Below are 57,671 nucleotides of genomic sequence, written 5' to 3' on the forward strand. Positions count from 1 at the left end.
CGACGCCGTTCAGCCCTGGCGAGTCTCGGGCGGACGAGGATCGGGATTGTCGAGCACGGTCTGGGTCTGCTCGGCGCGGAAGGCCTCGACGGCCTCGCGAACCTGGCTGTCCCCGAGACCCACGATCTGGGCTGCCAGGAGGCCAGCATTGGTAGCACCAGCCTTGCCGATGGCCAGGGTGCCGACGGCGACGCCGCCCGGCATCTGGGCGATCGACAGCAGTGAATCCAGTCCCTTGAGCGCCTTGGACTCCACCGGCACGCCGAGCACCGGCAGCGCGGTCTGGGAGGCGACCATGCCGGGCAGGTGCGCTGCACCGCCGGCCCCGGCGATGATCACCTGAATACCACGCTCGGCGGCGCCCTTGGCGTAGTCGAACAGCAGATCCGGGGTGCGGTGGGCGGAGACCACCTGGGTCTCGTAGCTCACGCCGAGGCGCTCGAGCATGGTCACGGCGTGTTCCATGACCGGCCAGTCGGACTTGGAACCCATGATCACGCCGACCCGGGGCGCTGGGGAAGTGGATGACATCGGCAACTCCTCGAAGAAACGACGGCGCCGCGGCAAAGAAATCGCCACGACAAGGGAACAATCGGGAAGCGGCATAGTCTAGCAGAGCCGGGGGAGCAGTACCTCTCCCTATGCGGAGACGTCGCCAGCCAGCGACAGCGCCTTTCACCCTGACTGCGCATTGGCCTGCTAGGGTAACGCTGCTGTCGCGGCCATCGCCGACACTCCACGCCGCCTGACAGGACGACCCGCTCACCCAAGGAGAGAGCCATGAAACCGACCCTGCTGCTTATTGCCGCCCTGACCTCCGGCCTGGCGCTGGCCGGTTGCGATGAGGGACAGAGCACCGCCAGCACCGCGCAGGAGGGCTCGAACGCCAGCCAGCAGAGCACCACCGAACAGGCGCAGAAAATGACGCTTGACGGTACCCTGAGCTTCGCCGAGGCCGGCCAGAGCCTGCCCGACAATGCCGAGGTCACGGTGTTGCTCAACGACGTTGCCCTCGCCGACGCCCCGGCCAGGACCATCGCCGAAACCACGGTGACCATCGAGCGCCAGGCACCGACCGACTTCTCGCTGAGCTACGCAAGCGACGCGGTGAACCCGCGCCACACCCACAGCCTGCGTGGCGAGATCCGCAACGACGAAGGTCAGTTGGTGTGGACCAGTACCGAAGCCACTCCGGTGGAAGTCGGTGCCGACGCCGACCAGCCGCCGGTGTCGGTGGTGCTGCGCCCGGTGGGTGCCGACGGCAATGCCCAGAGCGACAGCATGCAGAAGGCCCAGGAGGCGCTGCTGTCCAGCGGTGATGAACCCACCGCCGCCGAGAAGCAGGCCGTGGAAGAGGCCGACGCCGTGGCCGAACAGGCCGCCGGCATGCAGGAGCCCAGCCAGGGCGCCGCCGCGGCGAGCGGCGAAAATGCCGACACCGGTGCCAATACCGAGACGTCGTCCAGCCAGCCGCAGTAAGCGAGCGCCCTCGACGGACCGGCTCCTCCCGATACGACAACGCCGTGCCCAAGGGCACGGCGTTGTCGCTGTTGGCGGCTGCCCTGGCGCCGCTACGCTGTTGCCGGCGAGCGGCGGGCCTGCCAGAAGTTGAGGCTGATGATCGCCAGCATGACGGCGGCACCGGCGACGTCGAACACCAGCGACGACAGGAACACCCCGACGATCGCCGGCAGCAGCAGCACGCGCTGCCAGATCGCCATGCGGGTGAACAGATAGCCTTCCAGGGTGGCGGCGAAGGCGCCCAGCGCCAGAAGCCCGGTGAAGCCCTTCCAGATCAGCAGCCAGACCGGCCCGCCGACGATGATCTCGGGGTTGTAGACCATGAACAGCGGCACCAGGTAGAGGCCCTTGGCAAACTTCCACGACTGGAAGCTGGTCTCCATGGGCTTGGCCCCGGCGATGGCGGCCCCGGCGAAGCCGGCCAGCGCGATCGGCGGCGTCACGTTGGAGTCCTGGGAATACCAGAACACCACCAGGTGGGCGATCAGCAACGGCACCCCGAACTCATTGGCCAGCGCCGGTCCCACCAGCACGATCAGCACGATATAGCTGGCCGTCACCGGCAGCCCCATGCCCAGCACGAGACTCGCCAGCAGCACCATGATCAGCGCCAGCAGCAGGTTACCGCCCGAGAAAGCCAGCATCATGGCCGAGAACTTGAGGCCGAGACCGGTCAGCCCCACTACCCCGACGATGATCCCTGCCACCGCACAGGCCATGGTCACCGCCACGGCGTTGCGCGCACCGAGTTCGAGGCCTTCAAGCAACTTGAGCAGACCGTTGCGACAGGCCAGCCCCAGACGCTCGGCGGTCACCGGCTGCCCCTCGCCTGGCGCCACGAACAAGAACCACACCGCGAAACGCAGCACCGCCACCAGCAGCATGCAGACGATGGCGTAGTAGCCCACTCGCATCGGCGACATGTTCATCATCAACAGCCACACCAGCACCGCCAGCGGCAGCAGGAAGTGCCAACCGTGCTTGAGCACGTCGCTCATCTGCGGCAGCTCGTCCTTGGCCATGCCCTGCATACCCTCCTTGAGGGCGATGATATGCACGAACAGATAGACGGTGGCGAAGTACATGAAGGCCGGCAGGATGCTGACCTTGACCACCTCGAGATACGGCAGCCGGGTGTACTCGGCGATCAGGAAGGCACCGGCCCCCATCAGCGGAGGCATGATCTGGCCACCGGTAGACGCCGCCGCCTCGATGCCACCGGCCTGGTGGGGCTTGTAGCCCAGGCGCTTCATCAGCGGGATGGTAAAGGCGCCGGTGGTGACCACGTTGGCGATGGCACTGCCGGAGATCGAGCCCATGCCGGCAGAAGCGATGACCGCGGCCTTGGCGGGACCGCCACGCTGGCGTCCGGTGGCGGCGTAGGCCAGATCGATAAAGAACTTGCCCGCCCCGGTGATCTCGAGAAAGGCACCGAACAACACAAAGATGAAGATATAGGTCGCGGCCACCCCCATGGGCAGGCCGAAGATGCCTTCCTGCCCCAGGTAAAGCTGGCCCACCAGGCGATCGAGATTGTAGCCGCGATGCTCGAGGATGCCGGGCAGGAACTGGCCGAGCCAGGGTAACTCGCCACGGGGCCCGGCAAAGGCGTAGAGGATGGCGATCAGGCCGATGATGGTCATGCCCAGACCCACCGCGCGACGGCTGGCCTCCAGCACCGTGATGGTAGCGATGATGCCGACGGTGATGTCGGTCTGGCTCCAGAAACCGGCGCGATTGATGATCTCGTCCAGGAACAGCGCCATGTAGCCGCCGGTGATCATCGCCCCGATGAAGAACACAAGGTCGATCGCCCCACCCAGTACGCCCCTGTCACGCTTGGGACCGAACACCGGAAACATCAGGAACGCCAGCATCATCACCAGCGCGAGGTGGATGCTGCGCTGATAGAACAGCCCCAGCGGCTGAATCCCCGCCGAGTAGAGCTGGAACAGCGACAGGCCGACCGCCACCAGGGTGATCAGCCATAGGATGGTCTTGGGGTGGTTGGCCTGGCTGCCAGGCACCACCGGTGAAGCTGCCGTTTCGCTCATTGTCGTGATTCTCGTCAGGCCTTGCCGGCGCTTGGCCGGTCGGCATAATTCGGAATGCTGTCGCAGGTCGCCGGCCCCTCAAGGGGCCGAAGTGCCCACGCGGTTGGTGGCATCATTCGATAGCCTGGGCCAACGACAGGCTAGTCGCGCCGCTCGAGTCCAACGCTGACCAAACGCCCCGCCGCCAGATCGCTCAGGCTAATGGGCTTGGAGGCCGCCGGCACGGCCAGGGAGTCCCCGTCCGGACAGTCGGCCCGAGCCTTGATCAACGTCTCCAGGGTCGGCTCACCACGGCTGACCAGGCGATGATCGACGCGCTTGGCGCCGACCCTAAGCCGATAGCGATTGCCGGGGACGGGCTCGTCGATGTCCTCGATCCAGTAGCCGCCCTGACCGTCGCTGACCTGGCGTCCGCGCCCGGGCACGTGGTCGAGGCCCGCGGCAAAGTCCGGCAGGTGGCTACGTTCAAGCACCATGGCACCGCCGAGGTTGCGATAGCAGTCGAGCACCTCGAAGCCTTCTACCGAGTGGTTCCAGGCCAGGCACCAGCCGGCGCCATCGGGCATCGGCAGTTCCACCAGCGCGGCGCCCTCGGCGTCGCGCACGCTCAAGGTGAAAAGAGCATCGCAGTCGGCATCACTTGCCTGGCCAGCGCCCGCCACGGTCATCAGCGTGACCAGCCCAAGCGCAGGCAGGGCGAGCCCGGAGGCCCGCCCTGCCATGAATCGACGCCCCGCCATCAGGGACGCTGCTTGTCCTGCACCTCGGCACCGACTTCCTCGTAGTAGCGCAGTGCGCCCGGGTGGAAGGCGATGGGTGTGGAGTTCACCGAGAACTCGACGGTGGTGTCATTGGCCGCCGGATGGATGGCGATCAACTCGTCGGTCTGCTCGAACAGGGTCTTGGTGATCTGGTAGGCCAGTTCCTCGTCCATCTCGCTGCTGGCGATCAGCACGTTGGGTACGCCAAGGGTCTGCACCGCTTCTTCCATGCCTTCGTAGAGACCGGCCTTGAGCTCATAGAGTGCAAACACCGGTTCGTCCTCGCGCGCCTTGGCGACTTCCTCGTCGCTGAGGCCGATCAGCCGAACATCGCTGGTGGTGGCCAGGTTCAGAATCGAGCTGGTGGGCGGCCCCACGCTCCAGAAACCGGCATCGATATCGCCATCACGCAGGGCGTCGGCGGTCTCGTTGAAGTTCAAGCGGCGCGGGTCGAAGTCGTCGTAGCTGATGCCGTTGGCTTCGAGGATGGCGCGGGCGTTGAGCTCGGTGCCGCTGCCCGGCGCACCCACGGACACGACCTTGCCTTCCAGGTCATCCAGCGAGTCGATGTCGGAGTCGGCCATGGTCACGATCTGCACCGCATTGGGATAGATGGAGGCGATGGCACGAATGTTCTCGAGCTTGCGCCCCTCGAAGTCACCGGTACCGGTAGCGCCCTGGTGGACGGTGTCGGCCAGCGCCAGCGCCAGATCGGAGTCACCACGCCAGACCAGTCCCATGTTCTCCACCGAGGCGCCGGTCACTTCGGCCACGGCGTCGTAGCCGTCGACGTGCTTCTTGATCAGCTCGGCCAGGCCTCCACCGTAGGGGTAGTAGGTGCCGCCGGTTCCACCGGTGGCGATCGACAGCTGGCTCTGGGCCACGGCGCTGTGGCTGGCAACCAGCAGGGATGCCGTCAGGGCAAGGGTCAGTGCTCGCATGGTCTTCCTCCGTTCCTCGTGGGAACCGCTTAGAATTTATTGTGCGGAATTGAAGTGTCGATACAGCAATCGCCTAGGCAAGCTAGCAAGAGCCGGCCTCGCTTGCCACTGCAGACATTTCGACGTTTTTTATCTTTGTCTGCAATTCTCACAAGGTCTTAGAGACACTGGCCCGCCATCCTGCCCGTCGAACCCCCGAAGGGCGCGCTTCTCAGGGAGCTGGCGTCGCGCCGGCTTTTCACGCCTCAGCGTTGACTGTCGACCTGCTCGCGTACCTTGGCGACGATATGGGCACCGATCGGCAACGCCGAGGTCGCCGCCGGCGATGGCGCATTGCCTACGTTGATGGTGCGCGGCGTGTTGACGAACAGGAAGTCGTCAACCAGCTTGCCGTCTCGTGTCACCGCCTGGGCACGCACCCCGGCCGGGTAGGGCTTCAGGTCATCGAGGGTGAGACTCGGGCAGTACTTGCGCACCTCTTCCAGATAGCCACGCCGTGACAGCGAGTTCTTCATCTCGCGCATGCCAGGGCCCAGATGACGCCACAGCACCTTGAGAATACCCGGATGGCTGACCATGCCGACCAGATCCGCTGCCGAGACATCCCGCTTGCGATAGCCCTCGCGGGCCAGTGCCAGCACGGCGTTGGGCCCCACCGTCACGCTGCCATCGATCATGCGGGTAAGGTGGACGCCGAGAAACGGCATGCTGGGGTCCGGAATCGGGTAGATCAGATGATTGACGATGGCGTTGCGGTGCTCGGGCAACTGAAAGTACTCCCCGCGGAAGGGACAGATGGTGAAGCTCGGGGTCTGCCCCAGCATGCGCACCACCCGGTCGGCCATCAGCCCCGAACAACTTACCAGGTAGCGACTGCAGAAGGTCTCGGTGGTGGTGGTCACCACCACTTCCTGGCGACGTTCGTCGAGCCCGGTGACCTCACGGGAATAGCGGATCTCGCCACCGCGTCGCTCGAACTCGGCGGCCATGGCGCGAGTGACCTCGGCATAGTCGACAATACCGCTGGACGGCACGAAGATGCCGCCGACGCCGGTGATGTTGGGCTCACGCTCTGCAAGGGCACCGGCGTCGAGCCATTCACGCTCGAGCCCATTGGCTTCGGTGCGTTCCCACAGGGCCTTCATCCGCCCCAACTCCACCTCGTTGGTGGCGACCAGCAGCTTGCCGCAGCTGTCGTAGGCGATGTCGTGGGTCTCGCAGAACGCCTTGGTGGCACGGTTGCCTTCCAGACAGAAGCGCGCCTTGAGGCTGCCCGGTGTGTAGTAGACCCCGGCGTGTATCACGCCACTGTTGTGACCGGTCTGATGGCGAGCCGGACCGTCCTCCTTTTCCAGCAACAGCATGCGCTTTTCAGGATAGGCGTCCTTAAGCTGCATGGCGGTGGACATGCCCAGAATGCCACCGCCGATGATGATGAAGTCGTACATGGGGGTCTCGTAGTCCTTGGTCTTGCCCCGCCGCCGGGACGGGGCCGGATATATCCTGGGCGACCGGGTATCGCGGGGCCCATCACCCTAGAGTACCGCGTCGGGCCGTGCCCCGCTTCCCCCCTCTTCCCCGGAGGACACCTCAGCCCTGGCGCGCTCGCAGGGTGCTGCCACAGGTGAAGACACCGCGCTGGCGCATCAGCTCGCGTCTGAGCTGCGGGTGAGCCTTGAACTTGTCGCGACCGTGCAGCCAGAAGTGGTTGTTGATCAGCAGGAAGCTGCCGACCGGGTTGGGCAGGGAGATGACGCCGTCGCTCGACTCCAGCGAGTCGGACAGCTCGCAGAGCCAGTTGCCCTCCTCCAGATCACGTGGCTGGACGAACTGATCGATGTAGGCCATCACTGGGCGGCCATCACGGTCGACGTCGAATACCGGGTGAAAGACGTCGCGCACCACATTCTTGCTGGGCGGAGCCGACCAGCGCATCTCACTGAACGCCAGCGGGTGACGGCAGAACCGCTCCAGCTCGTGCCAGTCGTCCAGATGCAGCAGCCGCGAGTTGCCGCCTTCCATGTGCTGCTCGTCGATCTTCATCATCAGCACGTAGTCGGTGACCTGCTCGACGAAGGTGCCGTCGTTGTGAAGCTCCATCACCCGATGCGGCGCCCGCAGATAGCTGTCGGAGGTGTCGACATTCTCGACCACGAAGCGGGCATAGTACTGACCACTCATGGCATCGAAGTTGGATCGTCCGATCAGGTGGGCAACGGCGGTGGCAAACTTGACCATGTCCTCGGCCTGCTCGACCCGGTCCAGCCCTTCCGGCACGACCTGCAGCGCTCCCTGGCGACGGTCCAGCAGGATATTCGCCAGCCGCGGCCTGAGCGTTCCCTCGCACAGCTCATCGAGTATCCCCGCGACACGAAAACGCAGCATCGACTTGTACTCCAGCGCCTGAATCGGCCATTCGGCACAGGCGTCGAGGAAGGCAGCGACGACCGACCGCTCGACACGCAGCTCCTGCAGACGCTCGGAAGAGGTCGACGGGACCAGGGTGAACCCGCGCGGATCGCGTGCGCCAGGGGCGGTGGTCTGATCATCACGATCCTGAAGTTGGGCAGAGGCAAGGATGGACATGGCAGGGCTCCGTATTTGTTTTGACGTTTTGCCAAAATATCTACATTTTTATTTTTGGTCAACAAAAACCCGGCTGCCGCCGGGTTCTGACATTCTCGACAAGGTCCAGAGTTCTAAAAGCGTCCGCCGGGCGGCAAGATGCCGACCGGCGTTGCGGTCAAGGCGTCAGGTGCCTTCCAGCTCACGACGCATCTGTCGCTGGCTGTAGGCCGTGCCATAGCGGCGGCGGGACCACAGGTACAGGCAAAGCCCGGCGCCCATCCAGCCGGCGAACAGTCCCCACTCGATGGGTGACAGCGCCGAGGGGCTGCCGGGCAGGTAGAGCCCGATCAGTCCCAGCGACAGCACCACCGCCAGCCAGCCGACCAGGCGAGGATGGCTGACCTTGAACGGTCTTTCGAGTTCCGGCTCCTTGCGCCGAAGCACCAGAAACGAAATGGATACGAACAGGTAGGCGATGACGATGCCGAGACCACCGGCCACCACCAGCCACACCATGGCCTGGCGTCCCAGCAGAGGTGCCAGGCTCGACAAGGCTCCCATCAACAGGATGGCGTTGACCGGCGTCCTGTGACGAGGATGCAGCTTGGTCAGAAAGGCCGGCAGCATACCGCAGTGGGCCAGTGCATAGATGGCGCGCGAGCCACCGACGTAGAAGGCGTTCCAGCTGGTCAGGATGCCGGCGATACCCGCCAGCACCATCAGGTTGGCCGCCCAGGGGGTGTTGAACACCGCCCCCATGGCGTCAGGTACCGCCAGGGAGCTGTTCTCGAGCTCCGCCTTGGGCAGCATCAATGCCGTTCCCAGCACGATGAAGGCGTACCAGAACACCGCCAGGACCACCGACAGCATCAAAACCCGACCGATCTCGCGAAACGGCAGGTCGATCTCTTCCGCCGCCTGCGGGATGACGTCGAAGCCGACAAACAGGAAAGGAACCATGATCAGCACCATGGTAATCCCGCCCAGCACACCCTCTTCGGTGTTGAACAACGGCGTCAGCGAAGCGCTGCTACCCTCGAACAGGGCGCCGGTGATGAACATCACACCGACGGCCAGAATCAGCAGCGTCACCACCTTCTGCACCAGCGCCGCGGTGCGCACGCCAACATAGTTGATGGCCATCATGACCACCGAGCCGGCCACACCGACGGCAACCCAGGTGGCCTTGACGTCCCAGCCCGCCAGGGTCCACAGGTGACCGACGGCGTAGCCGGGGAACAGATGCTCGACCACGGTGGGCAGCGCTACCGCCTCGAAGGCCACCACGCTGAGATAACCCAGCACGATCGCCCAGGTACACAGAAAGGAGGCAAAATGGCCCAGGGCACGGTAGCTGTAGACGTGCTCACCACCGACCTGGGGCATCGCCGAAGCGAGCTCAGAGTAGGTCAGCCCCACCAGCACGATCACCATGCCGCCCAGCACGAATGCCAGTATGGCGCCAAGGCTTCCTGCCGAGGTGATGAAGCCACCCGTCAATACGATCCAGCCCCAGCCGACCATGGCACCGAAGGCCAGCGCCAGGACGTCCTTGCGGGCCAGCACTCGGCTCAGCTGGGCTCCGCCATTGCTGTTATTGTCCATGAGATAAACCTCTCGCCGCAGTGGTGCGTTCCCGCAGAACAGTGATTGTTGACCGGGGACAGGACGCACCGTTGAATTTATCAATCGCGCGTGCAACTTATCATGAGGATGTTTGCCGTCCGCAGCCTTCGTTTATACCTCTTTGGTCTAAGTTTGTAGGGCCTGCAGATGGCGCCATCGCCGTCAGCAGCAGTCTCCCGCGGCGTCTGCGGAATGAGGAGTTTTCGTCGCTGCGCCACGCCCAGAACGGACACCAAATTGGACTGGCAAGAGGGCAAAAAAGGTTGCATGCTGTAGGGGTCGAAAACGCCCATTGGAGTACCATGAGCACCGCAGATTCCTTGTCTCGAGCAGACGCTTCCGAACCGCCTCCTCGACGATGCCCTGACCTCGATGTCAGGGACCTGGAACAGCGCACACGACTGATGCGCATTGTTACGCGGCTTATCGCCGTATCTGATCTCGGAAGCCGCGAGATCGCACGCCGCGCGGGTCTCCCCATGCAGAAGATCAGTGATCTGCTGTCGGGACGACTGGAACACTTCACCTGCGACGAGCTGCAGGCCATTCGCCGCATCATCGACGATGGCCATCTGTCACTCTCCTGAATGGCCCGTGCTGGACGGCGCCCCGGAAGGCAATTCTGCCAGGGCGCCGCGTCTTGTTGGCGCGAGCCATTGCCCCACCTTTCCCCTTGATCTTCATGCCATGAGGAATCATCGATGCGCCGTCTGCTAGCGGCTTGTCTGCTATGTGTGTCTGCAAGCGCCCTGGCCGATGGCCAGGCCACCCTGGTCGATGGCAGTGGCGACCCCGAGAGCGCCGTCACCGCACGCTGGATCGGTGATCAACTGCGCCTGGACTTTCCCCGCCACGCGGCCAAGGGCTATCTGCTGTTGAGAGACGGCAAGGGCCACGTGGTCACCAACTTCGGTGGTCAGACGGTGGTGCTGGGCATCCGCGATGTTCAATCCATCGCCGGGCAACTCGGTGGCCAGGACCTGTCCGATCTCGGCAGTTACCAGGCCCAGCAGGTGCTGTCGCTGGAGCCTGTCGGCACGCGGGAAAGCGTCGCCGGCATCGAGGGCGAGGTCTATCGTCTTGACTGGATTACCCAGGAGGGCGATCGCCGAGAGGATGAACTGGTACTCAGCCAGCGACCGGAGGTCATCGAGCTTTTACGGGTCGTCGACCGCTATCAGAGCATTCTGTCGGGGCAACCGGACCCGGTGGCGGCAAGGCTCGAGCAACAGGGGCTCGGACTTCTGCGTTTTGGCGACAAGTTCCAGGTGGCCAGCCTGACGGCGACGTCGCCCGACCCTGCCCTGCTGGCATTGCCATCCCAGAGTGGCAACGTTGGTGAGCTGTTGCGTTCGGTCATTCAATAGACTTAGGCCCAGGCGCCAACTTTCCCCCTCTCCAGCACTAGATCCACAGCATACCTAGGATGGTGTACTTGATCGCGCACCGCGTGGAATAGGCGTGTGTCAATTGCGTGTAAAACCGCGAAAATGCGATGCACAAGTATCCAATCCACGATATATCTTGAAGGTAGCCTTCAAGACATGGTGTGGCCCCACGGCTCGATGTCGTTCCGTGGCGCGTCACACCCATCCAGTGAGAGTTGCCATGAGGCCAATCGACAAGTCCCTGCTGGAACAGATGCACATCAGCGAGGTCGAGATCCAGCGTCGCAAGGAATTCCTGAACCTCGACGAAGCCGATCTGGCGGATCTGGCAGCGCTCAAGCCCATCATCAACGAGCATATCGAGATCATCGTCGAAGAGTTCTACGAGCGGCAGACCGAGATCGACGAGATCAGCCTGCTGATCGGCGACTCCGAGACCCTGCAGCGACTGCGCTCGGCCCAGCGCCAGTACGTCCTCGACATCTTCACCGGCTACTACGACGCGGAATACGTCAACAGTCGGCTGCGCATCGGTCTGGTGCACAAGCGTATCGGCGTCGAGCCCAAGCTTTTTCTGGCCGCCATGCGCACGCTCAAGGAAATCCTGTTTCGCGTCATCGACGAGAACCTCGAGGACGATCAGGCGACCAAGTCGGCGAAGAATAACCTCGACAAGCTGATGTACTTCGATATCACCCTGGTCTTCGATACCTATATCGATACCCTGCTCAACGAGGTCCACAGCGCCAAGCGCCGGATGGAGCTCTACGCCCGCAACCTGGAGGAGAAAACCAAGGAGCTGGCCACCTACGCAGAAAAGGACGCCCTTACCGGGCTGTTCAACAAGCGAGGCATGAGCGAGGCCCTGAACAGAGAGATCCGCATGGCCGAGCGACGTCACTCGCTGGTCAGCCTGATCTACTGCGATATCGATGACTTCAAGCAGATCAACGATACCCACGGCCACCACAAGGGTGATGAAATCCTCGTCACCTTCGGCCAGATCATGCGTGAAACGGTCCGCAGCAGCGACATCTGCTGCCGCCTCGGAGGCGATGAATTCTGCTGCATCCTGCCAGACTGTGACGCCAAGAGCGCCAAGACCATCGGCAGCAAGATTGAACTGGGCTTCCAGAGCAAGTACCCGAATTTCTCGATCAGCCTGGGCGTCGCCGAGACCGGGGATCGAGACTACCTGCGCGAGGAAGAACTGCTGCGCGCCGCCGACGCCATGATGTATCGCAACAAGGAAGCCAGAAAGCGTAGTGCCGCAGAGGCCGCCTCGAAGACCTCAGCCAGGACGTTGCCAGCCCCCGCCCAGGCAGCAGAAAAGACAACCAGCTCAACGGCCGCCCAGAGTGACGATCACTGACTTCCACTCGCCTGGCTCAGCATTGTCTCGATAAAAATTTAAATTTCTGCTAATAAAGTTGGATCTAAAATAAAAAGCCTCGATCAGGGCATGCGGGAAGCTCGGCAGACGCCCCTGCTTCAACCAGGTCCTGATGGTGGCATGTGCTGGTTGTCGTACGGTCTCGAGGAAAATGCCCCATGTCCTACCATGAAGCCAAGGAACACGCGCCCGGTCGCCTGCATCGGCTATTCAGTTCGCCCTATACCGCCTTCGACAACCAGACCAGCGAGCGACGCCTGCATCTGCTGCTGGCCCTCAATCTGCTGGTCTTCGCGCCGATGCGCCAGGGCCGACTGACGTTACGACTCCTCGATGGCTGGGAAAACGGCGACTGCGAACAGCACACCCTGAACTTCCGGGACGCCGACATCCACCGCCCCCAGGACCTCATCAACGCCGCACCACACACCCAGTCACGCCCACTGCTCGCCCCGGCCCTGGAAGAGGCGTTGTCCAGCGCCGAGGCCAATGCCATGGGGCTGGATAGCGATATTCGCCTTCACCCGGCGAAGTGGCCGGCCTTCCCCGGCGGACTCTCGCTCTACACACGCTACAAGGTCTGCCATCGCCTCATCTATGGCGAAGACGACAGCTACCGCTCGATTCGCTGCGAGACCCCGGTAGGCCTGCGCGAGATTCACGAGTTCCACCTCGAAGAAGGCGACTTCGCCGTCAGCCTGCCCCACGATGACTCCCCCGCCGACAGCGATGACACCGTGGGCCTGGTCCTTCATGCGGCCCAGCGCTCCGCCCTCACCCACTGGCTTGCCGATCTGGCAGAGCAACCACTGTCGAAGCTGATGGGCTGAGTTCAGGCGTCTCTGGGCACCCTGCCCATCAAGTAGAATTCCGGGTTGGGTGGCGTCCCGGTCAAGGTCACCAGGCGGTTGGACAGCCCAAAGAAGGCGCAGATCGCACCGATATCCCAGATATCGTCGCGGCTGAACCCGACCGCCTGCAGACGTTGCTCCCACTCATCGGTCAGCTCGCCCAGATCGATTGCGCAGTGCAGCGCGAAGTCCAGCATGACGCGATGTCGCTCGCTCAAGCCTGCACTGCGATGGTTGACCGCCACCTGATCGGCGAGCAGAGGATCCTTGCTGTAGATCCTGACCAGCGCACCATGGGCCACCACGCAGTAGAGGCAGTGGTTGCGGGCGCTGGTGGCGACCACGATCATCTCCTTCTCGGCCTTGGTCAGGCTATCGGACTCACGCTCCATCAGCGCATCATGATAGGCGAAGAAGGCGCGAAACTCCGCCGGTCGGTGGGCCAGCATCAAGAAGACATTCGGCACGAATCCCGCCTTCTCCTGAACCGCCAGGATGCTGTCACGGATATCATCGGGCAGATCGTTCAGTGATTCGGGGACGGGAAAGCGGCTGAGTGATGGACTGATTGAAGGGCTCATGGGGGCTCCGGGCTGACGCGGACATGGAAGAAGGGGCAGGCAACTCATTGACGTTAACGTAAAGGTCAATATTGCGCTCTGGTACTTTGATCGAATGCCGGGTCGCCGCTGCCGAAAACGACGATGCCCCCTTGATGGGGGCATCGCAGCCTGCAGCCGGGTCAGGCCCGAGAACTCCAGGCAGACAGGACGTTGCGCCCCGCTGCCACTTTTGCTCAGCCCTGGATCAGCTCAGCGAAATCGTGCTGTTGATGCCGCTCGAGACGTTTTCCGGCTCGAACCAACGCGCGGTCACCGTCTTGGTCTGGGTCCAGAAGCTGATGGCCTGCTTGCCATTGGGGCCAAGGTCGCCCAGCTTGGAGGCGCGCGAGCCGGTAAAGCTGAAGTAGGCCACCGGCACCGGGATCGGCACATTGATGCCCACCTGACCGACATCGATATCGCTCTCGAAGCGACGCGCCACCCAGCCAGAATTGGTGAAGATGGAAGTACCATTGCCGTTGGGGTTGGCGTTGACGAAGGCAATGGCCTCGTCCAGCGTGTCCACCTCGACCACGCACAGCACCGGACCAAACACCTCTTCACGATAGATGCTCATGTCCGCCGTCACACCGGCGAACAGGGTCGGGCCGACGAAGTTGCCGTCGGGGTAGCCCTCGACCTGGCAGCCACGTCCGTCGACCAGCAGCCGGGCGCCTTCCTGTTCGCCCTTGGCGATCAAGCCTTCGACACGATCCTTGGCCGCCGGTGACACCAGAGGCCCGAGATCCGCCTCGCGGTCGGTGCCAGGCCCCACCTTCATGTTGCGAGCCCCCTCGACGATATCATCGAGCCACTCCCGGGCCTGGCCGACCAGCACCACCACCGAGTTGGCCATGCAGCGCTGGCCGGCGGCACCGAAGGCCGACCCCAGCAGGTTGTTGATGGCCTGAGAGCGGTTGGCGTCAGGCATCACGACACAGTGGTTCTTGGCGCCCATCATGGCTTGAGCGCGCTTGCCGGACTCGCTGGCACGGCGATAAAGCTGGGTGCCGACATGGGTGGACCCGATAAACGACATGGCCTTGATATCCGGGTGCTCGCACAGGTGATTGGCGACATCAGGGCCGCCATGCACCACGTTGAGCACACCGGCGGGGACACCGGCCTCGAGCGCCAGTTCCACCAGGCGCAGGGTGGAGCTCGGGTCCTGTTCGGAGGGCTTCAGCACGAAGGTGTTGCCGGTGGCAATGGCCAGCGGGAACATGAAGCAGGGCAACATGATGGGGAAGTTGAAGGCGGTGATGCCGGCACCTACCCCCAGCGGCTGGTTGAGGGTGTAGACGTCCACCTCGTTGGCGGCGTTCTCGGCAAGCTCCCCCAGTTGCAGCGAGGTGATCGAGCAGGCGTGTTCGACCACCTCGAGACCACGACCGACTTCACCTTCGGCGTCGGGCAGGGTCTTGCCGTGCTCTTCGGTGATCAGGGCGGCAAGCTCCGGGGTATGCTCGCGAATCAGCGCCTGCAGCTTGAGCATGATGCGCATGCGCTTGGCCAGCGGCACCTTGCGCCAGGTGGCAAAGGCCTGATGGGCGCTGGCAACGGCCCGGTCGACCTCCTCCAGGGTACAGAACGGCACCCGCGCGACCACTTGCTGGGTCGCCGGATTGATCACATCGCGCCATTCGCTGGACTGCGAGAGGACGGCCTGGCCATCGATGATCATGGGAATTTCGCGGACTGACATGGGCGTGCTCCGGCTGTTGTCGTTGTGCATGAGCGTGGCGTCGTATGAGATGGACTGGGCGTACTGCCATGCCTGCAGCCGCCTTGATCGCTGTGGCGGTGTGCACCACGGCACGGCTATCCATGCTGACCAGTCTAGACACAGGTAGGATGGCCAAACAACGGCCAGCCAGGCACATTGCTTGTGCACTGACGCACAACCACAAACACATCGAAGTCCACGACGTCGTCGCTCAGCGGAGGTGATATTTGCTTGACTGGCAGGACCTGCAGGTCTTTCTCGAGGTGGCCAGGCATGCCCGCCTGTCCGACGCCGCCCGACGGCTGGGCGTTGACCACTCGACCCTGTCGCGGCGAACCCGCCGCTTCGAACAGCGACTCAACACCCAGTTGTTCGAACGCAGCACCCATGGCTACCGCCTGACTCCCGCCGGCGAACGTCTGAAGAGCCACGCGGAACAGATGGCCCGACACGCCGACGAGGCCGCCGACAGTCTGACCGATCAGAACCTGCGTCTGGAGGGCCAGATCCGACTTGGCGTGACCGAAGGCTTCGGGACCTGGGTGGTGGCCCCGCTGCTCAGCGCCTTCTGCCGGCGTCATCCCGGCCTCACCCTGGACCTGCTGGCGCTGCCTCGCGTGGTCAATCTCAGCCGCCATGAGGCAGACCTGGCGATCACCATCGAACGACCGGGCAACCCCGGCCTGGTCACCTCGCGACTGTGCGACTACCGGCTCAAGCTCTACGCGGCGAGGCACTACGTCGAGCGCCACGGGGCGCCGCCGCAGCTTGCCCAGCTGGGCACACATCCGCTGATCGGCTACGTGGACGACCTGTTGTTCAGCGAGCAGCTCAACTACCTGGATCCGTTACTGTCGCCGCAGGTGCAACAGGCGCAGCAGACCCACTTTGCGCTTCGCAGCACCAGCGTGACGACCCAGATGATGGCCACCGAGAGCGGCGCAGGCCTGGGCATTCTGCCGTGCTTCATGACGGCGGGACGAGAAGGGCTGATGCCGCTGCTGGAGGACGAAGTATCGGTGGTGCGTCAGTTCTGGATCACCGCCCGGCAGGAGCAGCGCCAGCTTGCCCGGGTGCGTCTGCTGTGGGACTTCCTGCGCGAGGCGCTGGCAATGAACCAGGATTTTTTGATGGGACGCCATGACCGGCTGGTGCTGCCGGACGACGTCGAATGAACACCGGCTGGCTGCCACCAGGGCCGGCGCCAGCATAGGACTGGGCCCCCGCTGGCGCGGTGGTGTCGCAAGCCCCAGAACCACGACACCCCGCCTGGGCGGGGTGTCGTCGATGCGCAAGCAACCGCGTCAGGATTCGACCTTGGGTGGCTCGACCTCGAGCTTCTGGGCAGCGATCACCGCCTGGGTGCGCGAGTGCACGCCCAGCTTTCTGAGGATGGCGGTCACGTGGGCCTTGATGGTGGCCTCGGAGACGTTCAGCTCGTAGGCGATCTGCTTGTTGAGCAGGCCTTCGGTCAACATGTTGAGTACGCGGAACTGCTGAGGCGTCAGCGAGGCGATGGCCTCGGCAAAGCGCGCCTCTTCCTCGTTGGCCTCACCCAGGGCGTCGGCCATCTCTTCCGGCAGCCACACTTCGCCGTCGAGGATCTCGCCCACCGCCTCGGCGATCAACGCCAGCGACGAGGACTTGGGAATGAACCCCGAGGCACCGTAGTCGATGGCGCGGCGCACGACGTGCACTTCATCGCTGCCGGATACCACCGCCACCGGCACATCCGGGGTCTGACCACGCAGCTGGATCAGCCCGGAGAAGCCGTGGGCTCCAGGCATGTGCAGATCGAGCAGGATCAGGTCCGCGTCGGGGTGGCGAATGACCACGTCCGAGGTGGCCTCCATGGTGTCGGCCTCGATGATTTCGGCCTGGGGCGCGAGCTGGCGAAGCGCCTGCGTCAGGGCGGCACGGAACAGCGGATGATCATCGGCTACGATGAATTTCTGGGCAAAGGCCATGGACTCTCCTCCGGATTCCGATGCAGCGTGTCAGGCCTGGACGCCGCAACGCAAGACGCTTGTTTGCACAGCATGTTACCCCATGGTTGCCGGCTTTCCCAAGCGCCCTGACGCAAGCATCCTCAACGGCTACCCGTGGTGCCGACTCTGCGGCCTCCATCACTATGCAAAAACGGGCCGGCGCCGGAAGTTTCCGGCAGCCGGCCCGCAGGACCTGCTGTTACGCCATGAGCCTTACTTGGCGGCGCGGTGCTCGATCAGATCCTCGACCACCGAGGGATCGGCCAGGGTACTGGTGTCACCGAGGCCATCGCACTCATTGGCGGCAATCTTGCGCAGAATCCGGCGCATGATCTTGCCCGAGCGGGTCTTGGGCAGTCCCGGTGCCCACTGGATATGATCCGGCGAGGCGATCGGGCCGATGTCCTTGCGCACCCACTGGGTCAGTTCCTTCTTGAGCTCGTCGGTGGGTTCGGCCTCGTCGTTGAGGGTCACGTAGATATAGATACCCTGCCCCTTGATGTCATGGGGGAAGCCCACCACGGCGGCCTCGGCCACCGCTGAGTGTGCCACCAGCGAGGACTCGATCTCGGCGGTGCCCATGCGGTGACCGGACACGTTGAGGACGTCGTCCACCCGGCCGGTGATCCAGTAGTAGCCGTCCTCGTCACGGCGACAGCCGTCACCGGTGAAGTAAGTCCCCTCGTAGGTGGAGAAGTAGGTCTGGATGAAGCGCTCGTGATTGTTCCAGATGGAGCGCGCCTGTCCCGGCCAGGAATCGAGGATGACCAGGTTGCCGTCGGTGGCGCCCTCGAGGCGCTTGCCTTCGTTGTCCACCAGCGCCGGCTGCACACCGAAGAACGGCAGGGTCGCGGAGCCCGGCTTCTGGTCGATGGCACCGGGCAACGGGGTGATCATGATGCCGCCGGTCTCGGTCTGCCACCAGGTATCGACGATCGGGCATTTGCTGTTGCCGATCACCCGGTAGAACCACTCCCAGGCCTCGGGGTTGATCGGCTCGCCCACCGAGCCAAGCAGGCGCAGGCTATCCCGAGAGCTGGAGTCCATCACCTTGTCGCCGTGGGCCATCAGGGCGCGCACTGCGGTGGGGGCGGTGTAGAGGATACTGACCTTGTGCTTGTCGACGATCTCACCCATCCGCCCGTGGGTCGGATAGCTCGGCACCCCCTCGAACATCAGGGTCACCGCACCGTTGGCCAGGGGCCCATAGACGATGTAGCTGTGGCCGGTGACCCAGCCCACGTCCGCGGTGCACCAGTAGACCTCGTCCTCGTGATAGTCGAACACGTACTGGTGGGTGAGGCTGGCGTAGGTCAGGTAGCCACCGGTGGTGTGCTTGAGCCCCTTGGGGGTGCCGGTGGAGCCGGAGGTATACAGGATGAACAGCGGATCCTCGGCGCCCATCTCTTCGGCGGGGCAGTCGGTGTCCTGGTCGGCCACTGCGTCGTGGTACCAGACGTCACGTCCCTCGTGCCATTCGATGTCACCGCCGGTACGCTTGACCACCAGCACCTTCTCGGCCACGTCGGTGCCATCACGGGTCAGGGCGGCGTCGACGTTGTCCTTCAGCGGTACCTGCTTGCCACCGCGTACGGACTGGTCGGCGGTGATGATGACCCGTGAGGCAGCGTCCTTGACCCGCTGTGCCAGGGCGTCGGGAGAAAAGCCGCCGAACACCACCGAGTGCACCGCACCGATACGGGCGCAGGCCAGCATGGCCATGGCGGCTTCCGGGATCATCGGCATGTACAGGGTCACGGTGTCACCCTTACCGATCCCCATGGACTTCAGGGCGTTGGCCAGCTGGCAGGTACGCTCGTACAGCTCGCGGTAGGTGATCACCGAAGATTCGTTCGGATCGTCCCCTTCCCAGATGATCGCCGGCTTGTCGCCACGCTTGTCGAGGTGTCGATCCAGGCAGTTGGCCGCCACGTTGAGGGTGCCATCCTCGAACCAGCGGATATCGACATTGTCGCTGGCGAAGGATACCGACTTGATGGTCTGCGGCGGCTTGATCCAGTCAAGGCGTGCGGCCTGCTCCTTCCAGAAGCCCTCGGGATCTTCCACCGACTGCCGGTAGAGCTTGTCGTAGGTGGCCTTGTCGGCCCAGGCGGTCTTGGCAAACGCATCGGAAACCGGATAGACGTGCTGATGATCGCTCATGGTGCTCTGTCCTTGGATACCCATCGAAGTGAAGAGCCAGCCGCCTGAATAAGAGAGACCGACCGGCGCGAATAACCTGACAGCCAGCATAACGTCGCCAGGCCAGGGTTTCCCCTTAGACATTGGTATGACTATTTTTTTATTTTATAACAAGAGGTTAAGCGCAAATTTCAGCACTTCTTCCCAACCAGGCACAGTCGGCCGCGACAGTGCCGGCAGCGATACTCCTGACCGGCCTGGGCGTTGGCGTGACGCCGTGCCGAGAATCCGTGCTCGCGACAGGCGCAGCGATAGCGATACGGGACAGGGCTCGAGCGGGCGGTATCGAAGCGATGGGTGACCCGGGGGGCCAAGCCGAACAGCCTGAGCATGACGGTCTGCCACTCCCTGCCATGGGGGCGAAAGGTAGGCCCATCTTCCAGGTGCCAGACCAGCCAGTGGGCCACCTCGTGGGGCACCACCTCGGTGAAGAAGGCGTGGCGGTTCTCTTCCAGCAGCTGGCCATTGAAGCGCAGTCCGCCGCGACCGAAGTGGGCCTGCCCTGCGCCCTTGCCGCGCAGATCGCACCACACCTTCGGCTCCGGCAGCCCAGGATGATAGTCACGACACAGCGCCACCGCCTCCACGACTCTTGCCATCAGCGCCTGGCGCAGGGCGGCGACGTCGAGTGACTGAAGCCAGGCGTCGTCGACGTCGGGCAACACCGGGGTGGGAGAGTCACCGCGAGCGCGCGGGCGAATTGATGGCCGGGTCGAGGTCATGACGCAGTCAGAGTAGGTAAAGGAGTGCTAGAATGCCGCCTCGAACGGGGACGGTAAAGACCACCGTCCAGTCATCCCCTCGCCAAGTGAGCGCCCCATGTCCGACGCCGAAACGCCGCTCCCCCTCCCCTTGCTCGAAGACGACGCTCTGGACCTGCTCGATGACTTTCTCGAGGAGCGCGCCGGTCCCGATGCGCTGGACCTGATCGGCGCCCACGGCTTCCTGGTCGCGCTGGCGGTGGCGCCACGGGATGTCGAGGCTGCCGCCTGGGTCGCGGAGCTGTTCCACGGCACCCCCGAGTTCGAAAGCGACCAGGAAAGGGAGATCATCCTGGGCCTGCTCGAGCAGCTCAGGACCAACGCTATCGGCGTGCTGGAAGGCGGCGGTCTTCCCGAGCTGCCCTTCGAGCTGACGCTGGACGGCATGGCGGCGGAAGAGACGCCCATCGGCGACTGGTGTGCCGGCTTCATGGAAGGCGTCTTCCTCGACGAGGCCGCCTGGTTCGAGGGCGATGAAGAAACCGTGGCCACACTGCTGTTGCCCTTCATGGCGCTGTCGGGACTGTTCGCCGACGAGCCCGACATGGCCGATCTGGCCGGGGAAGGCGAGCGACTCGAGCGCCTGGTCGGTCAATTGCCGGAACTGGTGCTGGATCTCTACCTGCACTTCCGGGTACCGCCGGACACCCCCAAGCCCAAACCCCGTGGCAAGGCGCCAGCCGGCGGCAGGGGTGGCAAGGCAGGCCACAAGGGCCCTGGCAACAAGAGCCAAGACAACAAGAGCAAGGGCGGCCAGGGCAGACCCCAGGCCAAAGGCCCCAAAGGCAAGCGATAGCGAATAACAGGGCAAGCGCTAGCGAATAACAGGCCAAGCGATAGCGCGTCACAGGCCAGGCGCTGGCCAGCACCGGAGCAAGCGATAGCCGGCGCCTCAGCGCAAGCGGGTCAGCCAACCATCAAGGGTGCCGTACAGCCAGGTCCTGATCCTGGCCCACCAGGAGCGGCGCGCCCAGCTTTCCCGGGTGATCTCCCGACTCGCCGCGAAATTGCGCTCGAACAGCGCCGCGACCTCGTCGGCCAGGACGGCGTCCTCGACCTCCTGATTGGCCTCGAGGTTCCACTGCAGGCTCCAGTGGTCGAAATTGCAGGATCCCAGGCTGACCCAGTCATCGGCGACCACGAACTTGGCGTGGATGAAGCTTGGCTGGAACTCGTAGATGCGCACCCCTGCCCGCAGCAACCGAGAGTAGAAGCGCTGCCCGGCGTAGCGGATACCGGGATGGTCGTGGTCCCGTCCTGGCAGCAGCAGGCGCACGTCACGGCCCTTGCGCGCCGCGCGCTGCAGCCTGAGCCTCAGCCCCAGGGTGGGCACAAAGTAGGGCGTACACAGCCACAGGCGCCGTTCGGCGCGGGCGATTCGCTCCTGCAGTGAGTGGCGAATGGCCTGAAAGCGGTAACCCCGCCCCCAGATCACCCGTGCCCTGACTCCAGGGTCATGGCGCCTCTCGCCACTCGACGAAGGCAGCGCCGGCGCCTGCGGGGCGCCTCTGGTCAACGGCGAGTTCCACACCTGGGCAAACAGCGCCACCCAGTCGTCCACCACCGGGCCCTCGACACGCACGGCCACCTCGAACCAGGCCGCCAGGAACTCATCGACGGCGCCAAAGCCCCCGGTAAAGGCCAGGCGCTGGTCCACCACCACCAGCTTGCGATGATCACGACTGACGTTGCGTCCCAGCGAGTGCCAGCCCAGCGGGTTGAAGTCCCGCAACCACACGCCGGATGCGACCAGGCGTTCTCTATCCTGGCCTGAAAGCCCCATGGCGCCGAAACCGTCCAACAGTAGATAGACGGCGACGCCGCGCTGCGATGCGGCCACCAGCGCCTCGATGACGCGGTCGGCCAGTTCGCCGGACTCCATCAGGTAAAGTTCGATCAGTACGCTTTGACGGGCCTCGGCCACCGCCTCGAACAGCGCCGGCAGGAAGCGATCGGCCTCCGGCAATAGATCGACGCGATTATGCTGTCGCCACGCGGTGGTCATGCTGCACGTCTCCCTGGCGGTGTCATATCAACCGGATATCAAGCAGATCATGGCGCCACCCTACCCGATCGTTATACTGACGGCACGACATGGATGGCCCGCAGACGGTCCTCGCCTACTGCCCCGAACAACGGAATTGCTATGCCTGGCATGCTTCGCGCACCGCTGCGCCGACTCATCGAACTGTGGACCGAGGTTCGGCTGGCGGAACCGACGCCGGATAAACTGGCACTGGATCCGCAGCTGCCGACGCTCTATGTGCTACCGCGCCCCTCGCTGAGCGACGCCCTGCTGCTGGACAGCTACTGCCAACGTCATGGCCTGCCCCCGGCGCGTGGCCGGTTGGCGCTGCCCGACAGCAACCTGCCGCGCTGCGTGGCGCTGCCGGCACGCCGGTTTCGGCTGTGGCCGGGCCAAGCCACCGGTGTCGCGCCCTTCACCGAGGTGATCACCAGCGACACCCGGATACAGCTGGTGCCCGTCAGTGTGTTCTGGGGGCGAGCCCCGGGCAAGGACTTCGGTCTCTGGCATCTGCTGGCGGCGGACAGCTGGCGCCTGACCGGACGACTGCGGAGAGCGCTGTCGGTGCTGGTCAACGGCCGCGACGTGGAGATCCAGTTCGGCGCCCCGCTGCACCTCGAAGAACTGCATGACGGTGACGCCCCACGCACCAACCGCAAGGCGGCAAGGCTGTTGCGGGTACACTTTCGCCGGGTGCGTACGCGGGTGCTGGGGCCGGACCTGTCGCACCGCAGCACGATGATCCAGGGAGTGGTGGCAAGCGACGAGGTGCGTCGGGAGATCGACCAACTGGCAGAGAAGGCCAGCTCACGCAAACGACTCAAGCGACGCGCCAGACGCTATGGCCACGAGATCGCGGCCAACATGACCTATCCGGTGCTGCGCTTTCTGGCCGGCGCCTTGAAGCGCCTGTGGAACCGGCTCTACGACGGCGTCGACGTCAATGGTCTGGACGAGGTCAAGGCCCTGGCCGAGGACCACACCCTGATCTACGTGCCCTGCCACCGCAGCCATATCGACTACCTGCTGCTGTCCTACGTGCTCTACCGCGAAGGCTTGATGCCACCCCACATCGCCGCAGGACGCAACCTTGACATGCCGTTGATCGGCCCTTTGCTGAGACGTGGTGGCGCCTTCTTCCTGCGACGCAGCTTTCGCGACAACCGCCTCTACGGCGCGGTGTTCAACGAATATCTGCACCGCCTGCTGGCCCGGGGCTATCCGATGGAGTACTTCATCGAAGGCGGTCGTTCCCGCAGCGGTCGCATGCTCACGCCTCGTCCCGGCATGCTGGCGATGACACTAAGGTCCTTCCTGCGCTGCCAGCGGGTCGACGAGCGGCCGATGGTCTTTGTCCCGGTCTATATCGGCTACGAGCGCATTCTCGAGAACTCCAGCTACCAGCGCGAACTGGGCGGTGGCAAGAAGCGCAAGGAGTCCCCGCTGGACCTGCTGCGGGTGCTCGGACGTCTGCGCGAGCCCTACGGCCGGGTATCGGTCAATATCGGCGAGCCACTGCCCATCGGGGGCTTTCTCGATAGCCACGCCCCCGGCTGGCGAGACGACGAATCGCCGCGCCCCGACTGGCTGGCGCCGACGGTCACCACGCTTGGCAGATCCCTGACCCGGCGCATCAATCGGGTGGCGGCGCTGAATGCCATCAACCTGACAGGCCTCGCGCTACTCTCGTCCCCGCACCGCGCCCTGGAGTACGCCACCCTGACAGACCAGCTCGCCCTGCTCTGTCGCCTGGCCGACAGCCCCGCCTGCGGCGAAAGACCCAGTCTGCCCGACGAGTCTCCGGAAGCCTGCATCGCCAGGGCGGTGGACCTGGACATGGTCGAGCGCCACGCCCATAGCCTTGGCGACATCGTCAGCGCCACGCCCGAGCAGGCGGCGCTGCTGGCCTGGTATCGCAACAACGTGCTGCACCTGTTCGCCCTGCCGGCGCTGGTCGCCTTCGCCTTTCGCAGCCGCCACCAACGCAGCCTCCACGAACTCTGCGACCTGTTGACGCCGCTTTGGCCACCGCTGGCCCGGGAGTTCTGTGTCGATGAAAGCGCGGACATGAAAGAACGCCTCGCGGCCATTCTTGCCGTCCAGGTGGACCTGGGGCTGCTGGAGCGCCATGGCGAAGGCTTTACGCCGGTGGAAAGCCTCGAAGGCCGAGAACGCCTCGAGCTGATCGGCCGCATGATCCAGCCATCGCTGGAGCGCAACGCCCTGCTGATCGAGGTGCTGCTGCGATCCGGATCGGGGGCACTGGACCGGGCCACCCTGAAGGAGCGCTCGCGTGCGCTGTCGGAGCGACTTGGACTCCTCAGCGGTCGCGAGGCACCGGAGTTCTTCGACCCCAAGCTGTTCGAGACCCTGATCGATACCCTGGAACAGGAAGGCTGGGTGTGGCTCGAGCAGGACCGGCTGCACTTCGACGAGTGCCTCAAGCGCGCGGCCCAGCGGGCCTCACGCCTGCTCGACGCCTCGCTGCGACGGCGACTGGCGTTGATCAGCCGTCACCGCGAGGAGGCCGTCGAGGCTCCCTCGGAGGTCAGCGCTCAGCCTTGAGCGAGCGGTGCACATAGATGTCGTAGCGGCTGGTCTTCTCCTCGAGTCGATGCCTCGGCTCGGGGCCTGCTATGGCAGGCGCCTTGCGCGGACGCTTGACCACCACGCGGTGGCTGGCGACGTCCAGCGCGGCTTCCAATAGCCGCGGTGCATCGTCATCGTCCCCCGCCAACTCGCGAAACAGCCGCATCTCCTTCTTGACCAGGGCCGACTTGTCGCGGTGGGGGAACATCGGGTCCAGGTGGATCACCTCCGGGGCTACCCCGGCCGCTGCCACGATGGCGCCAAGCTCACGACTGCTGTCGCCATGGGCAAGGTGCATGTGCACCGCCGCTTCCTGAGTGTCGCTATCCTCCCGGGCACGCCGGAGTCCGTCATCCAGCAGGGCCGCAATCGCGGCTACCCGCTCGATCAGCAGCACCTCGGCGCCTAGGCTCGCCAGCACGAAGGCGTCACGGCCTAGACCCGCGGTGGCATCGATGATGCTCGGGGTGACGCCCTTGGCCAGACCACAGGCCCGAGCCACCAGCTGACCGCGCCCGCCGCCGAAACGCCGTCGGTGGCCGGCTCGCCCACCGACGAAGTCCACCCACAGCGGCTTGCCATAGCGGGCCTCGTCACCGACCAGCACCAGCCGACCCTGGTCATCCCGTTCCAGCGCCAGCGCTGCCTCGGGATCGGTGTCCAACACGAAAGGCAGCGCCAGGTCAGGGCTCAGGCGAACACTCACGAACGCGCCTTTCGCTCGGTCTTCTTCCAGGCCACCTGATCGCGCAGATAGACGGGCTGGGCGTCATGGGGACGCTGGGCATCGCCTGCGGCAAAGACCTCGACGGCCAGGCGCACCATGTCCTCGGCGGCAGGGTCAACATCGGTCACGGTCAGATTGAGGCTGGCCTGGATCTCGGCGGGCATCTGATCCCACAGCGCCCAGCCAGACCCCAGTCCCACCCAATCATGGTCTTCATGCTCGCGGGGCAACACCAGCCGTTCGGGCGGCAGCACCGCTTCGTCCATCAGTGCCAACGGCCGCCCATCCTCGACCCGCCAGGCACCGACGTAGATTTCGCCCATGCGGGCGTCCAGCGCGGTGACCATGTAGCGATAGCGATGGCGCAGGTGGCCGCCCAGCGCCAGTGCCTCCAGCGTCGATACACCGACCAGTGGCCGGTCCAGTCCATAGGCCAGCCCCTGGGCCACACCCGCGGCAATCCGCAAGCCTGTGAAGGAGCCTGGTCCGCGCCCGTAGGCCACGGCGTCCAGTTCGCTGGCCGCCACCCCGGCCTCGGCCAGCACTTCGTCGACCATCGGCAACAGACGACGGGTATGCTCTCGCGGGGTCTGCGCAAAACGCGCTATCACCTCGTCCGGGCTACCCTCCTGGCGACGCAGCAGGGCCGCGGAGCAGGCGCTCGAGGAGGCATCGAGGGCCACAATCAAGGTCATGTCAGGCTCATCCTGGTAGTGAATCCCGCACATTATAAACGACTCACGGCCCGCCTTGGGGCGAGCCGTGAGTCGAATGCAGCAAGCGTGGTGCGGTAGATCAGCCTTCGAGGGCCTCGCGCACCTGACGGGTGATGTCATCGACACTCCCCACGCCTTCCACGCGATGATAGCGCGGGGCATCCTCAGGCGCCTGCTGGGCCCATTGCTGGTAGTAGCCCACCAGCGGCTCGGTCTGCTCGTGGTAGACCGACAGACGATTGCGAACGGTATTCTCGCGATCATCATCACGCTGAACCAGCGCCTCGCCGGTCACATCATCCTTGCCGTCTTCCTTGGGCGGATTGTGGTCGACGTGGTAGACGCGGCCGGACGCCGGGTGGACCCGACGACCCGCCAGACGATTGACGATTTCCTCGTCGGCCACGGCGATCTCGAGCACGTGATCGATCTTGACGCCACCTTCCTTCATGGCATCGGCCTGGGGAATGGTGCGCGGGAAGCCGTCAAACAGGAAACCGTTGGCGCAGTCAGGCTGGGCGATGCGTTCCTTGACCAGGGCGATGATAATGTCATCGGAGACCAGGCCACCGGTGGTCATGATTTCCTTCACCTTGAGGCCCAGTTCACTGCCTTCCTTGACCGCTGCACGCAGCATGTCACCAGTGGAAATCTGCGGGATATCGTAGCGCTCACAGATGAATTGGGCCTGGGTGCCCTTGCCGGCACCCGGGGCACCCAAGAGGATCAAACGCATCGTTGGAACTCCTTCGAGAAAGCGAAAAGTCGGGGTGAAGAATGGGTTAAGCGAACAATACCCGTGCCGTCTTGGCGACACAACCTGAGGTTACTCGCAACTCACCGAAAACCTGCAGAAAAAGCGTTTAACATCAAGCTGCTGGCATCTAGATTGCACTTTGGTCAGGAGTCATCAAAGCGTCACGATTCGCCCGGCCTGGCACATCCACATGGCACGCTGTCAGAGCTGACGGCAGGACGAGAAACGGCGCCTTGCGGCGCCGTTCTGTTCTCGCATTCAGCCTGAATTACAGCAGAAGGCGACGCACGTCGGTCAACAACTGTCCCAGCAACGCGGTGAAGCGCGCGGCATCGGCGCCGTTGACGGCACGGTGGTCATAGGACAGCGACAGCGGCATCATCAGTCGCGGCTGGAAGTCCGCGCCATTCCACACCGGCTTCATCGACGCCTTGGAGACCCCGAGGATCGCCACCTCCGGCGGGTTCACGATGGGCGTGAAGGCGGTCCCGCCGATGGAGCCCAGGCTCGAGATGGTGAAGCAACCACCGGTCATCTCGTCACGCTTGAGCTTCTTCGACTGAGCCTTCTTGGCCAGCTCCACCGACTCCTTGGCCAGGTCGATCAGCGACTTCTTGTCGGCATCACGGATCACCGGCACCATCAGGCCATCGGGCGTATCCACGGCGATACCGATGTGCACGTACTTCTTCTGCACCACGGTCTCGCCGTCGGCCTTGAGGCTGACGTTGAACTGCGGGTACTTGTTCAAGGCATAGGCGCACGCCTTGATCAGGAACGGCAGCGGAGTCAGCTTGGCGCCCTGGGCTTCCGCCTCGGCCTTCATCGACTTGCGGAACGCCTCGAGCTCGGTGATGTCCGCCTCGTCGAACTGCGTGACGTGGGGAATATTGACCCAGCTGCGATGCAGATTGTTGGCGCCCATCTTCATCAGGCGGCCCATCTGCTTCTCTTCGATCTCGCCGAACTGGCTGAAGTCCTGATCCGGGATCGGCGGAATGCCAGAGCCCCCGGCAGCAGGTGCCGCAGCAGCGTCGCTCTTGCCCTTGCCCTGGTTGGCCATGGCCTGCTTGACGTAGTTCTGCACGTCTTCCTTGAGCACTCGGTCCTTGGGACCGGAGGGCTTCACCAGGGCCAGGTCGACACCCAGTTCGCGGGCCAGCATGCGCACCGCGGGGCCGGCGTGGACGCTCTTGGCATCACGCGGCTTGTCGGCCACCGCAGAGCCCTGACCGGAGGCCGCCTGCTGCTTGGGCGCGTCCTTCTTCGGGGCATCCTTTTTCGGGGCGTCCTTCTTGGGAGCGTCCTTCTTCGGCGCCTTCTTCTTGGGCGCCGCGCCGGCGACCTCGATGTAGCCGATCAGGTCACCCTCGGAGACACTGTCGCCTTCCTTCACCGACAGCTCCACCACCTTGCCCTTGAACGGACTCGGCACGTCCATGGAGGCCTTGTCGGACTCCAGGGTGATCAGGGCGTCCTCGACGTCCACCTCGTCACCTTCGCTGACGGCCATCTCGATGATCGGCACGTCGCTGGAACCGGACAGGTCGGGAACACGAACCTCCTGACGACCACCTTCGGCGGCCTCGTCGTCGGAATCGTCCTCTTCCTGCTCTTCCGGTTCGTCCTGACTATCATCGGACTCGGCTGCACCATCGTCGCCAGACTCATCGGCAGAGTCGTCATCGCCATCATCGCCTTCACCGGCGACTTCCATGGAGCCGATGACGTCACCTTCGGAGACGGTATCCCCTTCCTTGACGGTCAGGCTGACCAGCTTGCCGGCGTGGGGGCTCGGCACGTCCATGGAGGCCTTGTCGGACTCCAGGGTGATCAGGGTGTCTTCCTCGCCGACCTCGTCGCCTTCGGACACCGCCACCTCGATGATCTCGACGTCGCTGGAGCCACCCAGGTCCGGCACCTTGATCTCGACGGTCTTGCTGCCACCGCCGCTCTTCTTCTTCGGTGCCGGCTTGTCGTCGGACTTGGGCGCTTCCTGCTCGTCGCCGCCGGAATCGGCCTGCGACTCTTCAGCCGGATCGGCGTCGGCGTCAGCATCCTCGTCGGCGTCGCCACCACCTTCGGCCTCGATCTCGACGATGTCATCGCCTTCCGAGACGGTGTCGCCTTCCTTGACCAGAACCTTGAGGACCTTGCCGCCCTTGGGCGCCGGCACGTCCATGCTGGCCTTGTCGGATTCCAGGGTAATCAGGGTGTCTTCCGGCTCGATCACGTCACCTTCGGACACCGCGACTTCGATGATTTCCACATCGGTGTCACCACCGATATCGGGCACTTTGATGATTTCGCTACTCAAGGTCGCGCTCCTTCAAACTCTTGACGGAGGCGGGCCACCGGCCCGCCATGCCACCGGACAGTCCAACCGATGCCTTACACCTCGAGCGGGTTGGGCTTGTTCGGGTCGATGTCGTACTTCTTGAGTGCCTCGGCCACGACCTTGCGGTCGATCTCGTCACGATCGGCCAGCGCCTTGAGCGCCGCCACGGTGACGTAGTAGCGGTCGACCTCGAAGAACCGGCGAAGCGCTTCGCGGGTGTCGGAGCGACCATAGCCGTCGGTGCCCAGTACATGATAGTCGGTCGGCACCCAGGCGCGGACCTGGTCGGCGTACAGCTTCATGTAGTCGGTCGAGGCGATCGCCGGTCCCTTGCGCCCTTCCAGACACTTGGTGACGTGAGGCTTCTCGGGGTCGGCATCCGGGTTGATGAAGGCCTGACGATCGAGCCCCAGGGCCTCGCGACGCAGCTCATTGAAGCTGGTCACGCTCCAGATGTCGGAGCCCACACCCCACTCTTCGGCCAGTATCTCGGCGGCAGCCTCGACCTCGCGCAGGATGGTACCGGAGCCCAGCAGCTGGACGTGGCCCTTCTTGCCCTTGGTCTCGCGCAGCAGGTACATGCCCTTGATGATGTCCTCGGCGGGAATCTCCTCGAGCTCGGGATGCTCGTAGTTCTCGTTCATCAGGGTCAGATAGTAGAAGCAGTTTTCCTTGTCGGAGAACATCCGCTTCAGACCATCCTGCACGATGACCGCGACTTCGTGCCCGTAGGTCGGGTCATAGGTGCGGCAGTTCGGGATCATCGCTGCCTGCAACAGGCTGTGACCGTCCTGGTGCTGGAGACCCTCGCCGTTGAGCGTGGTGCGACCGGCGGTACCACCGCACAGGAAGCCGCGAGCCTGCATGTCACCGGCGGCCCAGGCCAGATCACCGATCCGCTGGAAGCCGAACATCGAGTAGTAGATGTAGAACGGCAGCAGAGTGGTGTTGTTGTTCGAGTACGAGGTGGCCGCGGCGATCCAGGCAGACATGGCGCCAGCCTCGGTGATGCCTTCCTCGAGGATCTGACCCTTCTGATCCTCGCGGTAGAACATGATCTGGCCCTTGTCGACCGGCTCGTACTTCTGGCCTTCGGAGGTGTAGATGCCGAGCTGACGGAACATGCCCTCCATACCGAAGGTGCGCGCCTCGTCGGGGATGATCGGGACCACCCGCTTGCCGATCTTCTTGTCCTTGACCAGGCCATTGAGGATCCGCACGAAGGCCATGGTGGTGGACACTTCGCGGCCCTTGGACCCGCCGGTCTGGGAGGCAAAGGTCTTGTCATCGAGGCCGGGAATCTCGAGCGCCTCGAAGTCATTGCGACGGCTCGGCAGATAGCCGCCCAGCTGTTCGCGCTGATAGTGCATGTACTTCATTTCGGGCGAATCGTCGTCCGGCTTGTAGTACGGCACTTCCTTGAGCTGGTCGTCGGAGATCGGGATGCCGAAGCGATCACGGAAGCGCTTGAGCGCCTCGTACTCCATGGTCTTGACCTGGTGCGCCTCGTTGGCCGCCTCGCCGTCGCCGCCACCCATGCCGTAGCCCTTGACGGTATGCGCCAGGATCACGGTAGGACGGCCGTTGGGGTTGGTGGTCGCCTCGTGGTAGGCCGCGTAGACCTTGAACGGATCGTGGCCACCGCGATTGAGCTTCCAGATGTCCTCGTCGGACATGTCCTTGACCAGGTCGGCGGTCTCCGGGTACTTGCCGAAGAAGTGCTCACGGGTGTAGGCGCCGCCGTTGGCCTTGTAGTTCTGGTAGTCGCCGTCGACCGCCTCGTCCATGCGCTTCTGCAGCATGCCCTTCTTGTCCTTCTCGAAGAGCGGGTCCCAGTGACGACCCCAGACGACCTTGAGCACGTTCCAGCCGGCACCGCGGAAGACACCCTCGAGCTCGTCGATGATGCGGGAGTTGCCGCGCACCGGGCCATCGAGACGCTGCAGGTTGCAGTTGATCACGAAGATCAGATTGTCGAGCTTCTCGCGGCTGGCCAGGTGGATGGCGCCGAGAGATTCGGGCTCGTCACACTCACCGTCGCCCATGAAGCACCAGATCTTGCGATCCTGCATGTCGTGCAGTTCGCGGGAGTGCAGGTACTTCATGACGTGGGCCTGGTAGATCGCCTGGATCGGGCCCAGACCCATGGAAACCGTCGGGAACTGCCAGAACTCCGGCATCAGCCACGGGTGCGGATAGGATGACAGGCCGTTGCCGTCGACTTCCTGGCGGTAGCTGTCCATCTGCTCTTCGGTCAGCCGGCCCTCGAGGTAGGCGCGGGCGTAGATGCCCGGTGCCACGTGACCCTGGATGTAGATCAGGTCGCCTTCGAAGTCGCCGTTGGGGGCACGGAAGAAATGGTTGAAGCCCACGTCGTAGAGAGTCGCGGAGGACATGAAGCTGGCGATGTGGCCACCCAGTCCCGGCTTCGCCTTGTTGTTGCGAATGACCTGAGCGATGGCGTTGTAGCGGATCACCGAGCGAATACGACGCTCCATGAACAGATCGCCAGGCATCGGGGCCTCGCAGTGCACCGGAATGGTGTTGCGATGCGGGGTGGTGACCGAGAAGGGCACCTGCATGCCGTCCTGGCGATAACGGTCGGCGAGCCGCGTCATCAGGTACCGGGCACGATCCTCGCCCTCACGATCCAGAACAGACTCCAGGGAATCCAACCATTCCTGGGTTTCGACCGGATCGAGATCTTCTCTTGAACCAAGACTCATAGAACGTCTCTCCGAATGACGATGGGGGTCCATTGCCCCACGATCGAGGCCAATGAGCGAGCGGGATAGAGGGGGTGATTCCCCGCCCGCCTCGCAGCGTCAGGCATGTAGTAATATTACTAGAATGTCCGTGCCAAACGAGCACGATTGGGCAAGAAGATACCTCAAACGCCCTGCACTGCCAATTGAAGCAGCTATGGAAATATTTTTCAATTACCTCATATTGCACTGCAACACAATGGCTTAACCCAAAGCGGGTATGACTTAAGCGCCTCAAGTCAGCCACTTGTAAACAAACTACCGTTTGACCTGAAGGCCATGGCTCAGGCTATGCCGAAACGATGCATTGCATCTTCATCTAGCGGTGCTGCAAACAGCGCCGCAGGTACGCCCAGTCGAAGGAGGGGCCGGGATCGGTCTTTCGCAGGGGAGCGATTCGCGCGTGACTGGTCAGTCGTTGGGGGGTGATCTCGGGGTAGGCGTCAAACAGCGCGTGCAGCACCCGGGCCAGGGCACGGTACTGGGTGTCTCGATAGGGCGACACCTCGTCCCCTTCGAGCTCGATCCCGATCGAGAAGTCGTTGAGCTCGCGGCGCAGGCAATGGCCATCGAACCAGCTGGAGCGTCCCGCGTGCCAGGCCCTCGCCTCGAAGGGCGCAAACTGAACACACTCTCCGTCGCGACGGATCAACAGATGCGCCGAAACCTTGAGCCCAGCGATGCTCGCGAAGTAAGGGTGGGCCTCGGGATCCAGACGGTTGGTGAACAGTTCCTCGATGTGCTCGCCGCCAAATTGACCCGGCGGCAGACTGATGGAATGCACCACCACCGCCGATATTTCTCGTTCGGGTCGTTCATTGACGTTGGGCGAAGGCACTCGCCTGGCCCCGTCGAGCCACCCGTCGTGACACTGCATGCTGGTGTCTCCATTGTCTGAATATGGGATCGTCACCTCGCCCACTGACGTCGAGGTGCTAGTGCCCCTATAATGTCGGCTCCACGCGCCGCAATACAGAGATACCCATGCACTTTCAGGACGCCCTTGCCGAAGACATCCGCAACAGTGCCGCTCGCCTGCTGGCCGAGGACGTCGGTCCGGTGGACATCACCGCCCAACTGATTCCCGAAAAGCATCTGGGCAAGGCCCGCGTCATCAGCCGCGAGCCGGCGATACTCTGCGGCGTGGCCTGGGTCGACGAGCTGTTCCGCCGCCTCGATCCCCGGGTCGCTCTGACCTGGCATGCCGCGGACGGCGATCGACTGACGCCAGACGAACCCTTTCTCGAACTGGCAGGCCCCGCACGCAGCCTGCTGACCGGCGAGCGCGCGGCTCTCAACCTGCTGCAGACGCTATCGGCCACCGCCACGCGCACCCGCCACTACGTCGACCTGCTCGAGGGCACCGGCGTGCGGCTGCTCGACACTCGCAAGACGTTGCCAGGTCTGCGTATCGCCCAGAAGTACGCGGTAGCCTGCGGTGGTGGCTGCAACCACCGGATCGGCCTCTACGACGCCTTCCTGATCAAGGAAAACCATATCTCCGCCTGCGGCGGCATTGCCGGCGCCGTGAAGGAGGCCCGCAGCATCGCGCGCGACCTGACGGTGGAGGTGGAAGTCGAGACCTTCGAGGAGCTGGATCAGGCGCTGGCCGCCGGCGCCGACGTGATCATGCTCGACAACTTTTCACTGGATGACATGCGAGAAGCGGTGCGCCGCGTCGCAGGCCAGGCGACGCTGGAGGCGTCCGGCAATGTCGATGAGACGACGCTGAAAGCCATCGCCCAGACAGGTGTCGACTGCATCTCGAGCGGTGCACTGACCAAGGACGTGAAGGCCATCGACCTGTCCATGCGCATGGTCGAGGAAGGCCCGGCGGGCTGAGGCCCTGTCCGTTTCGAGAAGCGCTCCCCCCGGCCTGGACCCTGGCCCATGCCTGGGGGCTGTTCTTGAAGGGCACTCTGGGGGGCACTTCTGGAGATTACTCTCAGGGGGCTCTCCAGCGGGGGTCACTCCAACGGCTTGCTCATGCATAGCCGTGGCAGCAGCTCTCCGGCGCGCTCGACCCACTCTTCACCGTGGGATTCCCAGCCGGCGTCGAGCAGTGGCTCTGCCAGCATCAGGCTGGCTTCGATGATCATCCGCCGGGCGCCGGCGTTTCTCAGGCGCTCCTCGGCAAGCGACAGCAAGCGGCCGCCGATGCCCTGGCCGGCCAGCGAGGGCCACACATAGAGCGTCTCGACGCGCGCGCGACCGGGGTCCAACTCGACAAAGCCGACGCAGCGACCGTCACACTCGGCCACCAGGGTAGTAAACAATGCCTGACGAGCACGCCAGGCGGAACCGTCCCTGGGCAGCGCCGAAGCCCAGGCCTGACGCTGGGCCAAGCTGTAGTGGCGACTGGCCCCCATCATGACGGCGTGATAGAACACTTCGGCCTGATCCGAGCCATCCTTGGCGAGGGCCTCACGATAGTGAATACGGGAACGTCGCTCGACCGGCATGGCTTGCGACATTCTGGGTTCGGACATGTAGGGAACTCCTGCAGGACTGGAGACGGATAATCCGGCGCGTCGAGGTTCGCCAAGCCTAATCAGATAACGGGCTCGATCCAACACTCCTGACCACCCTGATGCCCGGCGACGCTGTTTCATGCCCAACTGGAGCTTTGTCATGTCACGATACCTGCAAGCACGTTGCTGGAGCCATTCAGGTCACCCCTGACCCACTTCCTGCGACATCAGAGTTTCGACATCCAAGCATCGACGTAACAGCATCCACATCAAAGCCTCGACATCAGAGCCTCACCAGATCATGCCCGACGACATCTATACCCTGACGCCCATCGGCACCATACGCAGCGACTTCCCGGACAAGTTCGGCGTACCCCGTCAGCCAGGGCTTGCAGAAGATGCCAGAGCGCGTCTGGTGCTGGAAGGCGACTTCGCCGATCCCATGGCCGTGCGTGGGCTGGAGGGGTTCAGCCACCTGTGGCTGACCTTCATCTTTCACCTTAGTCCGCCCCACTGGAAAGCGATGGTCCGTCCGCCTCGACTGGGAGGAAATGCACGAATAGGCGTATTTGCCAGCCGCAGCACCCACCGCCCCAACCGTCTCGGGCTGTCGCTGGTGGAGTTGATCGACATCGATACGCGCGACGGCGTCAGCCTGGTGCTCAAGAGCGCCGATCTGGTCGACGGCACACCAGTGGTGGATATCAAGCCCTACCTGCCTTGGGCCGAGAGTCGTCCCGACGCCCGTACCGGTTTTGCACCTGAAGCGCCGACGCAGCATCCGGTGGTGTTCTCGGCCGAGGCCGAAGCGGTGCTCTCCAGCAGTGACAACGATGGTTCCTTGCGTCGCTTGATCGCCCAGGTCCTCGCCCAGGACCCGCGCCCCGCCTATCGCAGCAAGGACAGTGACGACGATCGCCAGTACGGCGTCAGCCTGAGAGGCTTCAACGTGCGTTTTCGCGCCGAAAACGACAAGGGCGCCCTGCGCTTTCGCGTGGACGCCCTTGAAACCCGACAGGAACCAGGACGAAACGAATGACCCGCTGTGCTCGCAACTCGACTGGCCGCAGCATCATATGCCGCTACTTCAACGTCCGCGCCCCCTGTCACTGCGCATCGATGCCGATCACCATCCGTGATCGCGACACCGTCAGTACCGCTGTGCTTTACGACACAGCCACACCTAGGGTGAACGACCAGGTTTCGTTTGACCTGCCCACTGGTCTCAATCGATGACCCCGGAGATTCCCAGACCGATAGTTGGGCCACCGTGGGAGGCGCCAATCCCCATCCCGACACTCCAGCGGCCAGTATCAGCGGTTCGTCGTAGGCTCACACCTAGTGCCGATTCTCCGTTGTAGTAGCCAGTCCCCAGATGATAGGTGAGCTTTCCTGCGACATAGGGGGCATCGCCCATGGCGGCCAGGGCCGCGATCCCCGCACTGGCATCTCGCTCTACTTCGTCAATCTTGTGGTCGAGTTGGTTGTAGTCGGAAGTGAACTTACGGTTCAGTTCATTGAGCTGCGACATGTTGACCGCGTCGGTGGGTGCAGAACCGGCAGCCACGTTGTGCAACTGGGTGGGGCCACTGCCATTGCCCAGGCTGACAGAGTTGTAGTCGACGCTACCGTCTTCGCTACGATCGTAGTTGACCGCTCCCTCTTGCACGGCACTGAGCTGGCGCACATTGACCGCATCGGTGTCCTCGGTGCCACCGGCGACGTGGGTGATCTGGCGTTCACCACCCTCGCTGCCGACCGCAACAGCGCCCTTGGATGACTCCACCGCTACGCCCGAAAAGGCTTCCTCCTCCCCCTTCATGCCTTCTCTATCGGCCACAGCGCCATCACCAAGAGCAACACCTCCTTCAGCTTGTGCCTTGGCGTCTCCTCCAATGGCAACGGTGTCAGCAGCACTGGCAGTGGCAGCGTCTCCCTGCGAATTCGCCTGAAAGTGCTTACTGTCCTGACCACCCAGTGACAGGTCACCCATATCCTCCATCAAGTCCCAGATCTGACCACCGTTGACCGCATCGGTACTGCCTTGGCGGATATCGCCATCGGCTAGATTGCTGATCACGGTACCACCGCCAGCGCCAGCCAGAGTGATCTTTCCCTGGCTGGAATTCGGATCATATTGCACGACTTCCTGGGGCGAGTTGCCATTGCCGCCCCCCAAATTGTCGAGGGTCGTCTGGATATCACCGACATCGCCTTCAAGATCGGTGAGACGACCATTGGTGGCGTGGAGCTGACTGCCGTTGACCGCCTCTAGACTGGAGTCGGAAAGCGACCCATCCGCCACATTGCCGAGCACAGCGCCCCCTGAGGTTCTACCAGACGACTTCAGGGTTACGTGGTTCCAGTCGACGCTGCCGTCGTTGAAGTGGTCATACGCCACCACTTCCTCAAGCGCCTTATTGGTCGCATAGAGCTGACTGCCATTGACCGCATCGGTACTGGTAGCGGAGATTCGACCCGCGGCCAGGTGGGTCAAGGTTCGCTCCTGCCCTTCGTCACCGACGCTGACGGTAGCAATGGGATTAGTGCCGGCGTATTCATGCTGCTCACCGAAGATAATGCCTGACTCGGTGCCTATTGCCTCCTGTGTGGTCGACTGGGCCCCCAGCGCCACATCCAGAGCCTGATTGGCGCTGGCTCCAGCACCCAGGGCCATCGCCTGCTCGCCCGAGGAGACCGCCGAACTACCGACCGCAATCGCATCTTCCAGCAGGGTGTGGCTCTGGTCGCCAATGGCAACCGCACCGGCTGCCCCTATCTCCACCTTGGCGCTCACCCCCATACCGATGGCGTCATCGCCATTGACCGTGGTATCAGGCCCAATGGCGATGGAGCCTTCCCCGGCGGCAAGAGCGTCGACTTCCCCTTCCCCGTTGGCATGAAAATACAGCGATCCTGTATCCGAGAGCGACCCCACTGCCCCCTTGAGCTGACGCATGGTCACCGCATCGTGATCCTCGATACCATCGGCGATGTTGATCAACTGGCGATACTCACCGTCCTGACCCACGGAAACCGCACCTATCAGATCAGCATCCGAGGTGTTGTACTGAATGGTGGCATTGCCCACGACGATCTGGCCGGAGACCTTCGCCACCTCGCGGTTCGCGATCGCTCCGCTGCCCAGTGCCACACCGCCAACCACCGAGCTTGAAGCGCCATTGCCGATGGCCACCGCATTAGTTGCCGAAGACTCCGCGCCTGCACCCATCGCCAGGCTGTCGGTGCCGCTGGCGATGGCGCCGCTGGCCGAAGAGTTGGCCTGGTAGTAGGTGCTGTCGGCGGCGATATCCCCCAGGTTGCTGGTGAGATTGGTGATATCCCCTTCGTTCTGGGTCACCCGCACATTGGTCGCGTTCAACTGACGGCCAGTGACCGCATCGGTGCTGTCGGAGGACAGGGTGGCGTCGGTCAGGTTGGTAATCCGGGTGCCGGCATCGCCGGCCAGGGTGATGCTGCCCTCATTGAGCGTGCCGTCGTCACTGCGGTCGTAGACCACCGCACCGGCCGCCAGATCCCCCAGGTTAGTGGTGAGATTGGTGATATCGCCTTCGTTCTTGGTCACCCGCACATTGGTGGCGTTCAACTGACGGCCGGTGACCGCATCGGTGCTGTCGGTGGACAGGGTGGCGTCGGTCAGATTGGTGATCCGGGTGCCGGCATCGCCGGCCAGGGTGATACTACCCTCATTGAGCGTGCCGTCGTCACTGCGGTCGTAGACCACCGCACCGGCCGCCAGATCCCCCAGGTTGGTGGTGAGATTGGTGATATCCCCTTCGTTCTGGGTCACCCGCACATTGGTGGCGTTCAACTGACGACCGGTGACCGCATCGGTGCTGTCGGTGGACAGGGTGGCGTCGGTCAGATTGGTGATCCGGGTGCCGGCATCACCGGCCAGGGTAATACTACCCTCATTGAGCGTGCCGTCGTCACTGCGGTCGTAGACCACCGCACCGGCCGCCAGATCCCCCAGGTTGCTGGTGAGATTGGCGATATCGCCTTCGTTCTGGGTCACCCGCACATTGGTGGCGTTCAACTGACGGCCAGTGACCGCGTCGGTACTGTCGGTGGACAGGGTGGCGTCGGTCAGATTGGTGATCCGGGTGCCGGCATCACCGGCCAGGGTAATACTACCCTCATTGAGCGTGCCGTCGTCACTGCGGTCGTAGACCACCGCACCGGCCGCCAGATCCCCCAGGTTGGTGGTGAGATTGGTGATATCCCCTTCGTTCTGGGTCACTCGGATATTGGTCGCGTTCAACTGACGGCCGGTGACCGCATCGGTGCTGTCGGAGGACAGGGTGCCATCGGTCAGATTGGTGATTCGGGTGCCGGCATCGCCGGCCAGGGTGATCCTGCCCTCATTGAGCGTGCCACCGGCACCGCGGTCGTAGACCACTGCGCCCTCGGCCAGATCCCCAAGGGCCTGGTTGGTGGCATGGAGCTGGCTGCCGTTGACCGCGTCGGTACTGGTGGCCGAGAGTCGACCTGCTGCCACGTGGGTGATAGTGCGCTCGCTGCCGCTAGTGCCCACGCTGACCGTACCGGTCGGGCTGCTGCCGGCCAAGGCGTAGTCAGTACCGGCCACGGTGGCCGTGGTGGTGGCCACTGCCGCTTCCGTGGTGGCACCGTTACCCAAGGCTACGCTGTTGGCGACGCTGGCCTTCGCGCCATTGCCGATAGCTACCCCATTGGTTGCCGACGACACCGCCGCCGGCCCCATCGCCAGGCTGTCGGTGCCGCTGGCACTGGCGCCACTACCGCTGGATTTGGCCTGGTAGTAGACGCTGTCAGCGGCGATATCCTCCAGGTTGGTGGTGAGATTGGCGATATCCCCTTCGTTCTGGGTCACCCGCACATTGGTGGCGTTCAACTGACGACCGGTGACCGCGTCGGTGCTGTCGATGGAAAGGGTGGCGTCGGTCAGGTTGGTGATCCGGGTGCCGGCATCACCGGCCAAGGTGATACTGCCCTCATTGAGCGTGCCGTCGTCACTGCGGTCGTAGACCACCGCACCGGCCGCCAGATCCCCCAGGCTGCTGGTGAGATTGGTGATATCCCCTTCGTTCTGGGTCACTCGGATATTGGTCGCGTTCAACTGACGGCCGGTGACCGCATCGGTGCTGTCGGTGGACAGGGTGGCGTCGGTCAGATTGGTGATCCGGGTGCCGGCATCACCGGCCAGGGTGATACTGCCCTCATTGAGCGTGCCGTCGTCGCTGCGGTCGTAGACCACCGCACCGGCCGCCAGATCCCCCAGGTTGGTGGTGAGATTGGTGATATCGCCTTCGTTCTGGGTCACCCGCACATTGGTCGCGTTCAACTGACGGCCAGTGACCGCATCGGTGCTGTCAGTGGACAGGGTGGCGTCGGTCAGGTTGGTGATTCGGGTGCCGGCATCGCCGGCCAGGGTGATCCTGCCCTCATTGAGCGTGCCACCGGTGCCTCGATCGTAGACCACTGCGCCCTCGGCTAGAGCCCCCAGGGCCTGGTTGGTGGCATGGAGCTGGCTGCCGTTGACCGCGTCGGTACTGGTGGCCGAGAGTCGACCTGCTGCCACGTGGGTGATGGTGCGCTCGCTGCCGCTGGTGCCCACGCTGACCGTACCGGTCGGGCTGCTACCGGCCAAGGCGTAGTCAGTACCGGCCACGGTGGCCGTCGTGGTGGCCACCGTCGCTTCCGTGGTGGCACCGTTACCCAAGGCTACGCTGTTGGCGACGCTGGCCTTCGCGCCATTGCCGATAGCTACCCCATTGGTTGCCGAGGACACCGCCGCCGGCCCCATCGCCAGGCTGTCAGTGCCGCTGGCACTGGCGCCACTACCGCTGGATTTTGTCTGATAGTAGATGCTGTCGGCGGCGATATCCCCCAGGTTGGTGGTGAGATTGGTGATATCCCCTTCGTTCTGGGTCACCCGCACATTGGTCGCGTTCAACTGACGGCCGGTGACCGCATCGGTACTATCGGTGGACAGGGTGGCGTCGGTCAGATTGGTAATCCGGGTACCGGCGTCACCGGCCAGGGTGATGCTGCCCTCATTGAGCGTGCCACCGGTGCCGCGATCGTAGACCACCACTCCGTCTGACAGATCTCCCAACGCCTGCACGCCTTCAGACAGTTCTCCCAGCGCCTGATTGGTGGCGTTCAGCTGACTGCCGTTAACGGCATCGGTGCTGGTGACAGATAACCGTCCAGCCGCTACGTGAGTAATAGTACGCTCGACGCTGGCTACCGCATTGCCCCCGCTATCGGTCGTTGCCGCCGCGCCAAGGCTCAGAGTGCCTGTGGGTGCCGCACCGGCGAAACTGTAGCTCTTGCCCGCGATGGTAGCCTGGGTGGTTCCCACCACCGCCTCGGTGGTGGCGCCGTTACCCAAGGCCACGCTGTTGGCCACGCTGGCCTTGGCATTGGTACCGATGGCAATGGCGTTGCTGGCGGACGCCTCTCCGGAATCACCGAGCACCATGGAGTAGTTGCCACTCGCTTTCGACCAATTTCCCACGACATTGGTAGAGCCGCCGGCGACGGTATTTTGAAGACCTACCACATTGGCGCCTGTGGCAGTCGATGACAGCGTGTTACTTGAGCCGAAAACACCGGAAAAATCGCTAGTCACGTTATTGGTATTTCCAACGACCCGGACTGCATTGCCTTTAACGGTGTTGTTGAGACCAATCGCAGACGCATATGTCGATGCGCCTTCAATCTTGTTGGAAGTACCAATGGCAATCGCGCTCTTGGCACCTGTCGATGTTGAGTTGCTCTCACCCAATGCAAGGCTATTATCGCCATTGGAAATGTTGAGATGGCCAACACTGACACTTTTCGCGCCGTTGGCAACACTGCCCGATCCCAGTGCCGTGGAGTGGCCGCCTGTCGCTTTAGCCGTGGCACCAAGTGACGTCGCATTGGTCGCCGTGGACGTCGCCTTTGCGCCAATAGCAAGACTCGAGGTGGCGCTGGCAACGGACCCTCCGGTCAGGTCTCCGCCAATGGCTATGGCGTTTACACCTTTAGCTTGTGCGCCGTTCAATCGAGTGACGGTGCCGCTCGACAGCGCCCCACCACCGATAGCAACGCCATTCTTGCTTGTCACGTAGGCTCCACGCCCAATGGAGACACCGGCCAAACCGCTGGTAACGGCCTGATCACCCAGGGCAACACCAGAATCTGCCGCCGCACTCGTGGTCGCATAGTAGCCCATCGCTATAGATGCATCACCATCGCCAACGGCACCGGTGCCTATATGGATGGCAGATGCCCCCGCAGCGGGCTGGATACCCATCGGCGCCAGATATCGGCTGACGACCATCTGTTCAGGTTTGTCGGCAGGCGTCGACGCCTCATTCGGCATCACGCATCTATCTTTAATCGGTGACGCTAGAGGTATCGCTGCCTCTTCTGACGCTGTCTTTCCGACATCGCCAGCCACAGTCGAACAGCCATCAACGAGGGGGCTAGCCTCTGCTTTACCCACCCCCAGCCCAGACGTCATCCCTACAGCGGACAGCGACATCAGGATACAGGAGATATAAACGCTTCTGGTCCCGATTTTTGCTGTTTTGAGCGAGTCAACGAACCAAAAAGTACGGCCATCCCATTCACTCACCCCGACCTCCTTGCCACCAACAGTTACGTGACGACTTTATGCACAACCAAGAAATAAACTTCTATATAAAAACCATCTTCAACCGCTCTTCCACCTCATAAACCCCTGTAAAAAGGAAAGAAAAGTAACAAAAATAGCGCACAAAAACTTACCTTGCAGACACAAAATTAGCACAAACAAACACAGCCAGATAAACCTACACGCGCAGCACCGTCACTTCCATTGCAAAACGTGACACAGATCATTTCTTTATTTCGGTTGATTAAGGACATGAAAAAAGGCACAAAACCACCGGTCACTTTCGAAAGCATTGCGGCTACTGGTAATTTGCATCTTATCCACGCAGTCATAGCCAGCCGTAATCGAAAGCCGACAAACGGTGGGCACTCTCATTACAGCGGGTATGCTGCTCGAGCGTTTTCTCGAGAACCTCGATCTCGTCACTTAGCCAGGTGTAGTGCCCCTGGAGGCGTTGAGCCAGCGCCACGAAAGCGGGCGGCAAGCCTTCCAGATAGCTCGTGAGACGACGGATCGCCGCATGTCTGACCGGCAAGGCCACCCCGAATTCGAGCAGGAAGCCGTGCAGGAGATTCATGATCGCGGTGCGTTCGGCGACAAGCCCTTGGCGAGTACGGTGTAGCGCACAGAGGATCTGCTGGTCTTCGCTCTTGATCGCTGCGAAGCGTATGGCCGGACGTGAGGCCGCTTCGCAGATCACCTCGGCATCGACGAAATCGTTCTTGTTGGTCTTGACGAAGGACTTGACGTACTGGGGCGAAATCAGCCGTACGTCGTGCCCTAATACCTGGACCAGGAGGGCCCATTAATAGCTTCCGGCACAGGATTCCACGACCACCCGATAGGCAGGCTGCTGGGCCAATTGCGACAGCCGTTTCTGGCGTAATAACGCCTTGCGGAACAAGGGTTTGCCGTGGCGAGTTTGAGCCAGCAGATGGAAGCTGCGGTTGCCCAGGTCGATACCGATGATGGCGGGAGCGGTCATGAGCGTGGTCCTCTTGAAAGAAGAAGCCCAGCAAGCATAGCCTGCTGGGCTTATTGGTTGAATTCATGAGGTCAGGCTGACCATCTCATTAAAGCCCGGCATAAGCCAAGCTTGAAGCATCAGAATAGCTGCGACTGCTACACGACCAATTGACCGTTATCGATCAAGGTGGAGAGAAACTGTTCGCTGGTGCTACTCGCCATGTCCACGTCTAGCAACATGATCGAAAGGTCTGCATGCTCCCCCGAGTCACCTATCACGCCGTCGGAGTCGACCGAGATCAAGGTATCTTCACCCAACTGTCGAGCTAAAATATACTTCGATATTGATCCCTCTTCGTCCAATTCAACAACATCAGAAAGATCCAGGCGATCGCCTTGAGAAAACCTACCGAAGTAACCAAAGGTAAAGTCCACAATAGTGTCTTCTTCTTGAGCTTCATTTCCCGAAAGATGGGCAAGATGGTACGCGAAGGTATCAGCACCTTTCCCCCCCACGAGAAGATCATTACCCGCACCTCCCTTGAGCAGGTCCATGCCACCACCCCCGACCAGGATATCATCACCTTCACCACCATCCAGTGTATCCTGTCCCCCATCAATTCGACTGTTACCCCACAGGTTCTGGTGATTATCCCGTATGTACTGGCGCACCTGCTGCCCGGAAGCCATATCTCCATCGTTGACGGCCCACTTCAAGTACTCCAGCAAACCTTCAAATCCAAAGCCGTCGTGCTGCCCCGGCAGAAAGGCGTCACCACTATCACCATTCACCCAACTCAATCCATCTGTATCTATTGAGTCTCCAAAAAGAACATCATCACCCGACCTGCCGAAAAGCTCATCGCCACCGACACTTTTCTCACTACTCACTTCCCCACCAGCATACAACGGAACCTCCAGTTCGCTTGCAGAAGTCAGTATCTCTGCCTCTCCACGCTCAAAGACAGAGAACACATCGTATTCTCTTTCTTCCAAACGGATATTATCGATGGCAAGATAATCATCACCACCAGCTCCGTTATCCACCTCGAGAACAATTCGATACTGCCCCGCTTCGAGAAATCCGGCATCCCAGGTCTTCCAACTGGTTGACGGTGTTAAAGAAGCATCTGAGTATACAGACCATTCACCATCCACCAAGGTCTCGACTCTGTACGCCACTCGGTCTCCCAGGGCATACCCATTCGTTGAGTACTCGTAAAGCAGCGCTGTCTTTACATTGGCCTCATCACTTTCTGAAACAAAGAATATCGGGCTGACCAACTGTGCTTCATGGCCATCATTCTTCCAGTCTTCAATCCTCAGATGGCCATTCGTCTGGAAACCCTTGGTGCCCGCTCCTGATGTCAGTCTCCAATCTTCGACCCGCAGGGGTTCGGTCGACCCGGCAAAAAACCGGGCCAGAAAACTGGTACTCAGCGTCTCTCCGCCATACGGTGCCACCTGCATTTCCTTTACGCTGGTGTTGTCAAAAAAGTCAAGAACATCGAGCCGAGAACCATCGCCGGCGCCCATAGCGTGTACTTCGCTGAAATACGAAAGATAGAAAAAAGCATCCGCTGCTTCGCTGATCGCCTTTTCATTGACACTCGAAGCACTGATCACATTCTTGTTCTGGTCAAGATAATGGGTAGGGGTACCATCAGAAAGAAGAAGAGCCAGGTTACGAAAACCGAAAAATTCGACTCGTTGGTCCGCATACCATTCGGTCGCAGTGCGAAAAGCTGCTTCGTAATTAGAGCCGCCGGATGCACTCATGTCATCGATAAAGTTCAATGACACCTCAATATCATCGCTGAGGCTTCCCAGGTCGATCACTACTTGCTCGCTGGCATTCGATCCCATATCCACAATCTGTAGATTGATCTGGCCTTCGTGATCGACCAAGTCGACGATAAGCCGCTTCAAGGCATCCTTGACTAGCTGCAAGCGGGAAATCCCGCTGACACCGAAACCGGAAGCCATACTACTACCGGTATCGATGATCAGGGAGACATTATAATTGGCAGCCGGGTCAGTACGTATTGTAACTCCCCCTCTATCTCCAATCAGAATATCCTCACCAGACTGGCCCTCAAGAACATCTCCTGTGTTGCCGTCAACCACCAGTGTATCGGGGGCTCTTGCCGACACATCGACGGTCAACTCGCCTTGGGCATGGTCACCATCGCCATCGACAAGGGTATAGATGACGCTGGCACTGCCGGTGAAGCCACTCGCGGGAACAAAGGTCAGGGTGCCATCGTCGTTGATCGACACATGCCCTGCATCATTTCCTCCCACCACCTTCGCCGTCGACAGTCTACCTCCATCCGCACCTGTCTGATCATTGGCCAGCACGTCCACAACGACGGCTTCACCATTAGAGCTCCTGGCGATGTCTTCCGTGACCACAGGACTATCGTCATCGACAACGACATCGAGCTGCCCTTCTGCCGTGTCTCCCTCGGAACTGGTGATGGTATAGCGCAGTGGAAAAGCAAGATCATCTTCTCGCCCTGCAGCAGCGTGATCCAGCGGTCTTGCCAGCGCTACCTTGTAGGTCCCGTTGGCCACATCCGTCAACTGCACTGAGATGACGCGCCTGCCTTCTTCATCAAACCCCACGAGTGAGCGTCCGTTACCACTCAAGGTCCAGGCAATTGTAGACCCTGCAGAAGTCCACTCCGGCAACTCATCAGTGCTCCACCTGAAGCGCCCCACTCCTCCATCACCAAAATCGTACCCGAGCGTTCCGAAGACCACGGCTCGCTGACCATTCACATCGTAGGCACCTCCTGGTACGCCTCCGGCAAGCCCGTCCTCATCGACTATTGCCTTTGCCGTCCTGGTCGTCGGGTCGCCGTCAGAGTCCGGTGTACTGGCAAGCCTTCTGCTGTCATTTTCTTCCAGATGTTGCCCATCCAAGTAGAGTGCCGCGCCCAGATCAATTTCTTTTACTTGTTGAGTTTCCATGCCCACTCCAACGTTTGTGAAAACAATTTTCTATTGATGACCACTTATCTGGAAGCTAACGAAAAGAATTTAAAAAAACCATTGAACAGAAATCCAAAAAACATGAAAAATAGCGAACGAGCACAAAATACAGTAGAACACTCTCACCAACAAACTCATCCATTATAATAATAAAAAAACACCCGGCTTAGGCCGGGTGTTTTTCCTTTTTAATACCAACTGATCCTCAATATCAGATATCGAGCTGATTATCCTGAATCAATTGCTGCAGGAAGTTGTCGCTAGTCGCACCTCCCATGCTGACATCATGAAGCACAATCGTTTGATCGGCGTTCGTTCCACCAACATTGATGTCGCCACCGGTGTTGAGGGAAAGCAGGGTATCGCTGCCACTCTGACGTGCGAACAGGTAATCTGACACATCTGCGTCAGGGGCATCATCAAGCAGATCGGAAAAATCGAGCCTGTCCGCGTTGTCATCACTGCCAAAACTGCCCAAGGTGAAGTCCGCAATGGTATCGATTGCTGGCGCACCATCACTGCCGGCGTCGCCGGACTCGAAGGCAAAGGTATCGGCGCCGAAACCGCCCATCATCAGGTCATCATCGGCGCCTCCCAGCAGCAAATCATTACCAGCGGCACCCACCAGGATGTCGTCTCCAGCGCCACCGCGAAGGACGTCGTCACCGCCATCCACTCGCAACTCATCCAGCAGTGAGACATAGTTGTCGCTGACGTATTGGCGAATCTGCTCGCTCGACGCGTCGGAGCCACCATTCACCGCCCACTTGAGATACTCGGTCAGACCTTCATAGCCCAGACCATCATGCTCACTGGCGACGAAGGCCTCCCCGGTATCGCCGTTGGTCCAGGCCAGGTGATCGGTATTGACGGTGTCACCGAAGATAAGGTCATCTCCCGCCTGCCCTGTCAGTACGTCGTTACCCAATGGTTTCAGGGTGTCAATCTGGCCGCCGTTGGAAAGAGCGGCATCAAGATCGTCACTATCCTGGACAATCTCCACCTGTCCGTAGTAAGCCAGATCATCATCGCCCACCAGGCGCTCCTCGAGAGAGATTGGATCAATGGCAATGAAATCATCACCACCATCGTTGTTTTCCACCTCGAAGATCAGGCGATATTGACCTGCTTCAAGAAAGCCAGCATCCCACACTCGCCAACTAGTCGATTCAATGACATCAGCAGAAGAGTAGAGCTGCCAACCACCGTCAACATATGACTCTATGGTGTAAGAGATACGGTCCCAGTCGGTATAATCGTTGGTCGCGTAAGCGAAGACAAGTGCGGTCTTCAGGCTATCACTACCCGTATCAGAAACGAAGAATGAAGGGCTGACAACGAATGCTCCTTTACCATCCTTATACCAGTCTTCAATGCGAAGCTGTCCGTGCTGGTTCTGGAATGCCTTGGTGCCAGCACCCGAAACCAGTGTCCAATCCTCGATGCGGAGAGGATCGGTAGAGCCAGGGTCAAAGTCAGCCAAACTGGTCTTTTCTACCAAGGTTCCGCTATACGGAATAGCGTCAAGGCCTTGTACATCGGTATTGTCAAAGAACCTCAGGATATCAACGATCGCTCCGTTCCCAATCCCAACACCATTGACTTCACTAAGACTTGACAGTTCCTTGAAGGCTTCCACCGCTTCGGAAACAGCTGCCTTAGTGATTCGGCTTTGGCCTTCTACCTGGCCAAAATCGTTGAGCCAGTAGTTCGGCCCCCCATCGGTCAAAAAGAAGGTCAGATCTTCGAAGCCACTGTACTCGGGGTTGGCATCCTGGGCGGCCAGCCACTCACTTGCCGTGCGAATACCGGCTTCGAAGTTAGTCGCGCCATCGTTCTTGAAGCCATTGATAAAGCTGATGACCGAGTTGATATCATTGCTGTTTGCGCCGAGATCAAGGGCCACGTGCTGGACCGCATTGGTGCCGAAATCCACGATCTGCAGATTGATCTGACCATCGTGGTCCACCAGATCCACCACCAGCTTCTTCAGCGCCTGCTGTACCAGCTTCAGCTTGGTCAGGCCAGGGCTTCCAGACGCTGCACCCATGCTGCTCGAGGTATCCACAATCAGCGAGATATTGTAGTCGGTGGCCGGCTCCAGGGTGGTAAAGATGCAGCCCTGATCACCGATCATCACGTCGTTACCGCCGTGGGTAAAGGCTGCGTTGTCTCCGTTGTCCCCCACGAACAGCTCGTCCTGGGCATCCGGCGTCACCTGGACAAACAGATCACCATGATCGCGGTCACCGTCCCCGTCGGTCAGGGTGTAACGGATCTGTGCCTGACCATCGAAGTCATCCGCCGGGGTAAAGGTCAGGGTGCCGTCGGCATTGACCGTCACGCTGCCCACGGCGCTGCCGCCCACCACATTGGCGCCGGTCACCTGGCCACCGTCGGCGCCGGCCCGGTCATTGGCGATCACGTCCACGGTGACCGGCTCACCGTTGGTACTGGCACCGTCGTCCTGGGCTACCGGGCTGTCGTCATCCACCACCACGTTGAGGCGGCCGACGGCAGTATCACCATCGCTATCGGTGACGGTGTACTTCACGCTGAAGGAAATATCGTCCTCACGGCCAGAGGCTCCGTGGTCCAACGGCTTGGCCAGCACCACCTTGTAGCTGCCATTGGCGACGTTGGTCAGCTGAACGGAGATGACCCGATCACCACTGCCGTCGAAGCCGACCAGCGAGCGACCGTTGCCACTCAGTGTCCAGGTGACCGGGCTGCCACCGCTGGTCAGGGACGGCAGTCCATCGGTGGATAGCCGCACCTCGCCAGCGCCGTCATCCCCGAAGTCGTAGCCGAGACTGCCGGTAGCTACCACTCTTTCACCGGCGACATCGGCCACGCCGCCCGCCACGCCACCAGGCAGTCCATCCTCGTCGACAATCGCCTTGGCCGGGCCAGTCGAGGGGTCGCCGTCGGTTTCCGGGGTGGTGGGGGTTCCATCGGAACCTTCGACATTGACAGTCAGGCGACCATCAACGGTATCACCGTCACCGTCGGTAGCGGTGTAGTCGATCACCGCGTTGCCACTGAAGCCCGGTGCGGGCTTGAAGGTCAGGGTGCCGTCGGGATTGATGGTAACGTTACCGACATTGCCGCCGCCGACCACGCTGGCATCGGTCAGCTCGCCTTCACCGTCGGCACCGAAGCGATCGTTGTCGAGCACGTCCACGGTCACCGAACCATCACTGTCGGTGCTGGCACTGTCATTGACCAAATGAGGCTGGTCATCATCGATGATGACCCTGAGCTGGCCCGCAGCGCTGTCACCATCGGCATCGCTGATGGTGTAGCCGACATTGAAGTTGATGTCGTCTTCCACGTCGGGGTTGGAATGGTCAAGGGGCTTGGCCAGCACTACCTTGTAGGTGCCGTTGGCGACGTCGGTCAGCTGAATCGAGATGACTCGATCACCGTTACCATCGAAGCCGACCAGCGAGCGACCGTTACTGCTCAGCGACCAGCTGACAGAGCTGCCATTCGACGTCAGGTTGGGCAACCCTGTGGTGCTCCAGCTAAAGCCCCCTGCGCCGTCGGTGCCGAAGTCGTAGCCGAGTGAACCGGTGGCGACCACGCGCTCGCCGGCGACGTCATTGATGCCTCCGGCGATACCGCCGGGCAGCCCATCCTCGTCGACCACCGCCTTGCCGGAGCTGGTGCTCGGGTCGCCGTCGGTTTCCGGCGTAACCGGGGTGCCGTTCCCACCGCCATTGCCACCACCACCGCCACCGGTAATGTCGATGTGGCCATTGCAGGTGACGCTGTCTCCATCGCCGTCGGTGGTGATGATCTTGAAGTCAAGATCGGCGTCTGCGGCGACGTCATCGTCCGCTTCGAAACGCCAGGTCCCGTTGGGCTTCACCACCAGGGTGCCGACACCGGTATCGATGGCAGTACCCAGGGGGTACTGGGTGTTGTCACCAGGCAGCTTGACCACGGTATCGGCGACGCCGTCGGCGCCACCCTGCTGGGACCATGTGCCGGTGACCACATCTCCAGCTGCTACAGAGTCAGGGGTGTAGACGCTATTGGTCGGGGTATCGTCGTCGATATCGATACCAAGTCGTGCCGTGGCCTTGTCACCATCGCCATCGGTGATGGTATAGCCCAGCGAGAGCAGCAGGTTATCCTCGACACCCTGGGAAGGATGGTCGAGCGCCCCCAGAAGGGTGACCTTGAAGTCTCCGGTGTCCAGATCGAGCAGCTTGACGTGCAGAATCGGTGTACCGTCCGGTGTACGCGCCGTCAGGGTCTCGCCGCTGGGCGACAACTGATAGCTTAGCGACTCCCCGCCCGAGCTCAGTACTGGCAGGCTATCGGGGTCCCAGCGAAAGGCCCCGCTGTCGGCTGGCCCGCTGGCACCAAAGCTGTAGCCAAGGTTACCGGTGACCTTGACGACCTCGCCCGGGTCATCAGCGATACCACCAGCAATACCGTCGGGCATACCGTCTTCATCAAGATTGATTATCGTGCCTATCTCGCAGTCGCAGTCACTGGCAAGCAGTACCGCTGCCTGAGTCGCGTTGTCGGAAGTTGAGGTGCTCATCTTGGTCATCCCTTGAACGTCGTGGAAACCCGTTAGGGGCCTCCGGGTGCAAGGTAAAACTAAGCAAGCACCTCAATTAACAACATTGTCCTAACGTTCAGCGGCCACACAAACAAATCCCACAATGGCAAAGAAACTAAGAATCAACGCTAATTATCCAAGCGCCAAGCGACCAGCTTTTCCGGAAAATTCTCAACTTTTTCACAACATGGATTACAACTTCACCCTAAACGATCATATTTGAAAGCGAACCTTGTTCCACTGCATTCGTGACGAGCCAACCAAGGAGTGCCACGAATACCCACAGCTGCCCTGTCGTCCGGCAACTCCCGCTTCCTCGTGCCGCTCGTGGCCATCGACAAAAGGACTCCTCCCCCTCAAAAAAGCAATATCGCAAAGAAAAATCATAACCTACACAGAATATTCACAATCAGATGAAGGGGGCTCTGCATAAACTTCAGTGACTCGACCATCCATTGCTTAAAACATAATACACGAATAACTCGTGTCTAAGAGACATTTATCTGGCGCGACGCACTCCCCCTGATCACCGGATCCGCCCCGGCGGTCTCAATGAGCAAGTGCAACACCTGACCGATCGCGTTGGTGTCAGCTGCTCAGATCGACACCTCTTGAGATAAGGAAAACCAACCCGATCAGTCTCGTCATCGGCAGAAGTGGCCAAGATATGAAAATGCGGTGACAAGACGCTTTTGATGCATCTCGCCACCGCAAGAACAACGGTGGAACTTTATCCAGTCCGGTTGGCTGCTGCGATTGCCATCTGGGCCGGAAATATAGTCAGGCTTGTCATCCGGTCAAAAGGTAGTGCTTACACCCAGGCCTGCCGTCATTCCAACCCTGGAGCCTGCAAATCCTGCGGAAACGCTCCATCGTCCGTTGTCCGCGGTCCGCCTGAGGTTGACCCCCACCGCACTCTCGCCATCGTGGTAGCCGACTCCCACGTAGTAGGTGTAAAGGCCGGCCATATACGGCGCCGATCCCATGGCCACGGCTGAGGCGATGCCAGCGCTGATATCCTCCTCAAGGTCATCGATCTTGTCGTCGAGGTGGTCGTAGGCACTGCTGTACTTCTGGTCCAGTGCATTGAGCTGACCCACATTGACCGCGTCGTACTCGCTGGTCCCGGGCGCCACGTTGTGCAGTTGGGTTGGTCCCTCACCGTTGCCGAAGGTCAGGCTGGCATAGTCGATGCTGCCGTCTTCGTGGCGGTCATAGTTGGCCGCCCCCTGCTGCACCGCCTCGAGCTGACGTACGTTGACCGCGTCGGTAGCCTCGGTGCCACCGGCCACGTTGGTGATCTGGCGCTCGCCACCGGCGCTGCCCACCGACAGCGCCCCCTGATTCGATGCCACCGTCGTGTTCGAGAAGGCCTCGTTCTGGCCGTTCATGCCCTCGCGGTCGGCCACCGAGCCGCTGCCCAGAGCGACGCCGCCTTCGGCGCCTTCCTCGACCCGAGCACCACCACCGATCGCCACGCCCTCATCCGTGGCGACGCTGGCCGCCGGCCCCGAGGTAGCGATATCGGTATAGATGCCGCCGCCACCGCTGCCGCCATTGCCGCCACTGCCCAGGCTGTCGACCTTCTGACTGAGATCCCAGAGCTGTCCACCGGTGACAGCGTCGCTGCTGCCCTGCTGGATGTCCCCGTCGGCCAGGTTGGTGATGGTGGTGCCCCCTGAGCCGCCAAGGGTGATCGAACCGTGCTCGGAGTCCGGGTCGTAGCTCACCGTGTCATCGGCCAGGTTGGCGTACTGGCCTTCCAGGCCATCCACGCGGCTATCCAGTCCATCGACCCGCTCGGTGACACCACCCAACCCCGTCTCCAGTTCGTCGACCCGTGCGCCCACGCCCTCCACCGCCTGGCCAGTGGCGTAGAGCTGGCTGCCGTTGACCGCATCAGTACTGTCGGCGCTCACTCGCCCCGCCGCCAGATGGGTGAGGGTGCGCTCCTGGCCCTGGCTACCGATGCCGACCGTCGCCACCGGCGTACCGCCGGCGAAGACGTAGTCCTGCCCCAATAGCGTCATGCCGCCGGTTGCCACCGCCTCGTCCGCCACCGAGTTGCTGCCAAGGGCGACGCTGGAGGCGCCCAGCGACGTAGCGCCCGCGCCCAACGCCAGCGACAGCTGTCCCTGGGCCTGGCTCTCGGTACCGATGGCGATGGTATCTTCCAGGAAGCTGTGGCTATGCTGGCCGAGGGCGATACCACCAGGCGCGGTCATCTCGACCTCGGCGCCGTCGCCGATGCCCAGGCCATGATCTCCGTTGACGACGGTCGCCGGGCCCACCGCGACGCTCTGGTCTCCACCCGCCAGGGAATCGGCGGCATTGGTCGAGTTAGCGTGGAAGTACCGGTTGCCGCCCGCCGTCGACAGCGACACCATGGCCCCCTGCAACTGGCGCAGGGTCACCGCGTCATGCGCTTCGACACCATCTGCCACCTTAATGATCTGACGGTAGCCGCCATCGTTGCCCACCGACACCGCCCCCAGCAGGGTCTTGTCGCTGGTGTTGTAGCTGATGGTGGCACTACCGGCGGCAATGGAGCCGCTGTCCGCCACCACCGCGCGCGAGGCCACCGACCCTGCGCCCAGCGCCACGCCACCGGCTACACTGCTGTTGGCACCGTTGCCGATGGCCACGCTGTTGGCCGCCGAGGCCGTACTCTGTGGCCCCATGGACAGGCTCTCGGCGCCGCTGGCCGTGGCCCCTGCCGCGCTGGAGTTCGCCTGGTAGTAGGTAGCGTCCTCGGCGAGCGCATCGAGACGAGTGGTATTGCCGCCGACCGACGTGGTCAGGTTGGTGATGGCGGTACCGTTGTCCGTCACGCCTTGAGACAGATTGGTGATGGCGGTGGTGTTGTCGGCCACGTCACCTGACAGATTGGTCAGGGTGCTGGTGGTGTCCGCCATCACCGTGGTCAGGTCGTTGATGGCGGTGGTGTTACCGGTGACTTTCTGGTTGGTGGCAAACAGCTGACCGCCATTGACCGCCTCCTGGCTGTCCTCGGCCAGGCTACCATCGGCCAGGTTGGTGATGGTGGTGCCCTCCTCGTCCAGCACGATCGTGCCACTGTCGAAGGTGCCATCGCCGTTGTCCTTGAAGGTCACCGCCCCTTGCTGCAGGGAGCTGACGCCACCTTGCAGCCCGGCGATATCGCTGGTGTTGGTGGCGATGGCGCTGGTGTTGGTGCTGATGGCGGTGGTGTTGCCCGCGATGCTGGTGGTATTGGTGGTGATGTTGTCGCTGTTGCTGGTGACTCGAGTGTCCAGTGCATCGATATCGGTCCTGGCCAGGTCGACCGCTTGGTTGGTGGCGTGCAACTGACTGCCGTTGACCGCATCGGTGCTGGTGGCGGAAAGCCGTCCCGCCGCCACATGGGTGATCGTGCGCTCGACGCTGGCCACGGCGTTGCCTTCGCTGTCCGTGGTGGCCGCCGCGCCGAGGCTCAGGGTACCGCTGGGGGTCGCGCCGGCGAAGCTGTAGTCCTTGCCTGCGATGCTAGCCTGGGTGGTGGCCACCACGGTCTCGGTGGCGGCACGACTGCCCAGCGCCACGCTGTCGGCCACGCTGGCACTGGCGCCGCTACCGATGGCGATACCCTGGGCCGCGCTGACCGCGGCGTCATTGCCAAGCGCCAGGCCGCCGGCCGCGGTCACGCTGCTGGAGTTGCCCAGCACATAGCTGCCGTCGGCGCCGCTGTCGATACTGCTGCCACTACCGAAGACGCCGCTGAGCTCCGCCTTGATGGTGTTGTTGTTGCCGACCGAGTAGGACTGATCGCCGGACACCTCGGAAGGATCACCGAAGGCGCCACTGAAGTCCCCGCTGACGGTATTGCCGTAGCCCAGGCTGATGGACTGCTTACCGCTGGCCTTGGCCGCCGAGCCGATAGCGATACTGTCGATCCCTTTACTCTGGCTTTCATGCCCCAGCGCCAGGGCACCATCCTGGGTGGCGGCGCTGCCTTCCCCCAGAGCCAGGGTATCCTTGGCGCTGGCGCTGGCAAGCGACCCCAGCGCTACGCTGTTCTCCCCGGAGGCGACAGTGTCCACGCCCAGGGCGGTACCCAGCTTGCCACTGGCGTTGCTGCCTTCGCCCAGGGCGATGGCCTGCTCGCCGCTGGCACTGGATTCGCCCCCCAGGGCGATGGTGCCGATCCCGGTGGCCTGGGCACCCTTGACGGTATTGCTGCCGATGGCGATGGAGCCAGCGCCGGAGGCGGTGGTGGAGTTGGCCAGGCTCAAGGTACCGCCGGCAGCACTGCCGGCGCCATCGGTGGTGCCATCGCTGGCGCCACCGATGGCCACCGCATTGACCCCCTTGGCGTTGGAGCCAAAGCCCAGGGCGGTGGCGCCCATGGCATCGGCCACGGTGTCGAGGCCCACCGCACTGGCAAAGCGGGCGGTCGCCGAAGCCTTGAAGCCCAAGGCGAGGGCGCCATCCCCCCCGGTCGTGGTAAAGGCACCGAAGGCGGTCACCGCAAAGTTCGCCGCCCCCCCCTGGTTCGCGTTGCAGCCTGCCACGGTGGAATAGTTGCCGTTGCCATCCGTTGCTTGCTGGGTAACGCGGTTTACCGGCTCGCGCCCCACATAGGCGTCATTGGCCTGGGTTGCACCGACACACGACCCGTCAGTCAAGATGTAATCGGCCTGCGCCGTGGTCGGGGCGCCCAGCCAGGCGATCAGCCCCAGGCTCGATACCAGGGCGCCGCCAGCCAGCACCCGGCCGGCGCTGCCGATCGCCTGCGCCAGAGGGTGGCGATGAGCCACCGGAGGTGCGAGATGTCTTCTTTTCACACGTCTGTTCATAGTCATATTCCCTGACATGTCCTGCTCCTTGTCAGCAGACATTGCCGCTTCTACTGCTCTGTCCGGGCAAGATCCGTTCGAGCCTTGTCGACGTCGCTAGCCCGCCCGATAGTGGAGATAGCAAGACGGGACTCCCTGCCGTTAAGCACCACGTCGCGGTCACCCACGCCACAGTGACACTGGCGTGGTGTGATGAAGCGGAAAGGTGCTGTTCACGATGCTTCGGTAAAACATCCGTCGACGCCTATGCCGAGTTAGCGGAAGGCACCCGTCATCCCCAGTCCCGCCGTCACTCCAGCTCGGGAACCAGCGACACCGCCGGCGATACTCCAGCGGCCGTTGTCCGCGGTCCGCCTGAGGTTGACCCCCACCGCACTCTCGCCATCGTGGTAGCCGCTTCCCACGTAGTAGGTAAACTTGCCGGCCAGATAGGGCGCATCCCCCATGGCCACGGCTGCGGCGATACCCGCACTGGCGTCACGCTCGACGTCATCGATCTTGTCGTCGAGGTGGTCGTAGGCCCGACTGAACTTGCGATCCAGAGCGCTGAGCTGACCCACATTGGCTGCGTCGTACTCGCTGGTCCCGGGTGCCACGTTGTGCAGCTGGGTTGGCCCCTCACCGTTGCCGAAGGTCAGGTTGGCGTAGTCGATGCTGCCGTCTTCGTGGCGGTCATAGTTGGCCGCCCCCTGCTGCACCGCCTCGAGCTGGCGTACGTTGACCGCGTCGGTGGCCTCGGTGCCACCGGCCACGTTGGTGATCTGGCGCTCGCCACCGGCACTGCCCACCGACAGCGCCCCCTGATTCGATGCCACCGCCGTGTTCGAGAAAGCCTCGTTCTGGCCATTCATGCCCTCGCGGTCGGCCACCGAGCCGCTGCCCAGGGCGACGCCGCCTTCGGCACCATCCTCGACCCGGGCACCGCCACCGATCGCCACCCCCTCATCCGTGGCGACGCTGGCCGCCGGCCCCGAGGTAGCGATATCGGTATAGATGCCGCCGCCACCGCTGCCGCCACTGCCCAGGCTGTCGACCTTCTGACTGAGATCCCAGAGCTGTCCACCGGTGACAGCGTCGCTGCTGCCCTGCTGGATGTCCCCGTCGGCCAGGTTGGTGATGGTGGTGCCCCCTGAGCCGCCAAGGGTGATCGAACCGTGCTCGGAGTTTGGGTCGTAGCCCACCGCACCATCGGCCAGGCTGGCGTACTGGCCTTCCAGGCCATCCACGCGGCTATCCAGTCCATCGACCCGCTCGGTGACGCTACCCAACCCCGTCTCCAGGTTGTCGACCCGTTCGCCTACGCCCTCCACCGCCTGGCCAGTGGCGTAGAGCTGGCTGCCGTTGACCGCATCAGTACTGTCGGCACTCACTCGCCCCGCCGCCAGATGGGTCAGGGTGCGCTCCTGCCCCTGGCTACCGATGCCCACCGTCGCCACCGGCGTACCGCCGGCGAAGACGTAGTCCTGCCCCAATAGCGTCATGCCGCCGGTTGCCACCGCCTCATCCGCCACCGAGTTGCTGCCAAGGGCGACGCTGGAGGCACCCAGCGACATAGCGCCCGCACCCAACGCCAGCGACAGCTGTCCCTGGGCCTGGCTCTCGGTACCGATGGCGATGGTATCTTCCAGGAAGCTGTGGCTGTGCTGGCCGAGGGCGATACCACCAGGCGCGGTCATCTCGACCTCGGCACCGTCGCCGATCCCCAGGCCATGATCGCCGTTGACGACGGTCGCCGGGCCCACTGCGATGCTTTCATCACCGACCGCCAGGGAATCGGCGGCATTGGTCGAGTTGGCGTGGAAGTACTTGTTACCGTCCCCCACCGTGAGCGTGCCCATGGCCCCCTGCAACTGACGCAGGGTCACCGCGTCATGCGCTTCGATACCATCTGCCACC

37 protein-coding genes and 1 pseudogene (1 of these 38 cut by a window edge) are annotated in these 57,671 nt (G+C 62.5%); 10 read left to right on the forward strand and 28 right to left on the reverse strand.

Going from position 1 to position 57,671, the window contains the following annotated elements; translation table 11 throughout:
• Nucleotides 1–9: 9 nt before the first annotated feature.
• Entirely contained in the window at nt 10–531 is a 522-nt protein-coding gene (gene purE, locus NFI08_RS00760; protein ID WP_349586457.1) for a 5-(carboxyamino)imidazole ribonucleotide mutase, read from the reverse strand.
• Between the two features lie 249 nt (nt 532–780).
• Here purE and NFI08_RS00765 point away from each other — a divergent pair, with 249 nt between their 5' ends.
• On the forward strand, nt 781–1,479 hold the full coding sequence (locus NFI08_RS00765) for a YbaY family lipoprotein (protein WP_052704348.1): 699 nt from the start codon (nt 781–783) through the stop codon (nt 1,477–1,479).
• Between the two features lie 92 nt (nt 1,480–1,571).
• On the opposite strand, the gene NFI08_RS00770 is transcribed toward NFI08_RS00765, so the two are convergent.
• From NFI08_RS00770 to NFI08_RS00795, 6 genes are all read right to left on the reverse strand, one after another.
• Nucleotides 1,572–3,575 carry a TRAP transporter permease gene (locus NFI08_RS00770; RefSeq protein ID WP_349586462.1) on the reverse strand — a complete coding sequence of 668 codons (2,004 nt, stop codon included), beginning with the start codon at nt 3,573–3,575 and terminating at the stop codon, nt 1,572–1,574.
• A gap of 140 nt (nt 3,576–3,715) precedes the next feature.
• A complete protein-coding gene (locus tag NFI08_RS00775) occupies nt 3,716–4,315 on the reverse strand; it encodes a DUF1850 domain-containing protein (protein WP_349586465.1) in 600 nt (199 codons plus the stop codon).
• Nucleotides 4,315–5,277 (reverse strand): TAXI family TRAP transporter solute-binding subunit, encoded by a 963-nt coding sequence (locus NFI08_RS00780; protein ID WP_349586468.1) that lies wholly within the window; start codon nt 5,275–5,277, stop codon nt 4,315–4,317. Before NFI08_RS00780 ends, NFI08_RS00775 begins: the two co-directional genes overlap by 1 nt.
• Before the next feature lie 245 nt (nt 5,278–5,522).
• Nucleotides 5,523–6,725 (reverse strand): L-2-hydroxyglutarate dehydrogenase, encoded by a 1,203-nt coding sequence (lhgD, locus tag NFI08_RS00785; RefSeq protein WP_349586471.1) that lies wholly within the window; start codon nt 6,723–6,725, stop codon nt 5,523–5,525.
• 142 nt (nt 6,726–6,867) lie between these two features.
• Nucleotides 6,868–7,863 (reverse strand): glutarate dioxygenase GlaH, encoded by a 996-nt coding sequence (glaH, locus tag NFI08_RS00790; RefSeq protein WP_108132389.1) that lies wholly within the window; start codon nt 7,861–7,863, stop codon nt 6,868–6,870.
• Between the two features lie 165 nt (nt 7,864–8,028).
• Nucleotides 8,029–9,450, reverse strand: a complete 1,422-nt coding sequence (locus tag NFI08_RS00795; RefSeq protein WP_349586474.1) for an APC family permease — start codon at nt 9,448–9,450, stop codon at nt 8,029–8,031.
• A 323-nt stretch (nt 9,451–9,773) separates the two neighbouring features.
• Between NFI08_RS00795 and NFI08_RS00800 the strand changes: the two genes are divergently transcribed.
• From NFI08_RS00800 to NFI08_RS00815, 4 genes are all read left to right on the forward strand, one after another.
• Entirely contained in the window at nt 9,774–10,058 is a 285-nt protein-coding gene (locus NFI08_RS00800) for an XRE family transcriptional regulator (RefSeq protein WP_071211119.1), read from the forward strand.
• A gap of 114 nt (nt 10,059–10,172) precedes the next feature.
• Nucleotides 10,173–10,838: a hypothetical protein gene (locus tag NFI08_RS00805; protein WP_045992818.1), complete on the forward strand. Its 666-nt coding sequence runs from the start codon at nt 10,173–10,175 to the stop codon at nt 10,836–10,838.
• Nucleotides 10,839–11,079: 241 nt separating this feature from the next.
• Nucleotides 11,080–12,231 carry a diguanylate cyclase gene (locus NFI08_RS00810; protein WP_349586478.1) on the forward strand — a complete coding sequence of 384 codons (1,152 nt, stop codon included), beginning with the start codon at nt 11,080–11,082 and terminating at the stop codon, nt 12,229–12,231.
• A gap of 179 nt (nt 12,232–12,410) precedes the next feature.
• Complete coding sequence (locus tag NFI08_RS00815) at nt 12,411–13,082, forward strand: hypothetical protein (protein ID WP_348814778.1); 672 nt, start codon at nt 12,411–12,413, stop codon at nt 13,080–13,082.
• A gap of 2 nt (nt 13,083–13,084) precedes the next feature.
• On the opposite strand, the gene NFI08_RS00820 is transcribed toward NFI08_RS00815, so the two are convergent.
• Both NFI08_RS00820 and NFI08_RS00825 read right to left on the reverse strand, forming a co-directional pair.
• On the reverse strand, nt 13,085–13,684 hold the full coding sequence (locus NFI08_RS00820) for a peroxidase-related enzyme (protein ID WP_502881001.1): 600 nt from the start codon (nt 13,682–13,684) through the stop codon (nt 13,085–13,087).
• Between the two features lie 226 nt (nt 13,685–13,910).
• Nucleotides 13,911–15,410, reverse strand: a complete 1,500-nt coding sequence (locus NFI08_RS00825; RefSeq protein ID WP_349586482.1) for a CoA-acylating methylmalonate-semialdehyde dehydrogenase — start codon at nt 15,408–15,410, stop codon at nt 13,911–13,913.
• 248 nt (nt 15,411–15,658) lie between these two features.
• On the opposite strand from NFI08_RS00825, the gene NFI08_RS00830 reads away from it, so the two are divergent.
• Nucleotides 15,659–16,606, forward strand: coding sequence for a LysR family transcriptional regulator (locus tag NFI08_RS00830; protein ID WP_349586485.1), 948 nt, complete (start codon nt 15,659–15,661; stop codon nt 16,604–16,606).
• 129 nt (nt 16,607–16,735) lie between these two features.
• Here the strand turns inward: NFI08_RS00830 and NFI08_RS00835 are convergent, their stop codons facing one another.
• The 3 genes from NFI08_RS00835 to NFI08_RS00845 form a co-directional block, all read right to left on the reverse strand.
• Nucleotides 16,736–17,398, reverse strand: a complete 663-nt coding sequence (locus tag NFI08_RS00835) for a LuxR C-terminal-related transcriptional regulator (RefSeq protein WP_045992823.1) — start codon at nt 17,396–17,398, stop codon at nt 16,736–16,738.
• 234 nt (nt 17,399–17,632) lie between these two features.
• Nucleotides 17,633–19,582 carry an acetate--CoA ligase gene (acs, locus tag NFI08_RS00840; RefSeq protein ID WP_222516005.1) on the reverse strand — a complete coding sequence of 650 codons (1,950 nt, stop codon included), beginning with the start codon at nt 19,580–19,582 and terminating at the stop codon, nt 17,633–17,635.
• A 170-nt stretch (nt 19,583–19,752) separates the two neighbouring features.
• Nucleotides 19,753–20,343: a SprT family zinc-dependent metalloprotease gene (locus tag NFI08_RS00845; protein WP_045992825.1), complete on the reverse strand. Its 591-nt coding sequence runs from the start codon at nt 20,341–20,343 to the stop codon at nt 19,753–19,755.
• A gap of 97 nt (nt 20,344–20,440) precedes the next feature.
• Here NFI08_RS00845 and NFI08_RS00850 point away from each other — a divergent pair, with 97 nt between their 5' ends.
• On the forward strand, nt 20,441–21,178 hold the full coding sequence (locus NFI08_RS00850) for a YecA/YgfB family protein (RefSeq protein WP_349586490.1): 738 nt from the start codon (nt 20,441–20,443) through the stop codon (nt 21,176–21,178).
• Between the two features lie 96 nt (nt 21,179–21,274).
• On the opposite strand, the gene NFI08_RS00855 is transcribed toward NFI08_RS00850, so the two are convergent.
• On the reverse strand, nt 21,275–22,387 hold the full coding sequence (locus tag NFI08_RS00855) for a phospholipase D-like domain-containing protein (RefSeq protein ID WP_222570069.1): 1,113 nt from the start codon (nt 22,385–22,387) through the stop codon (nt 21,275–21,277).
• Nucleotides 22,388–22,528: 141 nt separating this feature from the next.
• On the opposite strand from NFI08_RS00855, the gene plsB reads away from it, so the two are divergent.
• Entirely contained in the window at nt 22,529–24,973 is a 2,445-nt protein-coding gene (gene plsB / locus NFI08_RS00860) for a glycerol-3-phosphate 1-O-acyltransferase PlsB (protein ID WP_349586493.1), read from the forward strand.
• Here the strand turns inward: plsB and NFI08_RS00865 are convergent.
• From NFI08_RS00865 to ampD, 6 genes are all read right to left on the reverse strand, one after another.
• A complete protein-coding gene (locus NFI08_RS00865; protein ID WP_502881048.1) occupies nt 24,957–25,673 on the reverse strand; it encodes a class I SAM-dependent methyltransferase in 717 nt (238 codons plus the stop codon). The genes plsB and NFI08_RS00865 overlap by 17 nt on opposite strands.
• Before the next feature lie 26 nt (nt 25,674–25,699).
• Nucleotides 25,700–26,419 carry a tRNA (adenosine(37)-N6)-threonylcarbamoyltransferase complex dimerization subunit type 1 TsaB gene (gene tsaB / locus NFI08_RS00870; RefSeq protein ID WP_045992827.1) on the reverse strand — a complete coding sequence of 240 codons (720 nt, stop codon included), beginning with the start codon at nt 26,417–26,419 and terminating at the stop codon, nt 25,700–25,702.
• 100 nt (nt 26,420–26,519) lie between these two features.
• The gene (adk, locus tag NFI08_RS00875) at nt 26,520–27,176 is read right to left on the reverse strand and encodes an adenylate kinase (RefSeq protein WP_045992828.1); all 657 of its coding nucleotides are present in this window, start codon (nt 27,174–27,176) and stop codon (nt 26,520–26,522) included.
• Nucleotides 27,177–27,465: 289 nt separating this feature from the next.
• Nucleotides 27,466–29,514: a pyruvate dehydrogenase complex dihydrolipoyllysine-residue acetyltransferase gene (aceF, locus tag NFI08_RS00880; protein WP_349586498.1), complete on the reverse strand. Its 2,049-nt coding sequence runs from the start codon at nt 29,512–29,514 to the stop codon at nt 27,466–27,468.
• 74 nt (nt 29,515–29,588) lie between these two features.
• Nucleotides 29,589–32,261: a pyruvate dehydrogenase (acetyl-transferring), homodimeric type gene (gene aceE, locus NFI08_RS00885; RefSeq protein WP_349586501.1), complete on the reverse strand. Its 2,673-nt coding sequence runs from the start codon at nt 32,259–32,261 to the stop codon at nt 29,589–29,591.
• Nucleotides 32,262–32,619: 358 nt separating this feature from the next.
• Nucleotides 32,620–33,177 (reverse strand): 1,6-anhydro-N-acetylmuramyl-L-alanine amidase AmpD, encoded by a 558-nt coding sequence (ampD, locus tag NFI08_RS00890; RefSeq protein WP_349586504.1) that lies wholly within the window; start codon nt 33,175–33,177, stop codon nt 32,620–32,622.
• A gap of 107 nt (nt 33,178–33,284) precedes the next feature.
• Between ampD and nadC the strand changes: the two genes are divergently transcribed.
• A complete protein-coding gene (gene nadC / locus NFI08_RS00895) occupies nt 33,285–34,142 on the forward strand; it encodes a carboxylating nicotinate-nucleotide diphosphorylase (RefSeq protein WP_045992832.1) in 858 nt (285 codons plus the stop codon).
• A gap of 125 nt (nt 34,143–34,267) precedes the next feature.
• On the opposite strand, the gene NFI08_RS00900 is transcribed toward nadC, so the two are convergent.
• Nucleotides 34,268–34,789 (reverse strand): GNAT family N-acetyltransferase, encoded by a 522-nt coding sequence (locus NFI08_RS00900; RefSeq protein ID WP_349586508.1) that lies wholly within the window; start codon nt 34,787–34,789, stop codon nt 34,268–34,270.
• Nucleotides 34,790–35,072: 283 nt separating this feature from the next.
• Between NFI08_RS00900 and tsaA the strand changes: the two genes are divergently transcribed.
• A complete protein-coding gene (gene tsaA, locus NFI08_RS00905) occupies nt 35,073–35,810 on the forward strand; it encodes a tRNA (N6-threonylcarbamoyladenosine(37)-N6)-methyltransferase TrmO (protein WP_349586511.1) in 738 nt (245 codons plus the stop codon).
• A 186-nt stretch (nt 35,811–35,996) separates the two neighbouring features.
• Here tsaA and NFI08_RS00910 read toward each other — a convergent pair whose 3' ends face one another.
• From NFI08_RS00910 to NFI08_RS00940, 8 genes and pseudogenes are all read right to left on the reverse strand, one after another.
• Nucleotides 35,997–41,258: a beta strand repeat-containing protein gene (locus NFI08_RS00910; RefSeq protein WP_349586514.1), complete on the reverse strand. Its 5,262-nt coding sequence runs from the start codon at nt 41,256–41,258 to the stop codon at nt 35,997–35,999.
• 351 nt (nt 41,259–41,609) lie between these two features.
• Nucleotides 41,610–42,308, reverse strand: a pseudogene (locus NFI08_RS22840) (hypothetical protein); the annotation flags it as partial.
• A 439-nt stretch (nt 42,309–42,747) separates the two neighbouring features.
• Entirely contained in the window at nt 42,748–43,215 is a 468-nt protein-coding gene (locus NFI08_RS00915) for an IS110 family transposase (protein WP_349588741.1), read from the reverse strand.
• 9 nt (nt 43,216–43,224) lie between these two features.
• Nucleotides 43,225–43,404 carry a hypothetical protein gene (locus tag NFI08_RS00920; protein WP_349586517.1) on the reverse strand — a complete coding sequence of 60 codons (180 nt, stop codon included), beginning with the start codon at nt 43,402–43,404 and terminating at the stop codon, nt 43,225–43,227.
• 137 nt (nt 43,405–43,541) lie between these two features.
• Nucleotides 43,542–46,361, reverse strand: coding sequence for an Ig-like domain-containing protein (locus NFI08_RS00925; protein ID WP_349586520.1), 2,820 nt, complete (start codon nt 46,359–46,361; stop codon nt 43,542–43,544).
• Nucleotides 46,362–46,593: 232 nt separating this feature from the next.
• Complete coding sequence (locus NFI08_RS00930) at nt 46,594–50,940, reverse strand: cadherin-like domain-containing protein (RefSeq protein WP_349586523.1); 4,347 nt, start codon at nt 50,938–50,940, stop codon at nt 46,594–46,596.
• Nucleotides 50,941–51,758: 818 nt separating this feature from the next.
• Nucleotides 51,759–55,763: a beta strand repeat-containing protein gene (locus tag NFI08_RS00935; RefSeq protein WP_349586526.1), complete on the reverse strand. Its 4,005-nt coding sequence runs from the start codon at nt 55,761–55,763 to the stop codon at nt 51,759–51,761.
• Nucleotides 55,764–56,029: 266 nt separating this feature from the next.
• On the reverse strand, nt 56,030–57,671 hold the 3' end of the coding sequence (locus NFI08_RS00940; protein ID WP_349586529.1) for a beta strand repeat-containing protein. 2,387 nt of this gene lie beyond the right edge of the window; the window shows 1,642 of its 4,029 coding nt (coding positions 2,388–4,029); its start codon lies beyond the right edge, outside the window; its stop codon occupies nt 56,030–56,032.

It is taken from the genome of Halomonas sp. EF61 (assembly GCF_040147045.1).
GTDB classification, from domain to species: domain Bacteria; phylum Pseudomonadota; class Gammaproteobacteria; order Pseudomonadales; family Halomonadaceae; genus Halomonas; species Halomonas litopenaei.

Bases quoted from the DNA above. Each gene is read 5' to 3' on its own strand.
- acs (WP_222516005.1), bottom strand. From the start codon at position 19,582: ATGAGCGATCATCAGCACGTCTATCCGGTTTCCGATGCGTTTGCCAAG.
- NFI08_RS00765 (WP_052704348.1), top strand. From the start codon at position 781: ATGAAACCGACCCTGCTGCTTATTGCCGCCCTGACCTCCGGCCTGGCG.
- NFI08_RS00810 (WP_349586478.1), top strand. From the start codon at position 11,080: ATGAGGCCAATCGACAAGTCCCTGCTGGAACAGATGCACATCAGCGAG.
- purE (WP_349586457.1), bottom strand. From the start codon at position 531: ATGTCATCCACTTCCCCAGCGCCCCGGGTCGGCGTGATCATGGGTTCC.
- aceE (WP_349586501.1), bottom strand. From the start codon at position 32,261: ATGAGTCTTGGTTCAAGAGAAGATCTCGATCCGGTCGAAACCCAGGAA.
- NFI08_RS00910 (WP_349586514.1), bottom strand. From the start codon at position 41,258: ATGGTGCTCGGTGATTCCGGAGAGGCGTCCGCCAGCAACGCCATTGCC.
- NFI08_RS00920 (WP_349586517.1), bottom strand. From the start codon at position 43,404: ATGACCGCTCCCGCCATCATCGGTATCGACCTGGGCAACCGCAGCTTC.
- NFI08_RS00855 (WP_222570069.1), bottom strand. From the start codon at position 22,387: ATGACCACCGCGTGGCGACAGCATAATCGCGTCGATCTATTGCCGGAG.
- NFI08_RS00825 (WP_349586482.1), bottom strand. From the start codon at position 15,410: ATGTCAGTCCGCGAAATTCCCATGATCATCGATGGCCAGGCCGTCCTC.
- tsaA (WP_349586511.1), top strand. From the start codon at position 35,073: ATGCCCGACGACATCTATACCCTGACGCCCATCGGCACCATACGCAGC.
- NFI08_RS00800 (WP_071211119.1), top strand. From the start codon at position 9,774: ATGAGCACCGCAGATTCCTTGTCTCGAGCAGACGCTTCCGAACCGCCT.
- NFI08_RS00795 (WP_349586474.1), bottom strand. From the start codon at position 9,450: ATGGACAATAACAGCAATGGCGGAGCCCAGCTGAGCCGAGTGCTGGCC.
- lhgD (WP_349586471.1), bottom strand. From the start codon at position 6,725: ATGTACGACTTCATCATCATCGGCGGTGGCATTCTGGGCATGTCCACC.
- NFI08_RS00925 (WP_349586520.1), bottom strand. From the start codon at position 46,361: ATGGAAACTCAACAAGTAAAAGAAATTGATCTGGGCGCGGCACTCTAC.
- NFI08_RS00850 (WP_349586490.1), top strand. From the start codon at position 20,441: ATGTCCGACGCCGAAACGCCGCTCCCCCTCCCCTTGCTCGAAGACGAC.
- plsB (WP_349586493.1), top strand. From the start codon at position 22,529: ATGCCTGGCATGCTTCGCGCACCGCTGCGCCGACTCATCGAACTGTGG.
- NFI08_RS00815 (WP_348814778.1), top strand. From the start codon at position 12,411: ATGTCCTACCATGAAGCCAAGGAACACGCGCCCGGTCGCCTGCATCGG.
- NFI08_RS00805 (WP_045992818.1), top strand. From the start codon at position 10,173: ATGCGCCGTCTGCTAGCGGCTTGTCTGCTATGTGTGTCTGCAAGCGCC.
- NFI08_RS00775 (WP_349586465.1), bottom strand. From the start codon at position 4,315: ATGGCGGGGCGTCGATTCATGGCAGGGCGGGCCTCCGGGCTCGCCCTG.
- NFI08_RS00930 (WP_349586523.1), bottom strand. From the start codon at position 50,940: ATGAGCACCTCAACTTCCGACAACGCGACTCAGGCAGCGGTACTGCTT.
- NFI08_RS00835 (WP_045992823.1), bottom strand. From the start codon at position 17,398: ATGGCCTTTGCCCAGAAATTCATCGTAGCCGATGATCATCCGCTGTTC.
- tsaB (WP_045992827.1), bottom strand. From the start codon at position 26,419: ATGACCTTGATTGTGGCCCTCGATGCCTCCTCGAGCGCCTGCTCCGCG.
- ampD (WP_349586504.1), bottom strand. From the start codon at position 33,177: ATGCAGTGTCACGACGGGTGGCTCGACGGGGCCAGGCGAGTGCCTTCG.
- NFI08_RS00820 (WP_502881001.1), bottom strand. From the start codon at position 13,684: ATGAGCCCTTCAATCAGTCCATCACTCAGCCGCTTTCCCGTCCCCGAA.
- glaH (WP_108132389.1), bottom strand. From the start codon at position 7,863: ATGTCCATCCTTGCCTCTGCCCAACTTCAGGATCGTGATGATCAGACC.
- NFI08_RS00780 (WP_349586468.1), bottom strand. From the start codon at position 5,277: ATGCGAGCACTGACCCTTGCCCTGACGGCATCCCTGCTGGTTGCCAGC.
- adk (WP_045992828.1), bottom strand. From the start codon at position 27,176: ATGCGTTTGATCCTCTTGGGTGCCCCGGGTGCCGGCAAGGGCACCCAG.
- NFI08_RS00845 (WP_045992825.1), bottom strand. From the start codon at position 20,343: ATGACCTCGACCCGGCCATCAATTCGCCCGCGCGCTCGCGGTGACTCT.
- NFI08_RS00900 (WP_349586508.1), bottom strand. From the start codon at position 34,789: ATGTCCGAACCCAGAATGTCGCAAGCCATGCCGGTCGAGCGACGTTCC.
- nadC (WP_045992832.1), top strand. From the start codon at position 33,285: ATGCACTTTCAGGACGCCCTTGCCGAAGACATCCGCAACAGTGCCGCT.
- NFI08_RS00770 (WP_349586462.1), bottom strand. From the start codon at position 3,575: ATGAGCGAAACGGCAGCTTCACCGGTGGTGCCTGGCAGCCAGGCCAAC.